53 protein-coding genes and 1 rRNA gene (1 of these 54 only partly in view) are annotated in these 56,577 nt (G+C 73.6%); 31 read left to right on the forward strand and 23 right to left on the reverse strand.

From position 1 onward, the window contains the following. Positions 1–114 (forward strand): 5S ribosomal RNA (gene rrf, locus ACI78T_RS17825); the annotation flags it as partial. 87 nt (positions 115–201) lie between these two features. On the opposite strand, the gene ACI78T_RS17830 is transcribed toward rrf, so the two are convergent. Next, on the reverse strand, positions 202–864 hold the full coding sequence (locus ACI78T_RS17830) for a DUF2461 domain-containing protein (RefSeq protein ID WP_456559463.1): 663 nt from the start codon (positions 862–864) through the stop codon (positions 202–204). Then, positions 861–1,451, reverse strand: coding sequence for an N-acetyltransferase family protein (locus tag ACI78T_RS17835; RefSeq protein WP_456559464.1), 591 nt, complete (start codon positions 1,449–1,451; stop codon positions 861–863). Before ACI78T_RS17835 ends, ACI78T_RS17830 begins: the two co-directional genes overlap by 4 nt. A 67-nt stretch (positions 1,452–1,518) precedes the next feature. On the opposite strand from ACI78T_RS17835, the gene ACI78T_RS17840 reads away from it, so the two are divergent. Both ACI78T_RS17840 and ACI78T_RS17845 read left to right on the forward strand, forming a co-directional pair. Continuing rightward, positions 1,519–2,511, forward strand: a complete 993-nt coding sequence (locus ACI78T_RS17840; RefSeq protein WP_456559465.1) for an EamA family transporter — start codon at positions 1,519–1,521, stop codon at positions 2,509–2,511. A 52-nt stretch (positions 2,512–2,563) separates the two neighbouring features. Beyond that, positions 2,564–3,793: a winged helix-turn-helix domain-containing protein gene (locus ACI78T_RS17845; protein WP_456559466.1), complete on the forward strand. Its 1,230-nt coding sequence runs from the start codon at positions 2,564–2,566 to the stop codon at positions 3,791–3,793. On the opposite strand, the gene ACI78T_RS17850 is transcribed toward ACI78T_RS17845, so the two are convergent. After that, on the reverse strand, positions 3,761–4,198 hold the full coding sequence (locus tag ACI78T_RS17850) for a DUF1232 domain-containing protein (protein WP_456559467.1): 438 nt from the start codon (positions 4,196–4,198) through the stop codon (positions 3,761–3,763). The two genes, ACI78T_RS17845 and ACI78T_RS17850, sit on opposite strands and share 33 nt — an antisense overlap. A gap of 91 nt (positions 4,199–4,289) precedes the next feature. Here ACI78T_RS17850 and ACI78T_RS17855 point away from each other — a divergent pair, with 91 nt between their 5' ends. The 4 genes from ACI78T_RS17855 to ACI78T_RS17870 are packed head-to-tail and all read left to right on the forward strand — an operon-like array spanning position 4,290 to position 8,208. Next, complete coding sequence (locus ACI78T_RS17855; RefSeq protein WP_456559468.1) at positions 4,290–5,099, forward strand: thymidylate synthase; 810 nt, start codon at positions 4,290–4,292, stop codon at positions 5,097–5,099. Next, positions 5,096–5,605 carry a dihydrofolate reductase gene (locus ACI78T_RS17860; protein ID WP_456559469.1) on the forward strand — a complete coding sequence of 170 codons (510 nt, stop codon included), beginning with the start codon at positions 5,096–5,098 and terminating at the stop codon, positions 5,603–5,605. Before ACI78T_RS17855 ends, ACI78T_RS17860 begins: the two co-directional genes overlap by 4 nt. Positions 5,606–5,614: 9 nt before the next feature. After that, positions 5,615–6,511, forward strand: a complete 897-nt coding sequence (dapA, locus tag ACI78T_RS17865) for a 4-hydroxy-tetrahydrodipicolinate synthase (protein ID WP_456559470.1) — start codon at positions 5,615–5,617, stop codon at positions 6,509–6,511. Next, complete coding sequence (locus tag ACI78T_RS17870; protein ID WP_456559471.1) at positions 6,508–8,208, forward strand: ribonuclease J; 1,701 nt, start codon at positions 6,508–6,510, stop codon at positions 8,206–8,208. The genes dapA and ACI78T_RS17870 overlap by 4 nt, the downstream gene beginning before the upstream one ends. On the opposite strand, the gene ACI78T_RS17875 is transcribed toward ACI78T_RS17870, so the two are convergent. Next, the gene (locus ACI78T_RS17875; RefSeq protein ID WP_456559472.1) at positions 8,183–8,710 is read right to left on the reverse strand and encodes a GNAT family N-acetyltransferase; all 528 of its coding nucleotides are present in this window, start codon (positions 8,708–8,710) and stop codon (positions 8,183–8,185) included. The two genes, ACI78T_RS17870 and ACI78T_RS17875, sit on opposite strands and share 26 nt — an antisense overlap. After that, positions 8,707–10,650, reverse strand: a complete 1,944-nt coding sequence (locus tag ACI78T_RS17880) for a S9 family peptidase (RefSeq protein WP_456559473.1) — start codon at positions 10,648–10,650, stop codon at positions 8,707–8,709. Before ACI78T_RS17880 ends, ACI78T_RS17875 begins: the two co-directional genes overlap by 4 nt. Before the next feature lie 80 nt (positions 10,651–10,730). Between ACI78T_RS17880 and ACI78T_RS17885 the strand changes: the two genes are divergently transcribed. Genes ACI78T_RS17885 through pgsA form a run of 3 tightly spaced genes read left to right on the forward strand, consistent with a single transcriptional unit; the run spans position 10,731 to position 15,400 of the window. Further along, entirely contained in the window at positions 10,731–13,226 is a 2,496-nt protein-coding gene (locus tag ACI78T_RS17885; protein WP_456559474.1) for a DNA translocase FtsK 4TM domain-containing protein, read from the forward strand. A gap of 57 nt (positions 13,227–13,283) precedes the next feature. Further along, positions 13,284–14,723, forward strand: a complete 1,440-nt coding sequence (gene rimO / locus ACI78T_RS17890) for a 30S ribosomal protein S12 methylthiotransferase RimO (RefSeq protein WP_456559475.1) — start codon at positions 13,284–13,286, stop codon at positions 14,721–14,723. A 5-nt stretch (positions 14,724–14,728) separates the two neighbouring features. Then, a complete protein-coding gene (gene pgsA / locus ACI78T_RS17895; protein WP_456559476.1) occupies positions 14,729–15,400 on the forward strand; it encodes a CDP-diacylglycerol--glycerol-3-phosphate 3-phosphatidyltransferase in 672 nt (223 codons plus the stop codon). On the opposite strand, the gene ACI78T_RS17900 is transcribed toward pgsA, so the two are convergent. Next, entirely contained in the window at positions 15,397–16,146 is a 750-nt protein-coding gene (locus ACI78T_RS17900) for an AfsR/SARP family transcriptional regulator (protein WP_456559477.1), read from the reverse strand. The genes pgsA and ACI78T_RS17900 overlap by 4 nt on opposite strands. 115 nt (positions 16,147–16,261) lie before the next feature. Here ACI78T_RS17900 and ACI78T_RS17905 point away from each other — a divergent pair, with 115 nt between their 5' ends. The 3 genes from ACI78T_RS17905 to ACI78T_RS17915 all read left to right on the forward strand — a co-directional run bounded on the left by ACI78T_RS17905 (position 16,262) and on the right by ACI78T_RS17915 (position 17,878). Then, positions 16,262–16,741, forward strand: coding sequence for a CinA family protein (locus ACI78T_RS17905; protein ID WP_456559478.1), 480 nt, complete (start codon positions 16,262–16,264; stop codon positions 16,739–16,741). A gap of 149 nt (positions 16,742–16,890) precedes the next feature. Then, complete coding sequence (locus ACI78T_RS17910; protein ID WP_456559479.1) at positions 16,891–17,298, forward strand: helix-turn-helix domain-containing protein; 408 nt, start codon at positions 16,891–16,893, stop codon at positions 17,296–17,298. A gap of 85 nt (positions 17,299–17,383) precedes the next feature. Then, complete coding sequence (locus tag ACI78T_RS17915) at positions 17,384–17,878, forward strand: TetR/AcrR family transcriptional regulator (protein ID WP_456559480.1); 495 nt, start codon at positions 17,384–17,386, stop codon at positions 17,876–17,878. Here ACI78T_RS17915 and ACI78T_RS17920 read toward each other — a convergent pair. Beyond that, entirely contained in the window at positions 17,859–18,335 is a 477-nt protein-coding gene (locus ACI78T_RS17920) for a GNAT family N-acetyltransferase (protein WP_456559481.1), read from the reverse strand. The two genes, ACI78T_RS17915 and ACI78T_RS17920, sit on opposite strands and share 20 nt — an antisense overlap. After that, positions 18,332–19,345 carry a PfkB family carbohydrate kinase gene (locus tag ACI78T_RS17925; RefSeq protein ID WP_456559482.1) on the reverse strand — a complete coding sequence of 338 codons (1,014 nt, stop codon included), beginning with the start codon at positions 19,343–19,345 and terminating at the stop codon, positions 18,332–18,334. Before ACI78T_RS17925 ends, ACI78T_RS17920 begins: the two co-directional genes overlap by 4 nt. A 120-nt stretch (positions 19,346–19,465) precedes the next feature. Here ACI78T_RS17925 and ACI78T_RS17930 point away from each other — a divergent pair, with 120 nt between their 5' ends. Further along, positions 19,466–20,311: a PspA/IM30 family protein gene (locus ACI78T_RS17930; RefSeq protein WP_456559483.1), complete on the forward strand. Its 846-nt coding sequence runs from the start codon at positions 19,466–19,468 to the stop codon at positions 20,309–20,311. A gap of 27 nt (positions 20,312–20,338) precedes the next feature. After that, positions 20,339–20,836, forward strand: a complete 498-nt coding sequence (locus ACI78T_RS17935; RefSeq protein ID WP_456559484.1) for a cupin domain-containing protein — start codon at positions 20,339–20,341, stop codon at positions 20,834–20,836. A gap of 1 nt (position 20,837) precedes the next feature. Here the strand turns inward: ACI78T_RS17935 and ACI78T_RS17940 are convergent, their stop codons facing one another. Continuing rightward, on the reverse strand, positions 20,838–21,692 hold the full coding sequence (locus ACI78T_RS17940; protein ID WP_456559485.1) for a DNA-formamidopyrimidine glycosylase family protein: 855 nt from the start codon (positions 21,690–21,692) through the stop codon (positions 20,838–20,840). A 97-nt stretch (positions 21,693–21,789) separates the two neighbouring features. Here ACI78T_RS17940 and ACI78T_RS17945 point away from each other — a divergent pair, with 97 nt between their 5' ends. Beyond that, positions 21,790–22,374 carry an antibiotic biosynthesis monooxygenase gene (locus tag ACI78T_RS17945; protein WP_456559486.1) on the forward strand — a complete coding sequence of 195 codons (585 nt, stop codon included), beginning with the start codon at positions 21,790–21,792 and terminating at the stop codon, positions 22,372–22,374. A 90-nt stretch (positions 22,375–22,464) separates the two neighbouring features. Here the strand turns inward: ACI78T_RS17945 and ACI78T_RS17950 are convergent, their stop codons facing one another. Continuing rightward, complete coding sequence (locus ACI78T_RS17950) at positions 22,465–27,042, reverse strand: ATP-dependent helicase (RefSeq protein WP_456559487.1); 4,578 nt, start codon at positions 27,040–27,042, stop codon at positions 22,465–22,467. A 100-nt stretch (positions 27,043–27,142) separates the two neighbouring features. On the opposite strand from ACI78T_RS17950, the gene ACI78T_RS17955 reads away from it, so the two are divergent. The 4 genes from ACI78T_RS17955 (at position 27,143) to ACI78T_RS17970 (ending at position 30,618) form a co-directional block, all read left to right on the forward strand. Continuing rightward, positions 27,143–28,438, forward strand: a complete 1,296-nt coding sequence (locus tag ACI78T_RS17955; RefSeq protein WP_456559488.1) for an MFS transporter — start codon at positions 27,143–27,145, stop codon at positions 28,436–28,438. A gap of 124 nt (positions 28,439–28,562) precedes the next feature. Further along, the gene (locus ACI78T_RS17960) at positions 28,563–28,757 is read left to right on the forward strand and encodes a DUF3046 domain-containing protein (protein ID WP_116453033.1); all 195 of its coding nucleotides are present in this window, start codon (positions 28,563–28,565) and stop codon (positions 28,755–28,757) included. 173 nt (positions 28,758–28,930) lie between these two features. Further along, positions 28,931–29,962, forward strand: a complete 1,032-nt coding sequence (gene recA / locus ACI78T_RS17965) for a recombinase RecA (RefSeq protein ID WP_456559489.1) — start codon at positions 28,931–28,933, stop codon at positions 29,960–29,962. A 128-nt stretch (positions 29,963–30,090) separates the two neighbouring features. Further along, positions 30,091–30,618 (forward strand): regulatory protein RecX, encoded by a 528-nt coding sequence (locus ACI78T_RS17970; RefSeq protein WP_456559490.1) that lies wholly within the window; start codon positions 30,091–30,093, stop codon positions 30,616–30,618. A gap of 21 nt (positions 30,619–30,639) precedes the next feature. On the opposite strand, the gene ctaD is transcribed toward ACI78T_RS17970, so the two are convergent. From ctaD to ACI78T_RS18000, 6 genes are all read right to left on the reverse strand, one after another. After that, a complete protein-coding gene (gene ctaD, locus ACI78T_RS17975) occupies positions 30,640–32,400 on the reverse strand; it encodes an aa3-type cytochrome oxidase subunit I (protein ID WP_456559491.1) in 1,761 nt (586 codons plus the stop codon). A 218-nt stretch (positions 32,401–32,618) separates the two neighbouring features. Continuing rightward, positions 32,619–33,152, reverse strand: coding sequence for a hypothetical protein (locus ACI78T_RS17980; RefSeq protein ID WP_456559492.1), 534 nt, complete (start codon positions 33,150–33,152; stop codon positions 32,619–32,621). 70 nt (positions 33,153–33,222) lie between these two features. After that, complete coding sequence (locus ACI78T_RS17985) at positions 33,223–34,122, reverse strand: amino acid ABC transporter permease (protein WP_456559493.1); 900 nt, start codon at positions 34,120–34,122, stop codon at positions 33,223–33,225. After that, a complete protein-coding gene (locus tag ACI78T_RS17990) occupies positions 34,119–34,766 on the reverse strand; it encodes an amino acid ABC transporter permease (protein WP_456559494.1) in 648 nt (215 codons plus the stop codon). The genes ACI78T_RS17985 and ACI78T_RS17990 overlap by 4 nt, the downstream gene beginning before the upstream one ends. A 71-nt stretch (positions 34,767–34,837) precedes the next feature. Beyond that, a complete protein-coding gene (locus ACI78T_RS17995) occupies positions 34,838–35,734 on the reverse strand; it encodes a glutamate ABC transporter substrate-binding protein (RefSeq protein ID WP_456559495.1) in 897 nt (298 codons plus the stop codon). Between the two features lie 23 nt (positions 35,735–35,757). Beyond that, a complete protein-coding gene (locus tag ACI78T_RS18000) occupies positions 35,758–36,513 on the reverse strand; it encodes an amino acid ABC transporter ATP-binding protein (protein ID WP_456559496.1) in 756 nt (251 codons plus the stop codon). 90 nt (positions 36,514–36,603) lie between these two features. Here ACI78T_RS18000 and miaB point away from each other — a divergent pair, with 90 nt between their 5' ends. After that, on the forward strand, positions 36,604–38,082 hold the full coding sequence (gene miaB / locus ACI78T_RS18005) for a tRNA (N6-isopentenyl adenosine(37)-C2)-methylthiotransferase MiaB (RefSeq protein WP_456559497.1): 1,479 nt from the start codon (positions 36,604–36,606) through the stop codon (positions 38,080–38,082). Positions 38,083–38,088: 6 nt separating this feature from the next. On the opposite strand, the gene ACI78T_RS18010 is transcribed toward miaB, so the two are convergent. Together ACI78T_RS18010 and ACI78T_RS18015 are read right to left on the reverse strand one after the other, a co-directional pair. Then, positions 38,089–38,490, reverse strand: a complete 402-nt coding sequence (locus tag ACI78T_RS18010) for a VOC family protein (protein WP_456559498.1) — start codon at positions 38,488–38,490, stop codon at positions 38,089–38,091. Between the two features lie 40 nt (positions 38,491–38,530). Then, a complete protein-coding gene (locus ACI78T_RS18015; RefSeq protein WP_456559499.1) occupies positions 38,531–40,078 on the reverse strand; it encodes a DUF349 domain-containing protein in 1,548 nt (515 codons plus the stop codon). 41 nt (positions 40,079–40,119) lie between these two features. On the opposite strand from ACI78T_RS18015, the gene ACI78T_RS18020 reads away from it, so the two are divergent. From ACI78T_RS18020 to dapF, 3 genes are read left to right on the forward strand one after another with little or no spacing between them, the layout of a single operon-like run. Beyond that, positions 40,120–40,845 carry a hypothetical protein gene (locus tag ACI78T_RS18020; RefSeq protein WP_456559500.1) on the forward strand — a complete coding sequence of 242 codons (726 nt, stop codon included), beginning with the start codon at positions 40,120–40,122 and terminating at the stop codon, positions 40,843–40,845. Then, positions 40,842–41,762: a tRNA (adenosine(37)-N6)-dimethylallyltransferase MiaA gene (gene miaA, locus ACI78T_RS18025; protein WP_456559501.1), complete on the forward strand. Its 921-nt coding sequence runs from the start codon at positions 40,842–40,844 to the stop codon at positions 41,760–41,762. The genes ACI78T_RS18020 and miaA overlap by 4 nt, the downstream gene beginning before the upstream one ends. Continuing rightward, positions 41,759–42,637 (forward strand): diaminopimelate epimerase, encoded by an 879-nt coding sequence (gene dapF, locus ACI78T_RS18030; RefSeq protein WP_456559502.1) that lies wholly within the window; start codon positions 41,759–41,761, stop codon positions 42,635–42,637. Before miaA ends, dapF begins: the two co-directional genes overlap by 4 nt. A 4-nt stretch (positions 42,638–42,641) precedes the next feature. Here dapF and ACI78T_RS18035 read toward each other — a convergent pair whose 3' ends face one another. Continuing rightward, positions 42,642–42,851: a hypothetical protein gene (locus tag ACI78T_RS18035; protein WP_456559503.1), complete on the reverse strand. Its 210-nt coding sequence runs from the start codon at positions 42,849–42,851 to the stop codon at positions 42,642–42,644. Between the two features lie 153 nt (positions 42,852–43,004). On the opposite strand from ACI78T_RS18035, the gene hflX reads away from it, so the two are divergent. The 3 genes from hflX (at position 43,005) to ACI78T_RS18050 (ending at position 46,273) form a co-directional block, all read left to right on the forward strand. Beyond that, positions 43,005–44,471 (forward strand): GTPase HflX, encoded by a 1,467-nt coding sequence (gene hflX, locus ACI78T_RS18040; protein ID WP_456559504.1) that lies wholly within the window; start codon positions 43,005–43,007, stop codon positions 44,469–44,471. 61 nt (positions 44,472–44,532) lie between these two features. Beyond that, positions 44,533–45,252 carry a phosphatase PAP2 family protein gene (locus tag ACI78T_RS18045; protein ID WP_456559505.1) on the forward strand — a complete coding sequence of 240 codons (720 nt, stop codon included), beginning with the start codon at positions 44,533–44,535 and terminating at the stop codon, positions 45,250–45,252. Positions 45,253–45,256: 4 nt separating this feature from the next. Further along, on the forward strand, positions 45,257–46,273 hold the full coding sequence (locus ACI78T_RS18050) for a hypothetical protein (RefSeq protein ID WP_456559506.1): 1,017 nt from the start codon (positions 45,257–45,259) through the stop codon (positions 46,271–46,273). Between the two features lie 79 nt (positions 46,274–46,352). Here the strand turns inward: ACI78T_RS18050 and lexA are convergent, their stop codons facing one another. Further along, the gene (gene lexA, locus ACI78T_RS18055) at positions 46,353–47,105 is read right to left on the reverse strand and encodes a transcriptional repressor LexA (RefSeq protein WP_456559507.1); all 753 of its coding nucleotides are present in this window, start codon (positions 47,103–47,105) and stop codon (positions 46,353–46,355) included. A 207-nt stretch (positions 47,106–47,312) separates the two neighbouring features. Between lexA and ACI78T_RS18060 the strand changes: the two genes are divergently transcribed. The 4 genes from ACI78T_RS18060 to ACI78T_RS18075 all read left to right on the forward strand — a co-directional run bounded on the left by ACI78T_RS18060 (position 47,313) and on the right by ACI78T_RS18075 (position 52,936). Continuing rightward, the gene (locus ACI78T_RS18060; RefSeq protein ID WP_456559508.1) at positions 47,313–47,897 is read left to right on the forward strand and encodes a LysM peptidoglycan-binding domain-containing protein; all 585 of its coding nucleotides are present in this window, start codon (positions 47,313–47,315) and stop codon (positions 47,895–47,897) included. A gap of 206 nt (positions 47,898–48,103) precedes the next feature. Continuing rightward, entirely contained in the window at positions 48,104–48,976 is an 873-nt protein-coding gene (locus tag ACI78T_RS18065) for a hypothetical protein (RefSeq protein WP_456559509.1), read from the forward strand. Positions 48,977–49,445: 469 nt separating this feature from the next. Further along, positions 49,446–49,946 (forward strand): transcriptional regulator NrdR, encoded by a 501-nt coding sequence (gene nrdR, locus ACI78T_RS18070; protein WP_456559510.1) that lies wholly within the window; start codon positions 49,446–49,448, stop codon positions 49,944–49,946. Between the two features lie 122 nt (positions 49,947–50,068). Then, on the forward strand, positions 50,069–52,936 hold the full coding sequence (locus ACI78T_RS18075; RefSeq protein WP_456559511.1) for a vitamin B12-dependent ribonucleotide reductase: 2,868 nt from the start codon (positions 50,069–50,071) through the stop codon (positions 52,934–52,936). Positions 52,937–53,089: 153 nt separating this feature from the next. Here ACI78T_RS18075 and msrA read toward each other — a convergent pair whose 3' ends face one another. The 3 genes from msrA to ACI78T_RS18090 all read right to left on the reverse strand — a co-directional run. Continuing rightward, positions 53,090–53,605 carry a peptide-methionine (S)-S-oxide reductase MsrA gene (gene msrA, locus ACI78T_RS18080; protein ID WP_116453013.1) on the reverse strand — a complete coding sequence of 172 codons (516 nt, stop codon included), beginning with the start codon at positions 53,603–53,605 and terminating at the stop codon, positions 53,090–53,092. 112 nt (positions 53,606–53,717) lie between these two features. After that, the gene (locus ACI78T_RS18085; protein ID WP_456559512.1) at positions 53,718–54,161 is read right to left on the reverse strand and encodes a DUF6069 family protein; all 444 of its coding nucleotides are present in this window, start codon (positions 54,159–54,161) and stop codon (positions 53,718–53,720) included. A gap of 121 nt (positions 54,162–54,282) precedes the next feature. Continuing rightward, positions 54,283–56,577 carry the 3' portion of a wax ester/triacylglycerol synthase family O-acyltransferase gene (locus ACI78T_RS18090; RefSeq protein WP_456559513.1) on the reverse strand. Its footprint extends 627 nt past the window's final position, so only the last 2,295 of its 2,922 coding nucleotides appear in the window; its start codon lies off the right edge, out of view; it ends in the stop codon at positions 54,283–54,285.

Here is a 56,577-nt window from a genome sequence, read left to right on the forward strand (position 1 = left end):
GGCGGCCATGGCGAGAGGGAAACGCCCGGCAACATTCCGAACCCGGAAGCTAAGCCTCTCAGCGCCGATGGTACTGCCCTGGAGACGGGGTGGGAGAGTAGGACGCCGCCGGACAACCATTACCGAAGGGCCCCAGCACACGCTGGGGCCCTTCGGCGTTCCCCCGACCTTCCGGGCTTTATCTCGATGAAGCATGAAGGGTCAGCGGCGCCGGGCGGCTTCCTTCGTCGTCGCGCCGACGTTGTCGTCCAGCCAGGCGTTGAGCGCCGCCAGGTCGCGCCATGCGTCCCGCACCTCGTCGAGCGCGCGGCGCGTGTGCAGCCAGTCCGTCGGCTCCCACGCCCGGCTCGCGTGCAGGGACTTGCGCTTGAGCAGGTCCATCCGCGGAGCGTCGGCGTCGAACCCGGACGGCACCCGCACCAGGCGTTCGCCGTCGATCGACCATCCGGCCGCCGACAGGCGGTCGGTCTCCGTCTCCAGGCGCGGCCCCTGGAGGGCGTCGGCCACGGCCCGCCGGTACCGGGCCACCTGGTCCGACTCGAGCCGCCAGCACCCGCCGGCCACCCGCAGTCCGTCGGCGGAGATCTGCACGTACAGGGCGCTCGCCCGCCCCTCGGGGTGGATCACGGCGCCCTGGTGCGTCTTGTACGGGGTCTTGTCGTTGCTGAAGCGCACGTCCCGGTACGGGCGGAACACCTTCGCCGTCCCGAACTCCGGGCCCAGTTCCTCCAGCAGCGCCAGCAGGGGACCGCGGACGTGCGCCTCGTAGGCGCTCTTGCTGCGGGTCCAGTACGTCTTCGTGTTGTCCGCCTCGAGACCCTCGTAGAAGACCAGGCCTTCGTCGGGGAATCCCTCGAACGTCACGGTGCACCCTCCTCGTCGAGCAGCGCGTGCCAGCGGATCTCGCGCAGCGGGTCCGAGCCGGTGTCCAGCGTCCGGGCCCAGCCGTCCGGCTCCCACCCCGCCGACTCGTAGAAGGTCGCCGACGCCCGGTCGTCCTCCAGGAGCCACACCTGCAGCCGGGCGGCTCCACCGGCCCGGGCGAGGTCGCTCACCGCCGCCAGCAACCGGCTGCCGTGGCCACGGCGGCCCCACCGCGGCTCGACGAGGAGCGTGCCGACCTCCGTCGTGGGGCCGGCCGGGTCGGGCTCCTCGCCGGCAGTGAGCTCGGCGGGGCCGTAGGCGGCGAAGCCCACGAGGGAGTTCCGCTCCAGGGCCACGAGGACGCCGTGGGCCGGCGTGGGTGGCGCGGCGACCGCGGAGCGCCAGGTGGCCTGGGCGGCGTCGGCGTCCCAGCCGTCGAGCACCGCCGGTGGGAGCACGGCCCGGTAGGCGGTCCGCCACGTGACCTCCTGGACCCGGGCGATCTCCGCCGCGTCCTCCGGGACCGCCGGCCGGACCGAGACGTCGGCCCGCCCGGTGAGGCGGGGGAACGTCGAGGTCGGGTCCACGCGGGCAGCCTAGGTGCGCCGGGGAGGCGCCGGCCGACCCCTCCCGCCGGGGTGCTGGAATCGACGCGTGACCACCGCCGCGCCCCGCTCCGCCCCCGGGGGCGCCGTCGTCGATCGGCCGGTGACGGCCGGCGTCCTCGTCGCGCTGGGCACCGTCTACCTGGTCTGGGGCTCGACCTACCTGGCCATCAAGTACGTCGTGGACGGTGGCCTCCCGCCGTTCCTCGGGATGGGCACGCGCTTCCTGCTCGCGGGGCTCGTGCTGCTGGCCGCCCTGCTGCTGGTCCGCGGCCGGGCGGCTTTCGCGATGTCCCGCGTCCAGCTCGTCACCGCCGCGGTCACCGGGCTCTTCCTGCTCGTGGGCGGCAACGGGCTGGTCGCCGTCGCCGAGCAGGACGTCGACTCCGGGCTCGCGGCCCTGCTCATCGCAGGGACGCCGCTGTGGGTGGTCCTGCTGCGCGCGCTGCTGCGCGACCGGCCCTCGGGCGCCACCGTCGCGGGCCTGCTGATCGGGCTGGTCGGCGTCGCCGTCCTCCTGCTGCCCGGGGTACGCGGCGCGGCGGAGCTCGGTCCGCTCCTGCTGGTGTGCCTGTCCTCGCTGCTGTGGTCGGTCGGGACCGTGCTGGCGACGCGGCGGCCGATGCCGGCCGACCCGTTCGCCGCGACGGTCGTCGAGATGGCCGCCGGCGGGACCGCCATGGTCGTCCTCGGCTCGCTGGGCGGGGAGTGGGGCCGGCTGGAGCTGTCGGGGACCGAACCGTCCGCGTGGGTCGCGTTCGCCTACCTCGTGCTGGTCGGCAGCGTGCTCGGCTACAGCGCCTACGTCTGGCTGCTCGCGCGGGCGCCGCTCTCCCTGGCGACGACGTACGCGTACGTGAACCCGGCCGTCGCCGTCGCGCTCGGCGCGATCTTCCTCGCCGAGCCCCTCACCTCGAACGTGCTGGTCGGCGGTGCGGTGATCATCGGCGCCGTCGCCTGGGTGATCACCGCCGAGTCGCGGGCCCGGCGACGCCCGTCGCCCGGCGGGGACGCCGGGGCGCCACCCCTCGAACCCACCTGATCGGGCGGCCCAGCGGGCGGCATGTCGGACCCGACCGGCACGATGACCAGCCGTGAGCGTTCCCGAGAAGCTGCCGGCAGGTCTGGCGCGGCGGATCGCCCTGGCCGCCCAGGGTTTCGCCGATGAGCGGCCGTCCGCGGGCATCGGGACCCGCCAGCTCCGGCGGGTCACCGAGCGGCTCGCGGTCGTCCAGATCGACTCGGTGAACGTCCTGTCGCGCTCGCACTACCTGCCCTACTTCAGCCGGCTCGGGGCCTACCCGCGCACCGCCCTCGACGACCTGACGGCCCGTCGCCATGCGATCTTCGAGTACTGGGCGCACGAGGCGTCGTTCCTGCCAGTGCGGCTGCAGCCGCACCTGCGCTGGCGGATGGCCGCGGCCGAGGAGCACGCGTGGGGCAACATGGTCCGGCTGCAGCGCGAGCGGCCCGGTTTCGTGGCCGAGGTGCTCGACCGCGTCCGTGCGGAGGGGCCGCTCAAGGCCGGTGACCTGCTGGAGGGCCCACGCGAGCGGTCCGGCGAGATGTGGGACTGGCACGCCGGCAAGGTGGCCCTCGAGTGGCTGTTCTTCACCGGGGCGGTGACCGCGACCCACCGGACCACCAGCTTCGAGAAGGTGTACGACCTCACCGAGCGGGTGCTACCTGCCGAGGTCCTGCGGACGCCCACGCCCGAGCCCGCCGACGCCGTCAGGGAGCTCGTGCGGGTCGCCTCACGTGCCCTGGGCGTCGCCACGGAGCGGGATCTGCGGGACTACTTCCGGCTCAAGCCCACGGCCGCGCGCACGGCGATCGAGGAGCTGGCCGACGCCGGCGAGCTGGTGCCCGTCGACGTCGCGGGCTGGGGGGCTCCCGCCTGGCTGGACCCGGGGGCGCGCCGGCCGAGGTGGATCCGTGCCCGGGCCCTGCTCAGCCCCTTCGACTCCCTGGTCTGGGAGCGCCCGCGCGTAGAGCGGATCTTCGACTTCCGCTACCGGCTGGAGATCTACACGCCGGCGGCCAAGCGCGTGCACGGCTACTACGTGCTGCCGTTCCTGCTGGACGACCGGTTGGTCGCGCGCGCCGACCTCAAGGCCGACCGGAAGGCCGGCGTCCTGCGGGTCCAGGCGGTCCACGGCGAGGAGGGCATCGCACGGCCCGTCGTCGCGGCCGAGCTCGCCGACGAGCTGCGGCTCATGGCCGACTGGCTGCAGCTCGACGACGTCGTCGTCACCGGGGCGGGCGACCTGGCCGCCGACCTGCTCGGTGCCTCACGCGCGGTCCGTACCGACCTCGGGGCCTGAGCCGGCCGGCAGCCCGGCCAGCCGCAGGACGACGGCCATCCCGGCCGGGCCGCCCGGCCACGCGGCGGCGAGGGCGTCGCTGCCCGCCCTCCGGACCACCGACCGCAGGGCCAGGGCGACCACGACGACGTCGTCGGCGTACCCCAGGACGGGGACGACGTCGGGCACCAGGTCGACCGGGGACAGCAGGTAGGCCAGCAGGAGCCAGAGGCGGATCCGCACGCCGCGGGGCAGGGACCGGTCGGCGGCCAGGCGGCGCACGAGCCGGACCAGGTCGGGCAGCAGGCGGAGCGCCTCGCGGACCGTGAGGTCCTCCGGCCGGGCCCGCCACAGCATCGCGAGGCCGACCGCCCAGACCAGCAGCAGGCCGCCGACGACGGCGAGCAGGGTCTGCCACCACTCCACGGCCGGGAGTCTGCCGGTAGCCGTCGGACCGGTGGTGCAGGTGGTGTCCGTGCCTCCCGGGCCGTCGGTCCCCGGACGTAGTCTCGGGCCCGTGGACGGCGCACCGATCGACACCCAGTACGAGGACCTCCTGCGACGCATCCTCGAGCAGGGGACGCCCAAGGAGGACCGGACCGGCACCGGGACGGTGAGCCTGTTCGGCGAGCGGCTGCGCTACGACCTGTCCGAGCGGTTCCCGCTGGTGACGACGAAGAAGGTGCACTTCAAGTCGATCGCGGTCGAGCTGCTGTGGTTCCTGCGCGGTGACAGCAACGTCGGATGGCTGCGCGAGAACGGCGTGACCATCTGGGACGAGTGGGCCTCCCCGGAGGGGGAGCTCGGTCCCGTGTACGGCGTCCAGTGGCGTTCCTGGCCGACCCCCGACGGCGGGCAGGTCGACCAGATCGCCCAGCTGCTGGAGACGCTGCGCTCCGACCCCGATTCCCGCCGGATGATCGTCTCCGCCTGGAACGTCGCCGCGCTGCCCGACATGGCGCTGGCGCCCTGCCACGCGTTCTTCCAGTTCTACGTGGCCGACGGCCGGCTCTCGTGCCAGCTGTACCAGCGCAGCGCCGACATGTTCCTCGGCGTCCCGTTCAACATCGCGAGCTACGCGTTGCTGACCCGCATGATCGCCGACCAGGTCGGCCTCGCCCCCGGCGACTTCGTCTGGGTGGGCGGCGACTGCCACATCTACAGCAACCACGTCGACCAGGTGCGGGAGCAGCTCTCCCGCGAGGTCCGGCCGTTCCCGACGCTCGACCTGGCGCCCGCGCCGTCCCTGTTCGACTACACCTACGAGCACTTCACGGTGCACGGGTACGACCCCCACCCGGCGATCCGGGCGGCCGTGGCGGTGTGACCATCGCACTCATCTGGGCGCAGGCCCGCGAGCGGGTCATCGGGGCCTCCGGCGGCCTGCCCTGGCACCTCCCCGAGGACCTCAAGCTCTTCCGTTCGCTCACCACCGGTTCGACGGTCGTCATGGGCCGTCGCACCTGGGAGTCGCTGCCCGAGCGCTTCCGCCCGCTGCCCGGTCGGACGAACGTCGTCCTGACTTCCGACCCGCACTGGTCGGGGGAGGGGGCGCACCGTGCCGGGTCGGTGGACGAGGTGCTGGCGCGCGACGAGCCGCTCTGGGTGATCGGGGGCGGCGCGGTCTACGCCGCCTTCCTGTCGCACGCCGACCGCCTGGTGGTCACCGACGTCGACGTCACCGTCGAGGGCGACACCTGGGCGCCGGCGCTCGGGCCGGAGTGGCGGCTGGTCTCGCGGACCCCGGACACCGGCTGGGAGTTCTCGTCGTCGTCCGGGCTGCGGTACGCGGTGTCGGAGTACGACCGGGGACCCGTCGGCGCCGCTGGGTAGATTCTCCCCATGACCAGCGACCCCGCCCGGCCCTTCGGGCGCGTGCTCACGGCGATGGTGACCCCGCTGGCCGAGGACGGCACGATCGACCTCGCCGGCGCGCAGGAACTGGCCGCGCACCTGGTCGACCGGCAGTCGCACGACGGGCTGGTGGTCTTCGGGACGACGGGGGAGTCGCCCACCATCAGCGACGGCGAGCAGCACGCCGTGCTCGAGGCGGTGATGGACGCCGTCGGTGACCGGGCGACCGTGATCGCCGGCGTCGGCACCAACGACACCGCGCACTCCATCGAGAAGGCGCAGTCGGCCGCGGCGCTCGGCGTGCACGGGCTCCTGGTCGTGACGCCGTACTACAACCGGCCGCCGCAGGAGGGCCTGCTGCGGCACTTCACCGCGGTCGCCGACTCCACCGACCTGCCGGTGATGCTCTACGACATCCCGCCGCGGTCGGCCATCCCCATCGAGGTCGAGACGCTGGTCCGCGCCGCGGAGCACCCCAACATCGTCGCGGTGAAGGACGCCAAGGGCGATCTCGGCGCCGTCGCCTGGACGCTCGCCCGCACCGACCTCGCCTACTACTCGGGCGAGGACATGCTCAACCTCCCGCTGCTCGCGCTGGGCGCCGTCGGCGTCGTCAGCGTGGTGGGGCACGTCGTCGGCCCGCGGCTGGCCGAGCTGATCGCCGCCGTCGAGTCCGGTGACCTGGTCAAGGCGCGGGCGGTCAACGAGAGCCTGCTGCCGGTCTACACCGGCATCTTCCGCACCCAGGGCGTCATCCTCGCGAAGGCGGCCCTGCGCCAGCTCGGCCTGCCGTCGGGGCCGGTCCGGCCGCCGCTCGTCGACGCCACCCCCGAGCAGGTGGCGCAGCTGCGGAAGGACCTGGTGGCGGGCGGGGTCGCGCTGTGAGTGGTCAGGTCACCCAGCCGCACCTGGACCTGAAGGCGCCGCCCCCGCTGCCCCCCGGCGGCCTGCGCGTCATGGCGCTGGGCGGGCTCGGGGAGATCGGCCGCAACATGGCCGTCCTCGAGTTCGACGGCAAGCTGCTCGTCATCGACTGCGGCGTGCTGTTCCCCGAGGCCGAGCAGCCGGGCATCGACCTGATCCTCCCCGACTTCGGGGTCATCGAGCACCGGCTCGACGACATCACCGCCGTCGTCCTCACCCACGGGCACGAGGACCACATCGGCGCGATCCCGTACCTGCTGCGGCTGCGCGAGGACATCCCGCTCGTCGGCTCCCGGTTCACCCTCGCGCTGGTCGCCGCGAAGCTCCGCGAGCACCGGCTCGACCCGACGCTGGTCGAGGTGGCGGCCGGCGAGGACCACGTCGCCGGGCCGTTCCACTGCGAGTTCATCTCGGTGAACCACTCGATCCCCGACGCGCTCGCCGTCGCGGTGCACACGCCCGCCGGCGTCCTGGTGCACACCGGCGACTTCAAGATGGACCAGCTGCCCCTGGACGGCGTCCTCACCGACCTCGGCGCCTTCGCCCGGCTCGGCGTCACCGGCATCGACCTCCTCCTGGCCGACTCGACGAACGCCGAGATCCCCGGCTTCGTGACCCCGGAGCGGTCGATCGGCCCGGTGCTCGAGGACGTCTTCCGCCGGGCCACCCAGCGGCTGATCGTGTCCAGCTTCGCCAGCCACGTGCACCGGATCCAGCAGGTGCTCGACGCGGCGGAGATGCACGGCCGCAAGGTGGCGTTCGTCGGCCGCTCGATGGTGCGGAACATGGGGGTGGCGCGCGACCTCGGCCTGCTCCGCGTCGCGCCCGGCCTGATGGTGTCGCTGGACGACGCCGCGGCGATGCCACCCGAGCAGGTGGTGCTGGTCAGCACCGGTTCGCAGGGCGAGCCGCTCTCCGCGCTCGGCCGCATGGCGCGCGGCGACCACCACCAGGTCACCATCGAGGCCGGCGACACCGTGGTCCTCGCGTCGTCGCTGGTGCCCGGCAACGAGACCGCCGTCTACAAGGTGATCAACGGCCTCGCCCGGCTCGGCGCGACGGTCGTGCACAAGGAGACGGCACGGGTGCACGTCTCCGGTCACGCGCCGGCCGGCGAGCTGCGGACGCTGCTCAACGTCGCCAAGCCGCGCTACCTCATGCCGGTGCACGGCGAGTGGCGTCACCTGCGCGCACACGCGGCGCTGGCGGAGGAGACCGGCATGGCCCGCGACCGCGTGATCCTCGCCGAGGACGGCGTCGTCGTGGACCTCGTCGACGGCAAGGCCTCGATCGTGGGCAGCGTCCCGATCGGCAACGTCTACGTCGACGGGCTCAACGTCGGCGACGTCGGCGAGGAGTCGCTCCAGGCCCGCCGGATCCTCGGCGACGAGGGGTTCGTGGCGCTGACCGTCGTGATCGAACCCTCGACGCGGACGATCGTGCGGCCGGTCCACCTGTCGACCAAGGGCTTCTCCGACGACCCGGCCGCCTTCGACGAGGTGCTGGCGCTGGTCGAGGACAACCTCAAGCGGGCCCTCCAGGACGACGAGATCGATTCCCACCGGCTGTCGCAGGTCATCCGGCGGACCGTCGGCAAGTGGGTGTCCGACACCCACCGCCGCCGCCCGATGATCATCCCGACGGTTCTGGAGGTCTGACCTCCCGCCGCATCGCGGCCCGGGGCCAGCGGTCGAGGCCGCGATCGGCCTCTGCCCGTCTGATCCGCCGCACGCCCGGCGTGAGCTCGGATTCGTCGAGGAAGCGGTAACCGAGCCGCTCGTAGTACGGGCCGTTCCAGGGCACGTCCACGTACGTGGTCAGGGTGATCGCCGGCAGGTGCTGCTCGAGCGCCCAAGCCAGGAGCCGGTCGACCAGTTCGCGCCCCAGTCCGCGACGAGCGTGATCCGGGTGCACGCTCACCTGCTCCAGGTGCGCGCAGCCGTCGACCACGTCGGCCAGCAGGTAGGCCACCGGACGGTCCTCGTCGTCCGTGCGCACCCAAGCCCGGCCGGCATCCGCGTACCCCTGGAGCGTGTCCAGGGACGGCGGCTCGTCGTCGGCGACCAGGTGCATCCCCAGGTCGGCGAACGCGCGGCCCGCTGCCCACTCGATGTCGCGCAGTCGCGGCAGGTCGTCCTCGCGGGCCGGGCGCACGTTCATCGACCGGCCGACACCTCGATCGGCGTGATGCCCTCCTCGACCGGCAGGTCGAAGCCCCACACCTGCGCGTAGAAGGACAGCTCGCCGTCCAGGGCGGCGCGGATGTTCTCCGCCCTGCGGAAACCGTGCTGCTCGCCGGCGAAGAGCAGGTAGGCGTGCGGCACGCCCTTCTCCCGCAGCGCCGCCACGATGGCCTCGGCCTGGTCCGGCGGCACGACCGCGTCCTCGTCGCCCTGGAACACCGCCAGGGGAGTGTCGAACGCGTCGACGTGGTTGATGGGCGACCGCTCGTCGTAGACCGCCCGGCCCGAGGGCCACGGCGCCACGAGCCCGTCGAGGTAGCGGGACTCGAACTTGTGCGTCTCGGCGGCCAGCGCGCCCAGGTCGGCGACGCCGTAGTGGCTGGCGCCCGCGGTGAAGACCCCCGGCCGCATGCTCAGCGCGGCCAGCGTCGTGTACCCGCCGGCCGAGCCGCCGCGGATGGCCATCCGGGCGGGGTCGACGCGTCCGCTGCCGGCGAGGAAGCGGGCGCAGGCGACGACGTCGTCCAGGTCGATCACGCCCCACCGGCCCTGCAGCGCGTCGCGGTACCGGCGTCCGTAGCCGACCGAGCCGCGGTAGTCGACGTCGGCCACGCAGAAGCCGCGGGAGGTCCAGTACTGCACGTCGAGGTTCAGCACCGGCACCGCGGCGGCCGTCGGACCGCCGTGCACCACCACGAGCAGCGGCGGCAGGTCGCCGTCCGGCGCCGTGGCCTCCGGGTTGGTGGGCGGGTAGACCAGCGCGTGCGCCTCGCCGATCCCCGTCCCGGCGTCCTCGGTCGGGAAGGTGACGTGCTCCGGCACGGAGAACCAGGCGGCGTCGAGCTTCAGGTCGCGCGCCGGGCGCAGCACCTCCTGCTCACCGCTGTCGACGTCCACCCGCAGCACCACCGGCTCGCTCGACGGGCTCGCGGCCAGGCACACGACCGACGTCCCCTGTGCCTGGACGTAGCGGAAGGTGCCCCACGGCACGTCGAGCTCGCGGACGCCGCCGTCCTCGAGGACGGCCAGCCGGTCGGCGCCGGCGCGCCCGTAGGCGAAGGCCACCCGGCCGTCGGGCAGCAGCGCGTACCGGCTCGACCCGAACCGCCACTGCGGGCCGCCGATGTCGCTGCCCACGTCGGCCACCAGCTCGATCTCGCCGTGCGGACGACGTCGGTACAGCGACCAGAAGTTCGTGCGATCGCTCAGGAACCACAGCGTGCCGTCATCGCCCCAGACCGGCTGCACGACCGACTCGCCGTCCCCGCCGGCCATCGGGTGCTCGCGACCGTCGCCGCCGCGCACGACCAGCCGCGCCGCGTCCCAGGGCATGTGCGGGTGGTCCCACTGCAGCCAGGCCAGCGCGTCCCCCTCCGGTGACGGGCGGGGGTCGGAGACGAAGTCGGGGCCGGTCACCAGGACGTCGCTGCCGTCGGGACCGATGCGCACCAGCTCGTTCACGACCTCCACGGCGCCTCCGGAGGCCGGGTGCGTCTCGCGCACGGCGAGCAGGCTGCCGTCCGGCTGCACGCGCAGGTCCGCGTGGCGCACCCCGGCCCGGACGGCGGGCTCGGGGGTGACGGCGACCGGGGTGCCGCTGCCTGGATCGAGCCGGTACAGCCGCTGGTCGGAGAACTCGGTGAACCACAGGGTGCCGCCGAACACCGTCCAGGCGCCGCCGCCGTACTCGTGCACCCGGGTGCGGGCGTTCCACGGCGAGGGCAGGACGTCGGTGACCGTCCCGTCGGCCGCCCGGCGGACGATCACCGACCGGCCGCCCTCGGCCGGCCGGGACTCCGACCACCACACGTCGCCCCCGTCGACGACGACCTCGCCGAGCACGGCGGCCGCTCGGACGACCAGCTCGGAGGTGATGCGGGTCGGCCAGGAACCGTGGGGGAGGGCAGCGGAAACCATGCCTGTGACGTTAGGGCCCCGGGGGGACACGTGCTCCGGCCTGCCCGGATCGGGCCCTGGAGGCGATTACCGTCCGACACATGCCTGCCCGCACCACGTCGACGCGTCGACCGGCGGCCAGCCGCAGCCGGTCGGGATCGACGGCCAGCAAGAAGCGGCCGGCCGCCAAGCGCTCCACCGCCAACCGCCGTCCCGCTGCCAAGAAGAAGCAGTCCTCCGGCCTCTGGGGCGTCGTCTCCGGCAGCTGGAACCTGCTCGCCCGCGGCGCCGGTGGTCTCGCCCGCTCGGTCGCCCGCCCGGAGGAAGCCGAGCCGCTCGCGCCCGAGCACCGCCGGGACGGCGTCGGCCTCGCCGTCCTGGGCCTGGCGGTCGTGCTCGGCGCGGCGGCCTGGAGCAACGGCATCGGCCCCGTGGGCGCCGGCCTGACGCAGGGCGTGCGCTGGGTCATCGGGTCGCTGGTGATGGTCCTGCCCGTCGTCCTCTTCTTCGCCGCGCTGCGGCTGCTGCGCCGGGGGCCCCGCCCCGAGGCGCGCGGCCGGCTGGCCATCGGGTGGCTGTGCGCCGTCGCGTCGGTGCTCGGCATCGCCCAGCTCGTCGGCACGCCCTCCGACCCGAAGGCGGGCATCACCGGCTCCGGCGGCCTGATCGGCTGGGGGGTAGGCGCACCGCTCGAGGCGGGCGTCGGCATGGCCGTCGCCGTCGTCCTGCTCGCGCTCGTCGCCTTCTTCGGCGTCCTCGTCATCACCGCCACCCCGGTGCACCAGATCCCGCAGCGCCTCGGCGACCTCGGTGACTGGCTGCTGGGCCGGGGCGAGGACTACGACGACGAGTACGACGAGTACGACGACGAGGACGAGGAGGAGCCGACGAGCCGGCGCGGCCGCCGCAAGGCCGTCAACGAGGACCTCCTCACGACCGGCCCCATCGACCACGCCGCCTTCGAGGCCGCCCCGGAGGCGACCCTCACGACGGAGCCCGAGCACACCGAGCTGCGGGCGCCGGCGGCCCGCCCGCCGGTGGTGGACCGGACGGCGCCCCCGGAGGACCTGCCGCCGATCACGGAGCCGGAGCAGCTGTCCATCCAGCCGGTCGCCGGCAACTACGTGCTGCCCTCGCTGTCGATCCTGCGGCCGGGCACGCCGCCGCGGGCCCGCTCGAAGTCGAACGACGTCGCGATCGAGGCGATCACCGGCGTCCTGGAGCAGTTCAACGTCGACGCCGCCGTCACCGGCTTCACCCGCGGCCCGACGGTCACCCGGTACGAGGTCGAGCTGGGCAGCGGCGTCAAGGTCGAGAAGATCACCGCGCTGACCAAGAACCTCGCCTACGCGGTGGCCAACGACAACATCCGGATCCTGGCGCCCATCCCGGGCAAGTCGGCCGTCGGCGTCGAGGTGCCCAACACCGACCGCGAGACGGTGTCGCTGGGCGACGTCATGCGCTCGCAGGCGGCCAAGCAGGACCCGCACCCGATGCTGGTCGGCCTGGGCAAGGACATCGAGGGCGGCTTCGTCTGCGCCAACCTGGCGAAGATGCCGCACCTGCTCGTCGCCGGTGCCACCGGTGCCGGTAAGTCCAGCTGCATCAACTCGCTGCTGACCTCGCTGCTGCTCCGGGCCTCGCCCGAGCAGCTGCGGATGATCCTGGTCGACCCGAAGATGGTCGAGCTCACGCCCTACGACGGCATCCCGCACCTGATCACGCCGATCATCACCGACCCGAAGAAGGCGGCCACCGCGCTGGCCTGGCTGGTCGAGGAGATGGAGCAGCGCTACCAGGACATGCGGGCCACCGGTGTCCGGCACATCGACGACTTCAACCGCAAGGTCGAGAAGGGCGAGATCACCGCGCCGCCCGGCAGCGAGCGGGTGTACCAGCCCTACCCGTACATCCTCACGATCGTCGACGAGCTCGCCGACCTGATGATGGTCGCCCCGCGGGACGTCGAGGAGTCGATCGTCCGGATCACGCAGAAGGCGCGTGCGGCCGGCATCCACCTGGTGCTCGCGACGCAGCGGCCGTCGGTCGACGTCGTCACCGGTCTGATCAAGGCCAACGTGCCCTCGCGGCTGGCGTTCTCGACGTCGTCGCTCACCGACAGCCGGGTCATCCTCGACCAGCCGGGCGCGGAGAAGCTCATCGGCATGGGTGACGCGCTGTTCCTGCCGATCGGCGCGGGCAAGCCCATGCGCGTGCAGGGCGCGTACGTGTCCGACACCGAGATCGAGGCGGTCGTCGAGTTCACCAAGCGGCAGGCCGAGCCCGAGTACCGGGAAGAGGTCTTCACCGCGGCGGCCGGCGAGAAGAAGGAGATCGACGAGGACATCGGCGGCGACCTCGACCTGCTCGTGCAGGCCGTGGAGCTCATCGTCACCAGCCAGTTCGGCTCGACGTCGATGCTGCAGCGCAAGCTGCGCGTCGGCTTCGCCAAGGCCGGCCGGCTCATGGACCTGATGGAGAGCCGCGGCATCGTCGGGCCGTCCGAGGGCTCGAAGGCGCGCGACGTGCTCATCAAGCCCGACGAGCTGGAGTCGGTGCTGTTCACCCTGCGGGGTGGCGGCGGCGGGGACGTCTGAGACGGGGGACACCGTTTCCGCGCCGTCCCGGCCCTGAACGCCGACTACGATGGCCGGGTGACAGCCGCGCCCCACCCTGCCCGGAAGGTCGCGGTGGTGACCCTCGGCTGCGCCCGCAACGAGGTCGACTCGGAGGAGCTCGCCGGCCGGCTGGCCGCCGAGGGCTACGAGCTGGTCGACGACGCGGACGGCGCCGACGCGGTCCTGGTCAACACCTGCGGCTTCATCGAGACGGCCAAGAAGGACTCCGTCGACGCCATCCTCGCGGCGACCGACTCCGGCGCCTCCGTCGTGGCGGTCGGCTGCATGGCCGAGCGGTACGGCTCCGAGCTGGCCGGCGCGCTGCCGGAGGCCACCGTCCTCGGCTTCGACGACTACGGGACGATCGGCGACCGCCTGGACGACGTGCTCGCCGGCCGACCGCTGGTGCCGCACACCCCGCGCGACCGCCGCACGCTCCTGCCGATCAGCCCGGTGCAGCGCACCGCTGCCACGGCGGCCGCGGACGCGCCGGTCATCCCGGGCCACGACTGGCTGCGCCGCAAGCGGCTGGCCGCCGGCCCGTCCGCGGCGCTGAAGCTGGCGTCGGGCTGCGACCGCCGCTGCGCGTTCTGCGCGATCCCCACCTTCCGCGGCGCGTTCGTCTCCCGTCCTCCGGCCGAGGTGCTCTCCGAGGCGCAGTGGCTGGCCTCCCAGGGCGTGACCGAGCTGGTGCTGGTCAGCGAGAACTCGACGTCGTACGGCAAGGACCTCGGCGATCTGCGGTCCCTGGAGAAGCTGCTCCCGGAGCTGGCCGCCGTCGACGGCATCGTCCGCGTGCGGGTGGCCTACCTGCAGCCGGCCGAGCTGCGGCCGGGCCTGCTGGAGGTCATCGCCGGCACGGAGCGCGTCGCGCCGTACTTCGACCTGTCCTTCCAGCACTCGTCGCCCACGCTGCTGCGCCGGATGCGCCGCTTCGGCGGTACCGACGACTTCCTGGCCCTCATCGAGCGCGCCCGCTCGCTCGCTCCCACGGCCGGCTTCCGCACCAACGTCATCCTCGGCTTCCCCGGCGAGACGGAGGACGACGTCGCCGAGCTCGAGCGCTTCCTCGTCGAGGGCCGGCTCGACGCCGTGGGCGTCTTCGGCTACTCCGACGAGGAGGGCACCGAGGCCATCGGCCTCGACGGCAAGCTCGACCAGGCGGAGATCGACGCCCGTGTCCGGCGGATCACCGACCTCGTCGAGGAGCTCACCGCCCAGCGCGCCGAGGACCGCATCGGCGAGCGGGTGGAGGTGCTCCTCACCGAGGACCTGTCCGCGGAGGAGGGCCCGGGCGTGTGGCTCGGCCACGCCGCACACCAGGACCCCGATGCCGATGGGACGACGACCGTCGCCGGCGTGCCCGCCGACGCGGTGGCCGGGCAGCTGGTGACCGCCGAGGTGGTCGGGACCGAGGGCATCGACCTCCTGGCCCGGGCGCTGGTGGGCGCCGGCCTGGCACCGGCCGGGCGGTGATCGCCGTGACCGACGTCGCCCCGGACCCCGCCGCCACACCGCCGTCGTCGGCCAAGCTCGTCAACCTGCCCAACGCCCTGACCGTGCTCCGCCTGGCCGTGGTGCCGGTGTTCGCCGTCCTGCTGATGTCCGACGGCGGCCTGGACGACGACCGGCGGTACTGGGCGACGCTGGTGTTCGCGGCGGCGATCATCACCGACCGCTACGACGGGATGATCGCCCGCCGGACCGGTCAGGTCACCGAGTTCGGCAAGCTGGCCGACCCGATCGCCGACAAGGCGCTCACCGGCACCGCGCTGATCGGGCTCTCGGTGCTGGAGCTGCTGCCGTGGTGGGTCACCGTGGTGATCCTGGTGCGCGAGGTCGGCGTGACCCTGCTGCGCTTCTGGGTCATCCGGCACGGCGTCATCGCGGCCAGCCGCGGCGGCAAGGCGAAGACCGTCGTCCAGTCGCTGGCGATCGGGCTCTACATCCTGCCGCTCACCGGGCTGCTGGCCACCGGCCGGTGGTGGGTCATGGCCCTGGCCGTGCTCCTGACCGTGCTCACCGGGCTCGACTACGTCTACCGCGCGGTCACCCTGCGCCAGACCAGCGCCCGCGCGATGCGCGCGGCGGCGGCCCGGCGGGCGGCCGGGCCCAGCGGCGCCAGCGGCACCCGCACCGACACGGCGGCCTAGCGCCGCGCGCGGGGGAGCGGCACGCCCCGGCGCCGCGAGGCGGTGGCCACCGCGGTCAGCTCCGGGCTGGGTTCGACCCCGATCTCCCGCCGCAGGATGCGCCGGAAGGCGTCGAACTGCTGCCGCGCGATGGCCCAGTTCCCGGCCGCCTGGTGCGCCTCGATCAGCGCGAGCTGACCGCTCTCGCGCAGCGGCTCGGCCTGGACGGCCAGGTGCACCGCCTCCAGCGCCGCCGAGGGCCGGCCCGACCGGCGCAGCAGCAGGCTCAGCTGCTCGAGCGCGTGCACCCGGCGCAGGTGGACCCGGTCGCGCACAGCGAGGACCCAGTCGTCGTACCAGCCGGGCAGCAGTTCGAGCTCCGCGATCGGCCCGGGGTCCACGGCGAGGTCGTCCGGTCCGGCGGTCCCGGAGAGGATCCGCCCGGCCCACGCCTCGAACCGCGCCACGTCGACCTCCACGCCGTCGCGGAGGGCCAGGGTGCTCTGCTCGGCGTGGACCAGCGGGCAGCCGACCTGCTGCAGCCGCCACAGCGCCGAGCGGAGGTTGCCGGCGGCCCGGCTCTCGTCGACGGTCGGCCACAGGACGCCCGCGGTGCTGCGGCGGTCCACCCCGGCGGGGTGCAGCGCGAGGTAGGCGAGCAGGCGGTGGCTCCCCGGCGGAAGCGCCATGCGCCGGCCGCCGTAGTGCAGGGACAGGCCGCCGATGAGCCGCACCTGCGGCGTGGAGGGATCGGTGTCGTCGTACATGCCGGCGCCTTCCGGGTGGGCGCTCGGGCCCCCGGTGGGACGCCCGATGCGCACTCTAGGGAGGCTGGGGAGCTCGAGGAAGGTACAGCTGCGCGCGGCCGGGTGAAGATGGGGCGTGACCGATCCCGCAGAGCCCGTCGCCGTCCGTGTGCACACCGCCCTGCTGACGCGGTCGGAGACGGTGGCCGCCGCCGAGTCGCTCACCGCGGGGCTGTTCTGCGCGACCCTCGCGACGGTCCCCGGGGCCAGCGCGACCCTGCGCGGCGGCGTCGTCGTCTACGCGACCGACCTCAAGACCGAGCTGGCCGGCGTCCCCGCCGAGCTGCTCGGCCGGCACGGGCCGGTGAGCCCCGAGACCGCCGCTGCGCTCGCCGAGGGGGTGCGTGCCCGGTGCGGCGCCACCTGGGGCGTCGGGCTGACCGGGGTGGCCGGGCCCGAACCGGTCGACGGCCACGGGCCGGGCCGGGTGTACCTGGGGCTCGCCGACGGCCGGCGCACGGACGTGCACGAGCTCGACCTGACCGGCGACCGGGCCACCGTCCGCGCGGCCGCCGTCGCCACCGCGATGGAGGCGCTGCTGGCCCGGTTGTCCTGAGCCCGGGAACGCCCGGTCGGGGGACGGCGTTACGCCATCAGCGGACGCGCCACGGTCGGTCCGGCTTCCCGGGCCGGCGCCGCGTACCGTGAGCGCACGGCGCCCGGAAGGGCGCCGCCGCTTCCCCGCTCGCAGGACAGGAGACGGCCATGACGCTGCTGCGCACCCAGCTCGGGAACACCCTGCGTGGCCACCGGCTGCGTCAGCGCCGCACGCTGCGCGACGTCTCCGGCGCCGCCCGGGTCAGCCTCGGCTACCTCTCGGAGGTGGAGCGCGGGCAGAAGGAGGCGTCCTCGGAGCTGCTCGCCTCGATCTGCGACGCCCTGGACGTGGAGCTCGCCGACCTGCTCGCCGAGGTCAGCCTGGAGCTGCGCGTCGCCGGCGGTGGAGCGGTCCGGCCGCTCGCGCCGGCCGCCGACGTCCCGGCCGCCGAGGTCCAGCCCGCCGCCGAGCAGCCGGCGGCCGCGCAGCCGGTCGCCGAGCCGGCCCTCGCCCTGGTCGGCGCGCCGGCACGGTCCGCGCTGCGTCGCGGAGAGGCCGTCTCGCTCGCCGCCTGACGCCCGCCCCGCCATGTCGCTCGGTCCCACCACCTGTCAGGGGCCGGTCCACCGACCCGGTGCGCACACGCGCAGCGGGAACGCGATGGGCCGCACGCGTCTCGGGCTCCTGGCCGGCGCCGCCCGCGCCTTCGCCGAGCACGGGGTGCGGCGCAGCACCATGCAGTCGGTCGCGGCCGCGGCGGGCGTGGCCAAGGCGACGCTGTACAACCACTTCCGGACCAAGGACGAGGTCGTCGCGGCGCTCCTGGCCGTGGAGCTCGACCGCCTCACGGCGCTGGCCGAGGGCCTGCCCCTCGAGCCGGCGCTGGCGGCGCTCTCCGACGAGCTGGGTGCCCACCCGGTCCTCCGGCGGCTCGCGTCGATCGAGCCGGAGCTCCTCGCCGGGCTGCTGACCGTGGACGCCGAGCGGTGGTCGGCACTCGTCACCCGGCTCGGCGGAGCGCTCGGCCTGGACGTCGACGGTGCGGAGCTCGTGGCGCGGTGGCTGCTGGGCGTGGTGCTGCAGCCCGGCCGGTCGACCACGCGCCACCGGCACGCGGCCCGCCTGGCGGAGCTGCTCAGCCCAGGGAGCGGGTGAGCAGCAGCCGGTCGGCGCCCGGACCCGCGTGGTCCGGCGAGAGCGCCTCGTGCGCCCCGAAGCGGCGGCCCAGCCCCCGGACGACGGCGTCGCCCGGCGGAGCCACCGCCTGCACCGCCCGCGCGCCCACCGACGCGGCCAGCTCCGCGAACCGCTCCACCAGCCGGACGGCGACCCCGTGCCCCCGCCACTCGTCGTGGACGGCGACGGCGTGGACGACGCCCAGCCGGTCGGCGCTCACCACGCCCAGCAGGTAGCCGGCGTCCGCGCCGTCCGGGGTCATCGCGACGGCGCCGAACCCGCCGAGCTGGTGGAAGAAGACCGGGTCGTGCAGCGCGCGCACCTCGTCGTCGGGCAGGGCCGAGCCGGCCCAGAACCGTACGCGGTCGGCCAGCAGCCGCTCGCGCAGAGCGCCCGCCGAGAGCTCCTCGAAGCCGACCAGCCGGAGGTCGCTCACCGGCCCGGGCGCGCGGCCTCGAGCTCCGCGCGCGTGGGCGGGTCCGCGCCGACCCGGGTGCAGTTGAGGGCGGCGACCAGCGCGGCGTCGTCCACGAGGGCGAGCAGCTGCTCGTCGGGCAGCTGCTCCAGCGCCGCCCGCGTGGTGACGCCCGCCTCGAGCAGGCCGGTGAGCAACGCGGCGGCCAGCGAGTCGCCGGCACCCACGGTGTCGACGACGGTCACGCGGGGCGTCTCCCGGTGCAGGAGGGGGCGGCCGGGGCGGGCGATCCGCAGGGGCGCGCCACCGTCGGTGAGCAGGACGACTGCCGGTCCCCGTGCCGCCCAGCTCGTCGCCGCCTCGTCGAGGTCGGCTGGGCCGTCGAGCCAGGCGAGGTCCTCGGCGCTGACCTTGACGACGTCGGCCTGGGCGACCAGCCGGTCGAGGCGGGCGTGGACGACGGGCCGGCTGTTGCCGAGGGTCTCCCCGACTGGGCCCTCGGCGAGCATCGGGCGGATGTTCGGGTCGACGCTGATCAGGGTGCCGCCGTCCGCGTGCAGCCGTGCCACCAGCCGGGCGATGGCGTCGGCGCCCGGAGCGGTCCAGCTGGAGATCGAGCCGACGTGCACGATGCCGGTGCGGGCCGGCAGCACCCGCTCGAGCTCCTCGTCGGTCCACTGCCAGTCGGCCGCGCCGAGGACGTGGAACCCGTAGTCGGCCGAGCCGTCGGGGCCGAGGCCCACCACGGCGAGGCTGACCGGTTCGGCAGCATCGACGAAGCCGGCCGGGTCGACGCCCGAGAGCTCCGCGTGCCGGCGCAGGTTCGCGGCCAGGGGGCCGGTGCCGAGGCGGGCCATCAGGCGGACCGGGGCGCCCAGCCGGCCGGCGGCGACGGCCACGTTGAGGGCGTTGCCCCCGGGCCGGGCCACGTACTGCGGTGCAGTCCCCTCCGGACCGGCATCCGCATCCGCGACGGGCAGCAGGTCGACCACCAGTTCGCCCAGGACGGCGAGGACGGGGGAGTCGGGCACGGGCAAACCCTAGCCGCGCGAGGGAACCGGTCGCCCGCGTTCGCTTCCACGGTGCATCACCTGGGACGATGAGGTGACGAGCATCGCCGGGCCGGCAGCTGCGCCGGAGCAGGAGGACCCATGCCCAACCCGTTCGTGAAGCTGTGGAAGTACCTCACGGCGTCGGCCAACGCGCAGATCGACCAGCGGGCCGACCCGAAGATCCAGATCGCGCAGGCCATCGAGGCCGAGCAGCAGCGCCACCAGGCCCTGGCCAACCAGGCCGCCGCGGTCCTGGGCAACCAGCGGCAGCTGGAGATGCGGCTCAACCGCCAGCTCGGCGAGGTGGAGAAGCTCCAGGCGTCGGCCCGGCAGGCGCTCGTCCTCGCGGACAAGACCCGGGCCTCCGGGGACGCGAACAAGGCGGCGGAGTACGAGAACGCCGCGCAGGCGTTCGCGACGCAGCTGGTCGCCGCCGAGCAGTCGATGGAGGACCTCAAGCGCAGCCACGACGAGGCGCTGCAGGCCGCCGAGCAGGCGCGCGGTGCCGTGGAGCAGAGCCGCATGCGGCTGCAGACGACCCTCGCCGAGCGCACGAAGCTGATGAGCCAGCTCGAGCAGGCGAAGATGCAGGAGCACGTGGCGTCGTCGCTCAAGCAGGTCAACGAGCTGTCGGCGCCGGGCAACACCCCGAGCCTGTCCGAGGTCCGGGACAAGATCGAGGCCCGGTACGCCAACGCGCTCGGCCAGGCCGAGCTTGCGCAGAGCTCGGTCGAGGGCCGCATGCTCGAGGTGCAGAAGGCGACGCTCGACGTCGCGGGCGCTTCGCGGCTGGACCAGATCCGCGCCTCCATGGGCGGGGGCACCCCGGCCGTCGAGGGCGGCCAGCCGGCCGCGGCCATCGAGCAGGGCGCCCCGTCGGTGCCGCAGTCCGCGGCCGAGCAGCGCGAGGCGCAGCCGGCCGAGCGGCCCGAGTCCCAGGCCTGACGGCGGGCCCGGGCCGGGGGAGCGACGATGTCCGGCCCGGGCTACCCGCCTGACCGTTACACCGGCCCGTCCGGCGAGGTGACCGCCTCGCTGCGACGGGCCGACGCGTCCCCGGAGCTCGCCCTGGGTGGTGGCGGGGCCGCTCACTACCTGGCGACGGGCGCCAGCACCGCTGGGGCGTTCGGGCTCTACCGCTGGGAGATGGGGCCGGCGCCGACCGGTCCCGGGCCGCACTTCCACCGCGGCATCACCGAGTCGTTCTACGTGCTCGAGGGCACCGTCCGGCTCTACGACGGCGAGCAGTGGCTGGACGGGGGCCCCGGCGACTTCCTGCACGTGCCGGAGGGCGGCGTCCACGGCTTCCGCAACGAGTCCGGGGAGCCGGCGTCGATGCTGCTGCTCTTCACGCCAGGGGCACCGCGCGAGGACTACTTCGAGACGATCGCCGACGCCGCGCGTCGGAAGGAGATGACCCCGGAGGACTGGACGGAGTTCTTCCTCCGCCACGACACCTTCTGGGTGTGAGTCAGCGGTAGAGGGTGACCGGCTGCGGGTGGTCGGGCTCGCCGGTGCGCGCCTGCGGGTCGATCGGTGACCGGGCCGCCTGGCACTTCGGGCACCACCACGTGACCCGCTCCTGCGTCGTCGGGCCCTGCTCGCCGAGCAGGATGGGGGTGCCGCAGCGCCGGCAGGGGCGGCCCTTGCGACCGGCCACCCAGTGGTCCTGCCCGCGCCGGGTGTCCCCGGTGGTGCTCTGCTCCGGGTGGTGGCGGTTGGCGAGCATGAGGGTGCGGGCGCGCTCGACCAGCGCCTGCAGGTTGTCGACGTCGCCGACCCGCGCCCACGGGTGCACGCCGCAGAGGAAGAGCGACTCGACCTTGTAGAGGTTGCCGATGCCGGCGAGGTTGCGCTGGTCGAGGATGGCGACGCCGACCTGCTCGTCCGGGTGCTGCCGCAGCCGGCGCAGCGCCTCGTCGAGGTCCCAGTCCGGGCCCAGCACGTCGGGCCCCAGGTGGCCGACCAGCCGGTCCTCGTCGGACGTCGGCACGATGTCGACGTCGTGCAGCCGGTAGCCGACGCACTCCCACTCGTCGGTGGCCAGGACGACGCGGACGTCGTAGGCGGGGCCGCCCCGCCACTTGGCGCCGGGCCGGTAGATGTGCCAGCTGCCGTCCATCCGGAAGTGCGTGCGCAGGGTGCGCTCGTCGGCCAGCCGGATCAGCAGGTGCTTGCCGCGGGGGACGACCTCGCGGACCGTCGTCCCGGCCAGGTCGAGCGCCGCGAGCTGGGGCAGCCGGAACTCGCCGCGGCGCAGGGTGGCGCCGGCCAGCGCGGTGTTCATCCGCTGCGCGGCCAGCCACACGGTGTCTCCCTCGGGCACGTCCCCAGTGTCCCTGGCGCACGTCGGGCCTGCTCAGATGGTGTGAGACCTCCGACAGCCGGGATGACGGCGGCGCCGGCGAGCGCTGATCGGTGCCGTGAGCGTCCCCCTCCGCCTGCGCAGCCGCTTCGGGAACGAGGCCGCAGCGCCGACCTCCGAGCCGGTGACCGTGACGGTCGCCCGCGTCGTGCGCCCCGACCGTCGCGAGGCCTTCGAACGCTGGGCCGAGAACGTCCTGGGTCTGGCGTCCCGCTTCCCGGGCAACCTGGGGGCCAGCCTGCTGCGCCCGGGACCGGGCAGCTCGGAGTACCACCTGGTCTACCGCTTCGTGGACGACGAGTCGCTGGCCGCCTGGGAGCGGTCGTCGGAGCGGCGGTCGGCGCTGGCGCACGTCGAGGAGATGGTCGACGACGCCCGGTACGCCCGCGTGGAGGGGCTGGAGAGCTTCTTCACCCGCCCGGCCCGGCCCGGTCCGCGCTGGCGGATGACGGTGCTGACGATCGCAGCGGTCTTCGCGATCACCTCGCTGTTCCAGCTGCTGGTGACGCCGCACCTGGGCTCCTGGCCGGTCGAGGCGCGCCTGCTGCTGTCGGCGTCGATCGTCGTCGTGCTGCTCGGGCACGTGGTCATGCCCGCGCTGACGCGGCTCTTCGCCCGCTGGTTGCGTCCCTCCGGCGACTGAGCCGCCCTGCTCCTGGAGCTCTTCTCGTGCTCCGGGACCCCTGCAGGACCCCCGGAGCACGAACAACGCTCCAGGAGCGGGCTCGCCCGGTCAGCCGCGCAGTCGGAGTCCGCGCGGGGTCGCGGCGAAGCCGGCCGCCTGCAGCGCCGCGGACAACGGCGTCGACTCGTGCACCGAGGCGCCGTCGGCCTTCTGCACCACCATCCGCCCCAGCGCGCCGGCCGACACCGCTCCGGACAGCGCCGTCGCCGCCTCCTTGAGCACCTGCTCGTCCTCGGTCCAGGAGAGCAACGTCTTGCCGCCGCGCTCGACGTAGAGGACGAGCTCGCCGTCGACCAGGACGACCAACGCCCCGGCCTTGCGGCCCGCCCGGTGCCCGGTGGCCCCCTTGCGGCCCCCTGTGCCCTCGCCGATGTCGACGGCGTCGCCGTCACCGGTTCCCGGCCGGTCGGGCCACGGCAGAGCGGCGCCGTAGACGTTGGCCGGGTCGGTCGCGGCGAGGACGACGGCGCCACCGGGGACGCGGTCGGGCGAGGCGAAGCTCCGCAGCCGGTCGACCGAGCCCGGCGTGCCGAACTGGGCGGCCCCGAGGGTCTCGACGAAGTAGCCGCGGCGCGAGCGCCCGTTCTCCTCGAATGCGCGCAGCACCGGGTAGACGGCCGAGAAGCCACCCGGCACCTGCTCGGCCATGACCGCGCCGCGGGTGAGGACGCCGTGCCGTTCGAGCAGCGCCTCCGCCCGCGCGGTGGTGCGCCGGGTGCCGTTCGCCTCGCGGTCGGGCAGCCGGGACCAGCGGCCGGCCACCGTCGGCGGCCCGGTGCGGGTCGGCATGGCCGGGCGGCCCACGCGAGGTCGCCCGTACCGGCTCCGCGTCACCCGCGGAGCCGTCGGGGTGCGCTTGTGCGTGCCGCCGCCGTGGAGCCGCGTGCGCAAGGGGGCGAGGGTGTCGTTGGTGAGCGCGCCGGCCCACACGAGGTCCCAGACCAGATCGGCCATCGCGGCGTCGTCGGTGGCTCCGACGAGGTCGGACAAGCCGCGGAAGAACAGCGCCTGGCCGCCCGCGAGCTGTTCCAGGATCGGGGCGCCAGCCTCGGGTACGTCGAGAGGCTCGGGCAGCAGCAGCGGTGCCAGGTCGGCAGGGACGAGGCTGATCCAGCCGTCGCCACCCGGCAGACCGCCCGCACCCGCCCAGAGCACCTCGCCGGCGCTGGTGAGCTCGTCGAGCATGGCGGGGGAGTAGTCGCGCACCCGGGTGGGCAGCACGAGCGTCTCCAGGGCGCTGGCCGGGACCAGCGCGCCCGCGAGCTGCTCGACGACCGCGAGCACGCCGTCCGCCCCGCGCAGGCGCCCGCCGACGCCCTGCCACGAGGGCGTGAAGCGGGCCAGCGTGCCGGTCGGGACCGGTTCCACCTCCTGGCGCAGCTTCGCGAGGCTCCGGCGGCGGATCGACCGCAGCACCTCGGCGTCGCACCACTCCTGCCCGGTGCCGCCGGGGCGGAACTCGCCCGCCACGAGGCGGCCGCTGGCGGTCAGCCGGTGGAGCGTCGCGGTGACCACCGCGACCCCCAGGCCGAGTCGGGTCGCCACCTCGGTCGGCTGGAAGGGGCCGTGGGTGCGGGCGTACCGGCCGACGAGGTCGCCCAGCGGGTCGGCGACCGGCTCGGTGAACACCTCCGGCACGCCGACGGGCAGCGCGGTGCCCAGCGCGTCGCGCAGGCGTCCGGCGTCCTCGATCGCGACGTAGCGCTCCTCGCCGGCGATGCGCACCTGCAGCGCCCGGCGGGCGTCGACCAGCTCGTCGAGCCACGCCTGCGGCACCCCGCGCACCGCTGCCTCGGCGGCGGCCAGGTCGCCGATGCCGCGCAGCAGGTCCGAGGCGCCGTCGACGTCCCGCGGGTGCCGCTGCTCGGGCAGCCGCTGCAGCTCGGCCTCGATCTCCGCCATGGCCTCGCCGTCGAGAAGCTCCCGCAGCTCCGTGCGGCCCAGCAGCTCGGCCAGCAGACCCGTGTCGAGGGCGAGCGCCTGGGCGCGGCGCTCCGCGAGCGGTGCATCGCCCTCGTAGAGGAACTGGCCGACGTAGCCGAACAGCAGCGACTGGGCGAACGGCGAGGCGGAGTCGGTCTGCACGTCGACGACGCGCACCTTGCGCGAGCGCACGTCGCTCATCAGCTCGACGAGGCCGGGCACGTCGTAGACGTCCTGCAGCACCTCGCGGGCGGCCTCCAGGGTGATCGGGAAGGAGGAGAACTCGCTCGCGACGGAGAGCAGCTGGGCGGCACGCTGCCGCTGCTGCCACAGCGGGGTGCGGCGGCGCGGGTCGCGGCGGGGCAGCAGCAGGGCCCGGGCGGCGCACTCCCGGAACCGGCTGGCGAACAACGCCGACGAGCCGACCTCGGCGGTCACCTCCCGCTCGACGTCGTCCGGGTCGAGGACGGCGAGGTCGGCCTCCGGCGGCTCACCCGTGGTGTCGGGCAGCCGCAGCACGATGCCGTCGTCGGAGTGCATGGAGGCGACGTCCACGCCGTAGCGCTCCCGCAGCCTCGCGGCGAGCACCAGGGCCCAGGGCGCGTTGACCTGGGCCCCGAAGGGGGAGTGCACGACCAGGCGCCAGTCGCCGAGCTCGTCGCGGAACCGCTCGACCAGCAGCGTCCGGTCGTCCGGCAGGTGGCCGGTGGCCGCCTTCTGCTCGGCGAGGTAGGCCTGCAGGTTCGCGGCGCCCCACTCGTCGAGCCCTGCGGCGCGCGCCCGCTCCAGCCCCGCCTCCGGCGTCGCCGACCCGACCTCGCGCAGGAAGGCGCCGAGGGCCCGGCCGAGCTCAAGCGGCCGGCCGGGCGCGTCGCCGTGCCAGAACGGCATCTTCCCCGGCTGACCGGGAGCGGGGGTCACCAGCACGCGGTCGTGGGTGATGTCCTCGATCCGCCAGGACGAGGAGCCGAGCAGGAACACGTCGCCGACGCGTGACTCGTAGACCATCTCCTCGTCGAGCTCGCCCACGCGCCGGCCCCCGGTGCCCTCGGCGCCGACGAGGAAGACGCCGAACAGGCCGCGGTCGGGGATGGTTCCGCCGCTGGTCACGGCCAGCCGCTGCGCGCCGGCCCGGGCGGTCAGCGTGTCGGTGACCCGGTCCCAGGTGAGCCGCGGCCGCAGCTCGGCGAAGGCGTCGGAGGGGTACCGGCCGGCGAGCATGTCCAGGACCCCGTGCAGGGCGGAGTCCGGCAGGGACGAGAACGCCGCCGACCGCCGCACGACGGCGGCCACCTCGTCGACGGTCCGCGGTCGCTCGGAGACCATCGCCACGATCTGCTGGGCCAGGACGTCGAGCGGGTTGCGCAGGTAGCGGATCGACTCGATCGCGCCCGCCTTCATGCGCTCGGAGACCAGGGCGCACTGCACCAGGTCGCCGCGGTACTTGGGGAAGAGGACGCCCCGGCTGACCGCTCCGACCTGGTGCCCCGCCCGTCCCACGCGCTGCAGGCCGCTGGCGACGGTGGGCGGGGCCTCCACCTGGACGACGAGGTCGACCGCACCCATGTCGATGCCGAGCTCGAGGCTGGACGTCGCGACGACGGCGGGCAGCCGACCGGACTTGAGCGCCTCCTCGACGATCGCCCGTTGCTCGCGGGAGACGGAGCCGTGGTGCGCGGCCGCGACCGGCTGCACGCCCTCGGGGATCCCCCCGCCCGATCCGGCCTGCGCCATCAGCGCAGCCGCGTTCGTGCCCGGAGGGACCGGCTCACCGGTCGCGCGCTCGTAGGCGAGCTCGTTGAGCCGGCTGGTCAGGCGCTCGGCCAGGCGGCGGGAGTTGGCGAAGACGATGGTGCTGCGGTGGGCCTGGACGAGGTCGAGCACCCGCTCCTCGACCGCCGGCCAGATCGACGTCCGGGGCTGGTTCCCCGCGGCCGATCCCTCCAGCTCGCCGGTGGGCTGGCCCAGCTCGCTCATGTCCTCGACCGGGACGACGACCGAGAGGTCCCACTCCTTGGCCGACGGTGGGGACACGATCTGCACCGGTCGGCCACCGGCCAGGTACGTGGCCACCTCCTCGATGGGCCGTACCGTGGCCGAGAGCCCGATCCGCTGGGCCGGCCGCTCGAGCAGCTCGTCCAGCCGGTCGAGGGAGACCGCCAGGTGCGCGCCGCGCTTGGTGTCGGCGACCGCGTGCACCTCGTCGACGATGACCGTCTCGATGCCGCGCAGCGCCTCGCGCGCGGAGCTGGTCAGCAGCAGGAACAGCGACTCCGGCGTGGTGATGAGGATGTCGGTCGGGCGGCGCGTGAACGCGCGTCGTTCCTCGGCCGGGGTGTCGCCCGAGCGGATGCCCACGCGGATCTCCGGCCGCTCCAGCCCGAGCCGGGCCGAGGCCTGGCCGATGCCGGTCAGGGGAGCGCGGAGGTTGCGCTCGACGTCGACCGCCAGCGCCTTGAGCGGGGAGACGTAGAGGACCCGGCAGCGCAGCTGCTCGTCGGCCGGTGGCGGGGTCGCGGCCAGGCGGTCGAGCGACCAGAGGAACGCGGCCAGCGTCTTGCCCGAGCCGGTGGGTGCCACGACGAGGGCGTGCTCGCCGCTGCTGATCGCGTCCCACGCGCCCTCCTGGGCGGCAGTGGGGCGGACGAAGGCGCCGGTGAACCAGGCCCGGGTGGCCTCGGAGAACCGGTCGAGTGCGGACACGGGACCAGTGTCCCCGGGAGGTACGACAGTTCGCCGGTCCGCGCAGCTGTACGGCGGCGGGACCACCCGTCCGGGGACGGCGATCGGGCAGACTGCGCGCGTGCAGCCTCCGCCGGCGCCGCTCCCCGGCGCGCTCGAACCGGCCGCGGACTCCGTCCAGCGGCGCACCGTCGCGGTCCTCAGCGGCGCGGTGACGTTCGCCGGCCTGGGGGTCACCGTCGGCATCACCGTCGGCGGGCTGCTGGCCCGCGACGTCGCCGGCAGCGACACCGCCGCCGGCCTCGGCCAGACCGCCGGCGTGCTGGGTGCCGCGGTGATCGCCCTGCCGCTGGCGCGGATCAGCGACCGGGCGGGCCGCCGGACGGGCCTCGCGGCGGGCTACGCGGTGGCGGTGCTCGGTGCCGTCGTCGCCGTCGTCGCCGCCGCGGTCTCGTCGCTGCCGCTGCTGCTGCTCGGGCTGTTCGCGTTCGGGGCGGCGACGGCATGCGGCCTGCAGGCACGCTTCGCCGCGGCCGATCTCGCGACGCCGGAGCGCCGCGGCCGCGACCTCTCGCTCGTCGTCTGGGCGACCACGGTCGGCTCGGTGCTCGGCCCCAACCTCGCCGGGCCGGGGGCCGACCTCGGCCGGGCGCTCGGCCTGCCCGCCCTCGGCGGGGCCTTCGCGGTGTCGGCGGTCGTGTTCGCCGTCGTCGCGGCGGGGCTGCTGCTCCTGCTGCGGCCCGATCCGCTGCTCCTCGCGCGTCGGCTCGGGGGCGGGGGAGCGGGGCCGCGCGCCCGGACGCGGACCGGGACCGCGCTCCGGGCGGTCTGGGCCGCGCCCGGAGGACGCCTCGGCCTCACCGCCGTGGTGGTGGCGCACTCGGTGATGGTCGGCGTCATGGTCATGACGCCCGTGCACATGGGGCACGCCGGCCACTCCGACGGTGCGACCCTGCGGGTCATCGGCCTGGTGATCAGCGTGCACGTGGCCGGCATGTACCTCTTCTCCCCGCTGGTGGGCGTGCTCGCCGACCGGGCCGGGCGGAGGGCGACGGTCGCGCTCGGCGCGGTCCTCCTGCTGGCGGCGGCCGCCCTCGCCGGCACCGCGGCGCCGGACGCCTCCCTGCAGCTCGGCGCGGGTCTGCTGCTGCTCGGCCTGGGCTGGTCGTGCGGGCTGATCGCCGGCTCGACGCTGGTCACCGAGGCCGTCGCTGTGGAGCTGCGGCCGACGGCGCAGGGCGGCACGGACCTGCTGATGGGCCTGGGCGCCGCGGTCGCCGGCGCGGTGGGCGGACCGCTGCTCGCGGTCGGCGACTTCGGGCTGGTGGCGGCGGTGTCGGCCGCCCTGGTGCTGCCGCTGGCGGTCGTGTGGCTGGCCGGCGCCCGGCAGCCGGTCAGCGGTCCCGGTAGTTCCTGATCAGCAGCACGATCGAGACCAGGAGCGCCAGGGCGACGGCGATCTGCAGGACGAGGTCCCAACCCGACGAACCGGTGCCGGGGACCACGCCCCCAGGGTAGGGCGCCCGGGTTAGCGTCGGGGCGTGCGCCTGCAGGAGTTCTGGTCCCGTCTCGACAGTCAGTTCGGCCCGATGCGGGCCCAGAGCGTGGCCCGCGACCACGTGTTCTCGGCGCTCGGCGGGCGCACCGCGCTCGACGCGATCGAGGCCGGGCTGCCGGTGCGCAAGGTCTGGCTGGCCATCTGCGAGGAGTACGAGGTGCCGGTCAAGGAGCGGTGAGCCCGGCGCCCGCGGGAGGCGGCGTGTCGTCCTGGCGATCGAACAGGTGTTCGTCCTACAGTGGCGTCCACAGGCAGACCCGCTCTCCACAGATCCGCCGGGGCCCCGGAATTGTCGGACCCCCGTCCTAGCGTCGATCCCGACAACTTCCCCAGAACGTGAAGGTGGCCATCATGGCAACGCTCGACCGCGACAAGGCCCTCGACATGGCCCTCGCCCAGATCGACAAGCAGTTCGGCAAGGGTTCCGTCATGCGCCTGGGCGAGAGCCCCGAGGTGGCCATGAAGGTCATCCCGACCGGCTCGATCTCCCTCGACATCGCGCTCGGCGTCGGTGGTCTGCCCCGCGGTCGCGTCATCGAGGTCTACGGCCCGGAGTCCTCCGGTAAGACGACGGTGGCCCTGCACGCGGTGGCCAACGCCCAGGCCGCCGGCGGCATCGCGGCGTTCGTCGACGCAGAGCACGCGCTGGACCCGGAGTACGCCCGCGCCATCGGTGTCGACACCGACGCCCTGCTGGTCAGCCAGCCCGACACCGGTGAGCAGGCGCTCGAGATCGCCGACATGCTGATCCGCTCGGGTGCGCTCGACATCATCGTCATCGACTCCGTCGCCGCCCTGGTGCCGCGCGCCGAGATCGAGGGCGAGATGGGTGACAGCCACGTGGGTCTGCAGGCCCGCCTGATGAGCCAGGCGCTCCGGAAGATCACCGGTGCCCTGAGCAACTCCGGGACGACGGCGATCTTCATCAACCAGCTGCGCGAGAAGGTCGGCGTGGTGTACGGCTCGCCCGAGGTCACCACCGGTGGACGTGCGCTGAAGTTCTACTCCTCGGTCCGGCTCGACGTCCGCCGCATCGAGACCCTGAAGCAGGGCACCGACGCAGTCGGCAGCCGCACCCGCGTCAAGGTCGTCAAGAACAAGGTGGCGGCGCCCTTCAAGCAGGCCGAGCTCGACATCCTCTGGGGTCAGGGCTTCAGCCGTGAGGGCGGGCTCATCGACGTGGGCGTCGAGCAGGGCTTCGTCAAGAAGTCAGGTGCTTGGTACACCTACGACGGCGACCAGCTCGGGCAGGGCAAGGAGAACGCCCGCAACTTCCTGAAGGACAACCCCGACCTCGCCGACGAGATCGAGAAGAAGATCAAGGAGAAGCTGGGCATCGGGCCGCGCCTCGACGCCCCGGTCGACGCGCCCGCCGATTTCTGAGCCGGCCGGTGTCCGGCTTCCCGTCGACCCGCCGCCGCGGCCCGGGCTCCCACCCGGGCGCGCGGCGGCGGAGCACCGGGGGCGACGACGCTACTGGCCCTGAGGTCCCCGGCTCTCCCGAGGACGAGATGGGTGACCCGGAGTCGGTCGCCCGCGGCATCTGCCTGCGGGCGCTGACGGGGGCGCCGAAGACGCGTCAGCAGCTGGCCGAGCTGCTGGCGCAGCGCGGGGTCCCCGACGACGCGGCGGAGACCGTGCTCGACAGGTTCACCGAGGTCGGCCTGATCGACGACGCCGCCTTCGCCCGCGCGTGGGTGAACTCGCGCCAGGCCGGTCGAGGCCTCGCGCGGCGGGCGCTCAGCGCAGAGCTGCGGGCCAAGGGCGTGGACCCGGAGGTGGCCGCCGAGGCGGTCAGCGAGGTCGACGACGAGGACGAGCGGACGGCGGCCCGCCGGCTCGTCGAACGCCGGGCGGCGGGCATGCGGCGGCTCGACCGGGCGACGGCCACCCGTCGGCTGATGGGCATGCTGGCGCGAAAGGGCTACAACGGCGGACTGGCTGCCGCCGTCGTGCGCGAGGTGCTGGACCGCTCGGATGCCGCCGACGACGTGGACGACTCGTTCGACGACCTCGACGTGGACAGCCTGCTGCCCTGACCGCTACCCGGGAGAACCCAATCAGGTGGGGTCGGGGTCGTTCGGGCCCTGGCGGGGACCCGCGCTCGCGCCGATCTCGCTGACGCCGCCGTACGGCTCGTGCCGCTTGCCGGCGTGCGCTTCGTCCTGCAGCCGGTCCAGCAGGTGGGGGTAGTGCATCTCGAAGGCAGGGCGTTCCGAACGGATCTTCGGGATCTCGACGAAGTTGTGCCGCGGCGGAGGGGAGGACGTGGCCCACTCCAGCGAGTTGCCGTGGCCCCACGGGTCGTCGCGGAGCGCGAGCTCGCCGTACTTCCACGAGTGCACCACGTTGTAGAGGAAGGGCAGCACCGAGGCGCCGAGGATGAACGCTCCGATCGACGACACCATGTTCAGAGCGGTGAACTCGTCCGTCGGCAGGTAGTCCACGTACCGGCGCGGCATCCCCTCGCCGCCGAGCCAGTGCTGCACGAGAAACGTCGTGTGGAAGCCGATGAAGGTCAGCCAGAACTGCAGCTTGCCCAGCCGCTCGTCCATCATCCGGCCGCACATCTTCGGGAACCAGAAGTAGATGCCGGCGTAGGCGGCGAACACGACGGTGCCGAAGACGACGTAGTGGAAGTGGGCGACGACGAAGTACGAGTCGTTGAGGTGCCAGTCCAGTGGCGGGCTGGCCAGCAGGACGCCCGTCAGTCCCCCGAGCAGGAACGTGACCATGAAGCCGACCGAGAACAGCATCGGCGTCTCGAAGGTCAGCTGGCCGCGCCACATCGTGCCGATCCAGTTGAAGAACTTCAGGCCGGTCGGGACCGCGATCAGGTAGGTCAGGAAGGCGAAGAACGGCAGGAGCACCGCGCCGGTGGCGTACATGTGGTGCGCCCACACCGCCAGCGACAGGAAACCGATGGCCATCGTTGCCCCGACCATCCCCTTGTAGCCGAACAGCGGCTTGCGGCTGAACACCGGGATGATCTCGGTGATGATGCCGAAGAACGGCAGCGCGATGATGTAGACCTCGGGGTGGCCGAAGAACCAGAACAGGTGCTGCCACAGCATCGGGCCGCCGTTCTCGTCCGAGTAGACGAGAGCGCCGAGGTTGCGGTCGGCCAGCATGCCGAAGATCGCCGCGGTCAGGATCGGGAAGGCAGCGAGGACGAGCACGCTGGTGATCAGCGTGTTCCAGGTGAAGATCGGCATCCGGAACAGCGTCATGCCGGGGGCCCGCAGGCAGACGATCGTGGTGATGAAGTTGACGGCGCCCAGGATCGTGCCCAGACCGCTGACCGCCAGGCCGGCGAACCACAGGTTGCCGCCGATGCCCGGTGAGTTCACGCCGTTGGACAGCGGCGCGTAGGCGTACCAGCCGAAGTCGGCGGGACCACCGGGGGTGAAGAACCCCGAGACCGCGATGGTGCTGCCGAAGAGGAACAGCCAGAATGAGAACGCGTTCAGCCGCGGGAACGCGACGTCGGGCGAGCCGATCTGCAGCGGCATGATCAGGTTGCCGAACGCGAAGAACAGCGGCGTCGCGAACATCAGCAGCATGACCGTGCCGTGCATGGTCAGCAGCTGGTTGTACTGCTCCGGCGACAGGAACTGCAGCTCCGGCCTGGCCAGCTCGCCACGCATCAGCAGGGCCATCAACCCGCCCGCGATGAAGAACGCGAACGAGGCGGTCGTGTACATCAGGCCGATCGTCTTGTGATCGGTGGTCCGCAGCAGGTTCGAGAGCCGCGAACCCTTGACGGGCTGGTGCGCCGGGCTGGGCCGGCTGATGATCGGCTGGGGTGCGATGGCGGTCATGCCGCGCCTCGCGCCGTCGTCGTCCGGCCTCCGACGGTCAACCGTCGGACGGGTGTCGAGCTGCGGGACATGAGCGGCTCCCCGGTCCTCCGCACGCGCACTGCGGTTTCCGCGCCGCCCGCCCCGTCGGTGAGCGGCGCCACCATCGTGGCCCATCCGCAGGCCGAGGGAAACCCGAGCGCCGACGGCTGAGCGGGACCGACCGGGGGTGGCGGGGCTCAGGCCGCGGCGGCCCAGGCGCTCAGGTCGACCGCGAGGCCGTCGGGCGCATCCGGATCGGCCACCAGCCACGCGTCGTCCCGACGCTGGCCGGCGAGCAGCCAGCGGCGGATCTGCCGGTCGAAGCCGTGCCGGGACGGGCGCCCGGGAGAACCTGCCGGGCCGAGGAACGTGACGTCGACCTGCGACTCGTCGGCATGGCGCAGGACCACCCGGCACCGGGCGCGGCGGTGCCGGGCAGGCGGGACGGCCTCGCGGACCACCGCCGACACCGCACCGGCGGCCTCCGCGAAGTCCGCCGCGGCCGCGCGCAGCCGGGCCACGAACTGCTGGGCCAGGTCCAGCTCGGCAGCATCGGCCGAGGCGGCGTCCGCCGTGACCGCGTGCTGCTCGCCGGTGGTCAGGTCCACGACGAAGCGCTCGGTCGGGACCTCCGGGTCGACCGGAGGGCCCGCCGCCGCAGGGGCGTGCTCTGCGCTCGAGCGCGGGACGGGCGGCAGGGATCGCCGGCCGGCGGCGTGCACGGTCTCCATGGCGGAACCCAGTCTCACCGTCCCGGCTGCGGCGCGTCGCACGCGGCGCGCCGCGGCCGGGACGGGTGGGTCAGGCGGTGGTGGAGAGTCCCGAGCCGCCCATGGCGACGTCGGTGGGCAGGTCGGCGTCGCGGGTGGCCGCCGCCTTCGTGTTCCGGCGGGTGCGCTTCTCGACGTACTTGGCCAGCTGGGACAGCAGCACGTTGACGACGATGTAGATCAGGCCGGCTGCGACGTACAGCTGGAACGTGTACTCGCTGCCGAAGCGCGGGGTGAAGAACTCGACCAGGCTCCGCGCCCCCCGGAGCAGCTCGAAGTACCCGATGATGAAGCCCAGTGAGCTGTCCTTGAGCAGCACGACCAGCTGGGCGATGAGCACGGGCAGCATCCGCCGGACCGCCTGCGGCAGCAGGATCAGCGTCATCACCTGCGACTTGCGCATCCCGAGGCCGAACGCCGCCTCGCGCTGGCCCTTGTCGACCGACAGGATGCCGGCCCGGAAGATCTCGGCGAGCACCGCCGAGTTGTAGAGGATTAGCCCTCCGGCCAGGGCCTGGAAGGCCGAGGGTCGGACGCCGAACTTCGGCAGCACGAAGTACAGGGCGAAGATGACGACCAGCAGCGGGATGGCGCGGAAGAACTCGATGTAGACCCCGGCCAGCGCCCGCACGAACCGGTGGTCGGACAGCCGGCCGACCGCGAGCAGCAGCCCCACCATCGTGGCCACCACCATGCCGACTGCCGCTACCTGCAGGGTGTTGACGAGCGTGCGCCAGAGCGTCTGCGGGACGCCGGTGCGGCTGTCGAAGAGCACAGCCCACCGCTGGCTCTCGAGCTGGCCGTTGCTGCCCAGCCGGACCAGGACGAGGGCCAGCAGCCCGGCGATCAGCAGGGAGCCGATCACCGTCCCGATCCGGATGCGGGCGCGGGCCTTGGGGCCCGGGATGTCGAAGAGCACCGGTGCGGTCATCGGAGGATCGCCACCCGGCGCTCGATGCGGTTGACGGCGAAGGCCAGCGGGAGGGTGATGACCATGTAGGCGACGACCACTCCGAGGAGGACGGCGGTCAGCTGGCCGGCGTCGGCGTTGACCAGCCGGGGGAGCAGAGAGCTCAGCTCGCTGGTGGCGAAGCCCGCCGCGATGGAGCTGTTCTTCACCATCGCGATGAAGACGTTGCCCAGCGGTGGGATGACCGTCCGGAACGCCTGGGGGAGCACCACCTCACGCAGCGACTGGCCGAAGGTCAGCCCGATGGCCCGCGACGCCTCCGCCTGCCCAGCGGAGACGGCGTTGATCCCTGAACGGATGGCCTCGCAGACGAACGCCGCCGTGTAGAGCCCCAGCGACAGCACGGCGCCGGTGAAGAAGCCGAGGATGAAGTCGATCTGCGGCAGGCCGAAGATCATGAAGAAGAACACCACGGTGAGCGGCGTGTTCCGGAAGACCTCGACGTAGAACGTCGCCAGCCCGCGCAGCGGCGGGATCGGGCTCACCCGGGCGGCGGCGAGCAGCGTGCCGAGCACGAGCGCCAGCAGGCCGGCCAGGAACGACAGCCAGAGGGTCGTGAGGAAGGCGTCCCACAGCAGGTCGAAGTTGTCGGCGAGGAACTGCACACCGCCTCCTCTCGAGATCGGTCAGGACGGCACGCGGGGCGGGGTGCCCCGCCCCGCGTGCCGGCGGGACGTCAGTAGCGGTCGACCTGCGGCGGCTCGGGAGCCTCCTGGCCGCTGATGTCTCCGGCGGTGCGGTCCCAGGCCTCGGCCCACGAGCCGTCCTCGAAGGCCTCCTCGAGCACGTCGTTGATGAAGTTGCGGAACTCCGTGTCACCCAGGGTCACGCCGATGCCGTAGGGCTCGGTGGTGAACGGGTTGCCGACCAGCTCGAAGGCGCCGTCGCTGCCGGCGACCAGGCCGGTGAGGATGACGTTGTCCGTCGTCACGGCGTCGACCTGGCCGTTGGCCAGGGCGTCGGCGCACTTGGAGTAGACGTCGAAGAGGGTCAGCGTGGCCTCGGGGTAGTTGTCCCGGATGTTCTGCGCGGGGGTCGAACCCTCGACGGAGCAGACGTTCTTGCCCGCCAGGTCCTCCGGGCCCTCGATGTTCTCGGGGTTGCCCTCGGCGACCATGATGTCCTGCCCGGCCTCGTAGTACGGCCCGGCGAAGTCGATGAGCTGCTTGCGCGCGTCGTTGATCGTGTAGGTGGCGACGACCATGTCGACCTGGCCGTTCTGCAGGAACGGCTCGCGATTGGCCGAGACGGTCTCGACCCACTCGATGTCCTCGGACGCGATGCCGAGCTTGGCGGCGACGATCTTGGCGATCTCGACGTCGAAGCCCTCGGGCTCCTCGGTGTTCGGGTTGAGCAGGCCGAACCCGGGCTGGTCGAACTTGGTGCCGATGGTGATGGTCCCGGCCTCGTTGAGCTCGGCCATCGTCGAGCCGGCCGGGAAGTCGACCTCGGTCTCGACCGCGGCGGTGTTCTCGGCCGACTCCTCGGCCTGGTTGCCGGCGTCGCTGCCGCCGCAGGCGGTGAGCAGCAGGCCGGCGGCCGCCAGCGAGGCGGCGTATCGGGTGATGCGCATGAGCGGTCCCTCCAGTGGACTGGTCAGTGGTTGAGGATCTTGGACAGGAAGTTCTTGGCCCGGTCCGACTGCGGGTCGGTGAAGAACGTCTCGGGGTCGGCCGTCTCGACGATCCGGCCGCCGTCCATGAAGACGACGCGGTTGGCGGCCCTGCGGGCGAAGCCCATCTCGTGGGTGACGACGACCATGGTCATGCCGTCGCGCGCGAGACCGGTCATGACGTCGAGGACCTCGTTGATCATCTCGGGGTCGAGCGCCGAGGTCGGCTCGTCGAACAGCATGACCTTGGGCTCCATGGCCAGCGCCCGGGCGATCGCCACCCGCTGCTGCTGACCACCCGAGAGCTGGGCGGGGTACTTGTCGGCCTGGGCGCTGACCCCGACCCGGTCGAGCAGCTCGCGGGCGCGCTGCTCGGCCTCGGCCTTCGACTTCCCGCGGACCTTGATGGGGCCCAGCGTGACGTTCTGCAGGATCGTCTTGTGCGCGAAGAGGTTAAAGCTCTGGAACACCATGCCGACGTCGCTGCGCAGGCGGGCCAGCTCCTTGCCCTCCTCGGGCAGGCGCTGGCCGTCGATGCTGATCTCACCCTTGTCGATGGCCTCGAGGCGGTTGATCGTCCGGCACAGCGTCGACTTGCCCGACCCCGAGGGGCCGATCACGACGACGACCTCGCCCCGGGCGATCTCCAGGTCGATGTCCTGCAGCACGTGCAGTTCGCCGAACCACTTGTTGACGCCGGACAGGCGGACGAGAGGCTCTCCGTTGGGACGGCTGGTCACCCTTAGGGACCCTAAAGGCCACGGGACACGGTGAGTGATCGGGGCGATCACGAAGGGGTAACGAAGCGGGCGCCGTACCCTCGCTCTGTCATGAGCAGCGCAGCCGAGGTCCCCGCGCCGCGCACCTACCGGGTGCGCACGTACGGGTGCCAGATGAACGTCCACGACTCCGAGCGCCTGTCCGGCCTCCTCGAGCAGGCCGGGTACACCGCCGCCCCCGAGGGCAGCGACGCCGACGTCGTCGTCCTCAACACCTGCGCGGTGCGCGAGAACGCGGACAACCGGCTGTACGGCAACCTCGGCCACCTGCGCCCGGCCAAGGACGCCAACCCCGGCATGCAGATCGCCGTCGGCGGGTGCCTGGCGCAGAAGGACCGCGGGGAGATCGTCCGGCGCGCCCCGTGGGTCGACGTCGTCTTCGGGACGCACAACGTCGGCTCGCTGCCGGCGCTGCTCGAGCGCGCCCGGCACAACGCCGAGGCGCAGGTCGAGATCGCCGAGGCCCTCGAGGTCTTCCCCTCGACGCTGCCGGCCAAGCGGGACTCGGCCTACTCCGGCTGGGTGTCGATCAGCGTCGGCTGCAACAACACCTGCACGTTCTGCATCGTCCCGGCCCTGCGCGGCAAGGAGAAGGACCGCCGTCCCGGCGAGATCCTCGCCGAGGTGCAGGCCCTGGTCGACCAGGGCGTGCTCGAGGTGACGCTGCTCGGCCAGAACGTCAACGCCTACGGCGTCGAGTTCCGCGACCGGGGCGCCTTCGCCGACCTGCTGCGCGCCGCCGGCCGGATCGACGGCCTCGAGCGGATCCGCTTCACCAGCCCGCACCCCCGCGAGTTCACCGACGACGTGATCGAGGCCATGGCCGGGACGCCGTCGGTCTGCCACCAGCTGCACATGCCGCTGCAGAGCGGGTCGGACGACGTGCTGCGCCGCATGCGCCGCGGCTACCGGCAGGAGCGCTACCTGGGGATCATCGACCGCGTCCGCGCGGCCATGCCCGACGCGGCGATCACCACGGACATCATCGTGGGCTTCCCCGGTGAGACCGAGGCCGACTTCGAGCAGACCCTGGAGGTCGTGCGCCAGGCCCGGTTCGCCAGCGCCTTCACCTTCCAGTACTCGAAGCGGCCGGGGACGCCGGCGGCCGACATGGCCGACCAGCTGCCCAAGGAGGTCGTCCAGGAGCGCTACCTGCGCCTGACCGCCCTGCAGGACGAGATCAGCTGGGCGGAGAACCGTGCGCAGGTCGGCCGGGCTGTCGAGCTGCTGGTCGCGGCGGGCGAGGGGAGCAAGGACGCCGCGCGCGGCCGGCTCTCCGGTCGGGCGCGCGACGGCCGGCTCGTGCACTTCACGGCAGCCGACGGCGTGCGCCCCGGCGACGTCGTCGAGACCGTGGTGACCGACGCCGCCCCGCACCACCTGATCGCCGACGGCGTGCTGCTCTCGCACCGGCGGACCCGCGCCGGGGACGCCTCCGAGGCGGGCACCAGGCCGACCACGCCGGGGGTCTCCCTCGGCATGCCGTCGATCGGTGTCCCCGCACCGCTCCCGGCGTTCACCGGCTGCTGAGCGCCGCTACCAGCTCTCGCCCGGCGCGTACGTGCCGAAGCTCCACTCGCCGCCCTCGGGGTCGAGCACGCGGGCGCGGCGGGTCCCCCACTCGGTGTCCTCCGGCGCGATGACGGCCCGCCCACCCGCGGCGGTGGCCCGGGCGAAGCGGTCGTCGACGGCCGCCGCGTCGTCGAGCACCAGGTACAGGCCGCCCCCTGTCGACGAGCCGACCAGGGGCGGTCGGCGGTACTGGGCGTCGTAGCTCGCCACCATGAGGACGACGTCGTCGCAGCGCACCTCGGCGTGGGCCACCGTGCCGTCCGGGGCGTCGGCCCGGCGCACGACCTCGAAGCCGAGCGTCTGCAGCCACGCCAGGGCGGCCGGCGCGTCGCGGTAGCTCAGGTAGGCCGCCAGCCGGGCTCCCATGCGCGGAGGCTAGCGGCTCGGACGAGCCCGGGGGACCGCCTCAGCGACGAGCGGACTTCTCCGCCTCCGCCAACCACTCGCGGCGGGTGGCGAGGTTCGCCTTCGCCTCGTCGATCCGCTTCGCGTCACCGGCTGCCTCGGCCTTGGCCAGCTGCTCCTCGGCCTTGGTGACGGCGGCCCGCATCGAGGCGACCATCGGGTTCTCCGGGGCCGTGCGGATGCGGGTGGAGTCGGCCGCGCCGCGCACCTTCTGCTCCACCGCCTGCATGCGGTCCTCGAGCTGGCGCATCACGCTGCGCGGGACGTGCCCGATCGCGTCGTAGCGCTCCTGGATCTTGCGCAGCGCGTTCTGCGCGCCCTTGAGGTCGGTGGAGGGGTCGAGCTTCTCCGCCTGGGCGAGGAGCTCCTCCTTCTGCTGCTGGTTGGCCAGCTCCTCGCTGCTGCGCTTCTTGTCCGACTCCGCCCGGGCAGCGAAGAAGACGTCCTGCGCCGCGCGGAACTCCTTCCAGAGGTCGTCGTCGCCGTCCCGGCCGGTGCGGGGCACGGCCTTCCAGCGGTCCATCAGCGAGCGCATCGCCGCGCTGGTGGGGCCCCACTCGGTGGAGGTGGCGAGCTTCTGCGCCTCCTTGATGAGCTCCTGCTTGGCGGCGCGGGCCTCACCGCGCTGGGCGTCCAGCGACGCGAAGTGCGCACCGCGGCGCCGCCCGAACGCGTCCCGGGCGGCCGCGAACCGGCTCCACAGCGCGTCGTCGGTCTTGCGGTCGATCCCGCGGATCGTCTTCCACTCCTCGACGATGGCCTTCAGCCGGTCGCCGGCCGCCTTCCACGACGTCGACTCGGCGGCGATCTGCTCGGCCTCCGCGGCGAGGGCCTCCTTGCGGGCCACCTGTCCGGCGCGGGCGGCGGCCTTCTCCGCGCGGAACTCGGCGGCGGCGGAGTCGGCGGTCTCGACCATGGCGCGCGCCCGGGCGGCGAGGCCGTCCAGGTCACCGACGGCCGCGGCGGTGGGGATCGTCTCGGCCAGCCCTTGGGCCTTGGCGCGGATCTCGGCCGGGTTGCCGGTGTGCGCCTTCAGCCGCGCCTCGAGCAGGGCCACCTCGGTGGCGAGGTCGTCGTACCGGCGGCCGTAGTGCGCCAGGCCGGCGGCGGGCTCGCCGGCCTGCCACGAGCCGACGGAGCGCTCGCCGTCGGCGGTGCGCACGTAGACGGTGCCCTCCTCGTCGACGCGACCCCACTGAGTCGGGTCGCTGGCGGGCACGGCGGGCACCTCGACGGCCGGTTCGGCCGCGGCGGCCGGAGCGGGGGAGGACGGCGGCATCGGGCGGGGCACCGGACGGGGCGCCATGGGCCGCGGCTTCGGCGGCGCGGGGACGGGCGCGTCGGCGGTCGGATCGGCGACCGCGGCGTCGACGGGGCTCGGCGCCTCGGGCGTCCCGGCCTCCGGGGTCACCGCCTGCGACGTCGCCTCGGGGGTCGCGCCCTCGGCGGGACCCCCGCTCGCCGCCGGGGCGGGAGCCGTCTCCGCGTTCTCCGCAATCGGCGGAGAGTCCTGCTGCGCCCCGTTCCCGGGGTTGTCCGTGCTCGACACGTCCGGCAGTGTCCCACGTCGCATCCGGGAGACTGACCCGTGTGAGTGCTGTTCCCGAAGGGCCACCCCTCCCCGGTGCCCGCGCGTCGGCCGCCGTGGCCTTCTGCCCGGCCCCTCCGCTGCTCCACCCCGCCGTCGAGGTGCGGGCGGACGAGACCACGGCCGCCCTCCGCGAGGCCTGCGCCGTCGCGGTGGCCGACCTGCTGGCGGTGGCACCCGACGTCGTCGTCGTGGTCGGTCCGGGTGCGGAGCCGGGCACGCGCCTGGGCAGGGGGGACGCCGGCAGCTTCCGGGGGTTCGGCGTGGACCTCGAGGTGCCGTTCGACGGGCGGGCCCGCCCGGGCGGACGGCGGGTGCCCGTGGCGCACACGCTCGGAGCCTGGCTGCTGGACCAGGCGGGCTTCCCGGGTGCCCGTGTCGGCGTCGCGCCGGAAGATCTGGCCCAGCTCGTCCGGGACCTGCCCGCGCCGGTCGGGATCCTGGCGATGGGCGACGGGTCGGCCCGGCGCAGCGTGAAGGCGCCCGGCTACCTGGACGAGACCGCGGAGCCGTTCGACGCGGCGGTCGCCCGTGCGCTGCGCGCCGGCGACGCCGGGGCTCTCCGCGACCTCGACCCCGCCGAGGGGGAGCGCCTCGCCGCCGCCGGGGTGCCCGTCTGGCGGGCGGTCGGCACCGCCCTGGCCGGCCGCCCGGTCGCTGCCCGGCTGCACTCCGACTGCGCGCCGTTCGGCGTCGGCTACCTCGTCGCGTCCTGGGTGGCCGCGTGACCCTGCCGCCGGTGGTCGCCGTCGTCGGGCCCACGGCGACCGGCAAGACCGCTCTCGCCGTGGCGTTGGCCCACCGCCTCGGGGGCGAGGTGGTGAACGCCGACTCGATGCAGCTCTACCGCGGCATGGACATCGGCACCGCCAAGCCGGACGAGGCGGAACGGGAGGGCGTGCCGCACCACCTGCTCGACCTGTGGCACGTCCGCGACGCGGCCTCGGTGGCCGAGTACCGGGACCTGGCGCGTGCGGAGATCGACCGGCTGCGGGCGGCCGGCACCGTGCCGTTGCTGGTCGGCGGCTCGGGGCTCTACATCCGGGCGGTGCTCGACGAACTGGAGTTCCCGGGCACCGACGCGGCCGTACGCGCCCGGCTGGAGGAGGAGCTGGCCTCGGTGGGCGCCCCGGCTCTCCACGAACGGCTCGCCGGACTCGACCCGGCTGCCGCGGCGGCGGTGCTGCCGAGCAACGGACGGCGGATCGTCCGCGCGCTCGAGGTGATCGAGCTGACCGGCGGCCCGTTCCGCGCCCAGCTGCCGGAGCCGCGGCCGCACTACCCGTCCGTCGTCGTCGGGCTGGACCGGGAGCCCGCCGAGCTGGACGAGCGCGTCGCCGCCCGGGTGGACCGGATGTGGGCGGCGGGCTTCGTGGACGAGGTGGCGGCGCTGGCGGCCGACGGGCTCCGGGAGGGGCCGACCGCGTCCCGGGCCCTGGGGTACGCGCAGGTGCTGGCCCAGTTCGACGGCGAGCTCACCCCGGAGGAGGCGAAGGAGCGGACGGTCTCGACCACGCGGCGGTTCGTCCGCCGCCAGCGCTCGTGGTTCCGTCGTGACGCAACGGTCACCTGGTTCGAGGCCGCCCGCCCCGACCTGGTCGACGCCGTCTCGGCCGTGATCACCGCCCGTACGATCGACCCGTGACTGCGCTGACCGCTCCCCGGGTGCTCGTCGGCCACGGGACGGAGAACGACTTCGTCGTCCTGCCCGACCCCGACGGCAGCGTCTGGCCCGAGGACCGGCTGGACGGCGCGCTGGTCCGCCGGCTCTGCGACCGGCGGGCCGGGCTCGGTGGTGACGGCGTGCTGCGCGTCGTCCGAAGCGTCCACGTGCCCGACGCCCCCGAGGTGCTGGGTGACCAGCTGGCTGCCTGCGAGTGGTTCATGGACCACCGCAACGCCGACGGGTCGACCGCCGAGATGTGCGGCAACGGCATCCGGCTGTTCCTGCACGTCCTGGTGAGCGAGGGGCTGCTCGACCGGGCGACGTGCGAGGCCGGCGTCCTGGTGGGCACGCGCGGGGGCCCGCGGCGGGTCGGCGCGACGCCGGACGGCGGCTACTGGGTCGACATGGGCCCGGCCCGCGAGTTCGGCGCGGGGGAGGCCGAGGTGTCGGGGCGGACGTTCCCCGGGCTCGCCGTGTCGATGGGCAACCCGCACCTGGCCTGCCTCACGGACGCCGACATCGACGCGCTCGACCTGACCGGGACGCCCCGCTTCGACGCGGAGCTCTTCCCGGAAGGCGTCAACGTCGAGCTGGTGAACGTCCTCGAGCCGGCCGCCCACGTGCGGCTGCGCGTCGTGGAGCGCGGCGTGGGGGAGACCCGCTCGTGCGGAACCGGTGCCTGCGCGGCGGGCTACGCGGCGCTCGTGGCCGAGGGGCGGACGGAGGGGACGGTGCTCGTCGACGTCCCCGGGGGCCGCCTGTCGGTGCAGGTGACCCCCGGGACGACGGTGCTCACCGGGCCCGCGGTGCTGGTGGCTGCCGGCGAGCTCTGCCCGGAGTGGCTCGGCGCCTGAGCGCTCAGGCGCGGTCGTCGTCGCCGTCGGGCGACTCCGGCATCATCGACTCACCCTCGGTACCGGGGCTGCCTGTCGGCTCGCCGCGACCGCTGTCCTGGTCCGGCCCGCTCCCGAGCGGGTTGCGGGGCGGGCCGCCGAGGCCCTTCGGGTCGCGGCCCGGGTCGTCGAGCTCGCTGTTCGCGCCCAGGCTGCTGGATCCGGACTCGCTCATCGCAGACCTCCTCGTCGGTGTCGTCTCGGGAGGGCTCCTACCCCTGGCGACGTGGGATGTAGTCGGCGCTCCGCGGTGTTGTACGAGGCGATGCGAACAGAGATGCAGACAACTCAGGTGCTCCGGACGACGGGGCATGCCACGCTGGAGACGATGACGACCGCTCCCGACGTCCCCTTCGACGACCAGACCCGCCCCGAGCCGCGCCCTGTCGCAGCCGCCGCGGAGCAGTGGGACGAGCCCGACGACACCACCGGCTCCTACGCCCTCGAGGCCCGCGGCGCGCTGCGCCGGGTGGCCGGGCTGTCCACCGAGCTCGCCGACGTCACCGAGGTCGAGTACCGCCGGCTGCGCCTCGAGCGGGTCGTGCTGGTCGGGGTGTGGACCGAAGGCACCCAGGCCGACGCCGACCGGTCGCTGGCCGAGCTCGCCGCCCTGGCCGAGACCGCCGGGTCGCAGGTCCTGGAGGCAGTGAGCCAGCGGCGCGACAAGCCCGATGCAGCCACCTACGTGGGGTCGGGCAAGGCTGGCGAGATCCGCGACATCGTCGCCGCCACCGGCGCCGACACCGTCATCTGCGACGGTGAGCTCACCCCGGGCCAGCTCAACCAGCTGGAGAAGATCCTCAAGGTCAAGGTCGTCGACCGGACGGCGCTGATCCTCGACATCTTCGCCCAGCACGCGAGCAGCCGGGAGGGCAAGGCCCAGGTCGAGCTCGCCCAGATGCAGTACATGCTGCCGCGGCTGCGTGGCTGGGGTGAGTCGCTGTCCCGGCAGGCGGGTGGCCGCGTCGCCGGTGGTGGCGGCATCGGTACCCGTGGTCCCGGTGAGACCAAGATCGAGACCGACCGGCGGCGCATCCGTTCCCGGGTGAGCAAGCTGCGTCGCGAGATCGCCGGGATGGCGACGGCGCGCGCGACCCAGCGCTCCAACCGCGACCGGAACGCCACACCCAGCGTCGCCATCGCCGGGTACACCAACGCCGGCAAGTCCAGCCTGCTCAACGCCCTCACCGGCGCGGGTGTGCTGGTGGAGAACGCCCTGTTCGCCACCCTCGACCCGACCGTCCGGCGCGCCGAGACGCCCGAGGGACGCGAGTACACGCTGACCGACACCGTCGGTTTCGTGCGGCACCTGCCGCACCAGCTCGTCGACGCCTTCCGGTCGACGCTGGAGGAGGTCGCCGCCGCCGATCTGCTGCTGCACGTCGTCGACGGCTCCGACCCGGACCCGCTCGGCCAGATCAACGCGGTGCACGTCGTGCTCCAGGACATCGACGCCTCGTCGGTGCCCGAGGTGATCGTCGTGAACAAGGTCGACGCGATGGACGAGGAAGCCATCCTGACGCTGCGTCGTGCCCTGCCGGGTGCGGTGTGGGTCTCGGCCCGCACGGGCACCGGGATCGAGCAGCTCCGGGAGCTCGTCGCCGCCCGGCTGCCGCATCCCGACATCGACGTCGAGGTGCTGGTGCCCTACGACCGGGGTGACCTGGTCGCGCGGGTGCACCGCGACGGCGAGGTGCTCACCGAGCGGCACGAGGACGGCGGCACCCGGCTGACCGCACGGGTTGACGGTGGCCTGGCCGCCCTGCTCGAGCAGTTCGCCGCCCCCGTCGCCTGACTTCCCGGGGCGTCCACCTCGGTTGGATCACGGTCCGGTCACGGGCCGGTACGGTGACGGGGTGACCAGCGGCGCGGTGCGGGACGCCGGCGCGCCCGAGCGCACCCGCGCCGTCTCGATCGGGCGGCCGCCGTGGTGGCTGATGATCGGCGCGCTCCTGGTGGGCGCGCTGATCACGGCGGACCTGCTCACCGGCGGCGCGCTCGAGCGGGCAGACCTGCGCGTCTCCCACGTGGTCCGCGGGTGGGGGCTGCGCGACTCGGCCGGCTACCCCTTCGTCTGGGCGGTGACGCAGCTCGGCGGGCGGGCCACCATCCTCGGGGTGCTGGCGGTCCTCGTCGGCTACCTCGGCTGGCGGTACCGCACGTGGCTGCCGCTGCTCCGGGTGCTGCTGGCCCTCGGGACGCTGACCCTCGGCGTCTACGCGGTCAAGCACGGCACCGGGCGCACCGCTCCCGGGCACCCGGACGAGGTCTTCTTCCACCTCGACGGCGCCTCGTTCCCGTCCGGGCACGTGGCCAACGCGGTCATCATGTGGGGCGTCGCGCGCTGGCTGGCGGTGGAGTACGACCTGCCCGCGCGCGTGCAGCGGGCCTTCTGGTGGCTGAGCATCGCCGGGCCCGTGGCGACCGGCCTGGCGATGGTGTCGCTGGACTTCCACTGGATCACCGACGCCGTCGTCGGCGGAGCCGTGGGGATCGTGCTGTTGGGCGTGGTTCACCGACTGGATGCAATCGTTCTGTCACGCTGGGTACGTGCCCGAGGCCGGCAGACCGCGTAGCGGCGTGCGGGGACGGCTGCTGGCCGCCGGGGGCCTCCTCGGCGCCGGCCTCGTCCTCGGCTCCGCCCTGCCCGCTCACGGCGAGGACGCCGTCGCGCCCGCCGCCCTCTGCCAGATCACCGACCCGCGGCTGGCCGAGCTGTCAGGGGTGGTGGCCGTCACCGACGGCGTCCTCGCGATGAACGACGGCGGCGAGGAGCTGGCGGTCCACCTCCTCGACGCCGGCTGCCAGGTGGTCGACTCCCACTCGGCGCCGGTGGACCCCTACGACCCCGAGGACATGGCGGTCGGCGCGGACGGGACCGTCTGGCTGGCCGACACGGGGGACAACAACGCCACCCGCTCGACGGTGGCGCTGCTCGCCCTCCGGCCCGACGGCACGACCGGCGTCTTCCGGCTCACCTATCCCGACGGGCCGCACGACGCCGAGGCGCTCCTGCTCGCCCCGGACGGCACGCCGTACGTGGTGACCAAGGAGGTGCTGGGCGCCAGCGGCGTCTACAGCCCGGCGTCCCCGCTGGTGGACGGCGGGACGGTGGCGCTGGCGAAGGTGGCGGGCGTCAACATGACGCTGACCGGGACTCCCGGTGGTCCGGTGGGGCGTGCGGGACAGCTGCTCGTCACGGGCGGGGCGGTCTCCGCCGACGGGCGCTACCTCGCGCTGCGCACGTACACCGACGCGTACGTCTGGGCCCTGACCGGCAGCGACGTCGTGGGCGCGCTCGCCGCGGCCCCGGTGACCGTGCCGCTGCCGGACTCGCCGCAGGGTGAGGCGATCAGCTTCTCGTTGGACGGCACGAGCCTGCTGGTCGCCAGCGAGGGCTCGCCGAGCGACCTCACGCAGGTCCCGCTGCCGGCGGCGAACCTGCCTGCCGCGGCGCCGCCGGCTCCCGAAGGTCCCGTCCCGAGCTTCACCGACCTGACCAGCTCAGGCCTGTCGCCGTGGACGTCGGCGCTGCTCGCAGCCGGCGTCGCGACCATGGTCGTCTGGATCGGCGGAAAGCTGCGCCGCCGGCCCTGACGCCGTCGCGAGGCCCCGACGAAGGCGAACGGCGGGCCCCACCCGGACTCGGTGGGACCCGCCGTTCGTGCCGCCTGCCTCAGACCCGGCGCAGCACGCTGACCACTCGGCCGAGCACGGTCGCGTCGTCACCCGGGATCGGCTCGTAGGCCGGGTTGTGGGGGAGCAGCCAGACGTGCCCGTCGCGCCGCTTGTAGGTCTTGACGGTGGCCTCGCCGTCGATCATCGCCGCGACGATCTCGCCGTTCTCGGCGGTGGGCTGCTGCCGGACGACGACCCAGTCGCCGTCGCAGATCGCTGCCTCGACCATCGAGTCACCGACCACCTTGAGCATGAACAGGGTGCCCTCGCCGACCAGCTCGCGGGGGAGCGGGAAGACGTCCTCGACGGCCTGCTCGGCGAGCACCGGACCACCGGCCGCGATGCGGCCGACCAGTGGCACGTACATGGGCGCCGGCACCTGCGTGTCCTCGCCCAGCCCGACCTCGGCGGGCGCGGGGACCGTGTGCGGCGAGTCGCCGGGCAGGCGCACGTCGAGCGCCCGGGGACGGTTCGGGTCGCGCCGCAGCCAGCCCTTCTTCTGCAGCACCGACAGCTGGTGCGCGACCGACGAGGCGGACGAGAGGCCCACGGCCTCCCCGATCTCCCGGACCGACGGGGGGTAGCCGCGGCGCTCGATCGAGTCGCGGATGACCTCGAGGACCCGGCGCTGGCGCTGCGTCAGCCCGTCCCCGTCGGCACCCCGGTCGGGGAACGACCGGACCGCGGCCGTCTGCGCGCCCGCATCCCCGGACGCCTTGCGGCCGCCTGAGCTCCCGCTCTTCTCCGCCACGTCGCCTCCTCGTCCGCCGCTCGCGCAGCGCCTGTGTCCGTGGCACGGACGGTAGCGCGTCGGACGTCCTGGATCAAACACATGTTCGAAGCAGATGCCGCGTCGTGTGGCTTTCGTCGGACCCGTCCGGTAGACATCGAACAGTCGTTCGAATCGAACAGGCGTTCGACGAGCAGGTGCCGGTCACGCAGCGAAGGAGGACGGGTCATGGGGAGCGTTCAGCAGGCCGTGCTGGAGTTCGACGAGGAGGTCCAGGCGCCGTGGCGCCCGAGGCTCGTCGTCGTGGGTGCCGACGGGGCGACGGCGCGGCCGCCGCTGGCTCACCCGTCGCGCCGCAGCCCCTCGCGGGTCGGTGTCTGCCGTCCGCCCGTCCAGCCCGCCGCCACTCCGGCGGTTCCCTCGCGCCGTCCGGCCACGCCGCGTCCTGCCGACCGGGCCGTGCCCGCCGGCGCTGCTCCCCGGCGGGTGGCCGGCCCTCGTGCCGATCTCGCGAGGGTGCAGCGCCCCCGGCTCCGCCTGACCCGTCGGGCCCGACGCCTGGCCGTGGTCATGGCGCTGGCGTGCGGTGTCGCCCTGGGGTCGTGGCTCGATCCGCTCGTCGCGGGGAACGACGGCGGTCTGCGGCTGGCAGGGGAGAGCAGCGTCGTCGTGCGGCCCGGCGACACGCTGTGGTCCATCGCCTCGGCGGTGGAGGGCGGTGGTGACGTCCGTGCGCTGGTCGACGAGATCCAGGTGCTCAACCGGCTGCAGGGCTCGGAGCTCGTGCCGGGGCAGACGCTGGTCCTGCCGTGACCACCGGCGCGGCGGGTCCTCGGCGCGTCGGGCCCGCCCGGGGCTCTGATCTGCGCCCGGACGGCCACGAGGCGGCGAGCGTGCCCGTAGCGGCTGAGGGCGCGCTCGCCACGGCAATAGGTCCACAACGTCGGAGCGCGACTTCGTCAACCCTCAGTGCGGGCGTCTTCACACTCTGTGGTCGTTCCACCGCTTACGGTCGTCGCGTGTCAGGCGCCATGGAGAACCGAGCAGCTGTGTTCACCAGTCAACCGCAGGCCGTCGAGGTCTACCAGGCAGGGACCTGGTGGGCCGGCGAGCTGCTCGGCTGGCGGCACGACGCCAACGGTTCGTGCCAGGTGTGGGTCCGGGTCGTCCTCGGCGGTGTCGAGGAGACGGCGTGGACGGACCTGGCCTCCCTCCGCCTCCCGGAGCGCCACCTGTCGGTGGCCGCCGAGCCGGCCGGTCGCAGCGCGTACGGACCCGGCACGCAGGAGATGTCCGTCGCCCGCCACCCCTCGGGGCGTCGCGCGCGGTCGGGCGACGCCGACGGTCCGGCCACCACCGGGCTTCCCACGGTCCGCGACCTCTCCGTGGTGCCGGACCCGCCGGCGTCCGGCGGCCGCCGGACCGCCGACGAGACGGCGCAGTTCGCCTCGGTGGGGCGCCGTCGCGCTCCCGAGACCGCCGAGACCCCCGTGGTGGGGGGCCGGCGGACCGCGGCGGAGACCGCGCAGTTCGCCTCGGTCGGCCGCCGCCGTGCGCCCGAGGACGCTCCGGCCCGACCCGTTCCGCCCGCATCGCCCGGACGTCACCGCGCGCCCGGGGAGCTCGGCCGGCACCGGACTGCGGACACCGGCCTGCTCCCCGCCGTGTCGGAGCCCGGCCCCTCCACGGCACGGGTGTCCAACGGCCCCGTCGCCGGTGCGCCGGCGGTTCCGCGCCCGGCCGTGCGACCGGAGGAGCCCTCCCGCGCCGGCGCGTCCTGGACCGCGCCCGAGGGGCTCGAGCCGGAACTGCTCACGCGTCCGATGCGGCTGAGCGACCACGTGCCGCACGCGCGTCGCCCGCGCGTCGACGGTTCCGTCCGCAGCGTCTGACCTGTCGCACCCCGGGTCGCCGGAGGTAGCCGGGGCCTGCTGTGCGATGCCCGGCGGAATCCTCGTGTCCCGCTCATGCCGTCGCCCGGCGGCGGCCTCGGCCGTGCGCGTCGCGGTCCGGGCACGTGCTCGGCCGACGCCGGGTCGCGGCCGCTGCGGGGCGCTCGGCCGGACTTCCCGGGGGTCCTGCGGTCACCGTCCGGCGCGTCGTCGCGGCGTGTCGTGTGACTCGTGGGGAGCGATGTCCTCCCTGGTGACGGCAGTGTCGGGGCGGAACACGCCGAGGAAACGATCGCTTGCACATCTTGTGTGGACCGGCCTAGGGTTCCCCTACATCTAGTAGTTACAGAGTTGTAAGCCTGTCCACAGGCCGGTCCTCAGGTTCTCCCCGAGGCATCCACGGGATGTCCCCAGGAAGGTCCACAGGAGCGGTCCGGACGGGCCGGGACTCGGGAGGAGGCGAACCGCGATGCGCTGCCCGTTCTGCCACAACGCCGACAGCCGGGTCATCGACTCGCGGGAGGCCGACGAGGGGGCGACCACGCGTCGTCGCCGGTCCTGCCCCAAGTGCGGTCGCCGGTTCACCACGGTCGAGGAGGCCGTGCTCGCCGTCGTCAAGCGCAGCGGCGTCAGCGAGCCGTTCAACCGCTCGAAGGTCGTCGCCGGCGTCCGCCGTGCCTGCCAGGGCCGGCCGGTGGACGAGGACCAGCTCCAGCTGCTGGCCCAGCAGGTCGAGGACGCCATCCGCGCCACCGGTGCCGCGGAGGTCCCCAGCAACGAGGTGGGGCTGGCCATCCTCCGGCCCCTCCGGGAGCTCGACGAGGTCGCCTACCTGCGCTTCGCGAGCGTCTACCGCTCCTTCACCTCGGTCGCCGACTTCGAGAAGGAGATCGCCGAGCTCAAGGCCCGGCAGTCGCCGTCGGCCGAGCAGTCCGGATCCCCGTCCCCGGGTGCCCTCACCGGCGCCTGAGAACTGTCAGCACCACCCGATAGACAGCACTTCGAGCACCTCGATCGCGGCTCTTCCCCAGCCCTCCGATCCGCCCCAGCAAGCCACGCTCAGCACGCCACCACCAGGGAGAGCTCCACACCATGACCGAGACCGACGACCGCTTGGCCGGCACCCGCGCACGGCGCAGCGCCAAGGCGCCCAGCCGCAAGGGCCTGAAGATCAAGCGCGTCTTCACCACTGCCGGTGTGCACCCGTACGACGAGGTGACCTGGGAGCGCCGCGACGTCGTCATGACGAACTGGCGTGACGGTTCGATCAACTTCGAGCAGCGCGGCGTGGAGTTCCCCGCCGAGTGGAGCATCAACGCCACCAACATCGTCACGACGAAGTACTTCCGTGGCGCGGTCGGCAGCCCGCAGCGCGAGAGCAGCCTCCGCCAGCTCATCGACCGGGTGGTGCTCACCTACGGTGCGGCCGGCCGCGAGCACGGCTACTTCGCCTCCGAGGGCGACGCCGAGATCTTCGAGCACGAGCTGACCTGGATGCTCATGCACCAGTACTTCAGCTTCAACTCCCCGGTGTGGTTCAACGTCGGCACGAGCGCTCCGCAGCAGGTCAGCGCCTGCTTCATCCTCGCCGTCGACGACGAGATGGACTCGATCCTGAACTGGTACCGCGAGGAGGGCCTGATCTTCAAGGGCGGCTCCGGTGCCGGCCTCAACCTCTCCCGCATCCGCTCCTCCAAGGAGCTGCTCTCCTCCGGTGGCACCGCCTCCGGCCCCGTCTCCTTCATGCGCGGTGCCGACGCCTCCGCCGGGACCATCAAGTCCGGTGGCGCCACCCGTCGCGCCGCGAAGATGGTCGTCCTCGACATCGACCACCCCGACATCGAGGAGTTCATCGAGACCAAGGCGCGCGAGGAGGACAAGATCCGCGCGCTGCGCGACGCCGGCTACGACATGGACCTGGGCGGCAAGGACATCACCAGCGTCCAGTACCAGAACGCCAACAACTCCGTCCGCGTCTCGGACGAGTTCATGCGTGCGGTGGAGGAAGGCGACGAGTTCGGTCTGCGCGCCCGCCTCGACGGCTCGGTCATCGAGACCGTCGACGCCAAGACCCTCTTCCGCAAGGTCACCCAGGCCGCCTGGGAGTGCGCCGACCCGGGCATCCAGTACGACGACACGATCAACGACTGGCACACCAACCCCGAGACCGGGCGCATCAACGCGTCCAACCCCTGCTCGGAGTACATGAGCCTGGACAACAGCTCGTGCAACCTGGCGTCGCTGAACCTCATGAAGTTCCTCAAGGCCGACGGCACGTTCGACTCGAAGAACTTCGTGAAGGCCGTCGAGCTGGTCATCACGGCGATGGACATCTCCATCTGCTTCGCCGACTTCCCGACGGCGCCCATCGGCGAGACCACGCGTGCCTACCGCCAGCTCGGCATCGGCTACGCCAACCTCGGCGCCCTGCTCATGGCCACCGGCCACGCGTACGACTCGCGGGGTGGCCAGACCCTGGCCGCGGCCATCACCTCGCTGATGACCGGCACCGCCTACCGCCGCTCGGCCGAGCTGGCCGGCATCGTCGGCGCCTACGACGGGTTCGCCCGCAACGCCGACGCCCACGCCCGCGTCATGCGCAAGCACGCCGCCGCCAACGACGCCATCCGCCCGGTCGGTGCCGACGACGCCGACGTGCTCAAGGCCGCCACGCAGCAGTGGCAGGAGTGCCTCGAGATCGGTGCCGACAACGGCTGGCGCAACGCGCAGGCCTCGGTCCTGGCCCCCACCGGGACCATCGGCTTCATGATGGACTGCGACACGACCGGCATCGAGCCGGACTTCTCGCTGGTGAAGTTCAAGAAGCTGGTCGGCGGCGGCTCGATGCAGATCGTCAACCAGACGGTGCCGCGCGCGCTCAAGAGCCTGGGCTACCAGGAGGAGCAGATCGAGGCGATCGTCGAGTACATCGCCGAGCACGGTCACGTCGTCAACGCTCCGAGCCTGCGCCCGGAGCACTACGAGGTCTTCGACTGCGCGATGGGCGAGCGGGCCATCTCCCCGATGGGCCACGTCCGGATGATGGCCGCGGTGCAGCCCTTCATCTCCGGCGCCATCTCCAAGACGGTCAACATGCCGGAGACGGCGACCGTCGAGGACGTCGAGAACATCTACTTCCAGGGTTGGAAGCTGGGCCTCAAGGCGCTGGCCATCTACCGCGACAACTGCAAGGTCGGCCAGCCGCTGTCCGACGCCAAGGCCAAGAAGGCCGAGGCGAAGGTCGAGGAGACCGCCCCGTCCGCGCTCTCGCACCCGGTGCGCAAGCGCCTGCCCAAGAAGCGGACGAGCGTCACCACGTCCTTCAGCGTCGCCGGTGCCGAGGGGTACATGACCGCCGGCATGTACGAGGACGGCAGCCTCGGTGAGGTCTTCCTCAAGCTCGGCAAGCAGGGCTCGACCCTCGCCGGTGTGATGGACGCCTTCTCCATCTCGCTGTCGATCGCGCTGCAGCACGGTGTGCCGCTGGAGACCTACATCCAGAAGTTCACCAACATGCGGTTCGAGCCGGCCGGCATGACCGATGACCCGGACATCCGGATCGCCCAGTCGGTGATGGACTACATCTTCCGTCGCCTGGCGCTCGACCACCTGCCGGTGGAGACCCGCGCGACCCTCGGCATCTTCAGCGCCGAGGAGCGGGCCGCCCAGGTCTCGGGCTACGGCACCTCCGCCTCGACCGCCACGGTGACCGAGGAGGAGGAGGTCGACCTGGAGCAGCTGCGCAGCTCCGCGCCGATCGAGACCGCCCCGGCTCAGGAGAAGGTCACGCCGGAGGGCCCGAAGACGGTCAAGGAGGCGCACTCCTCGGCCGAGCTGCTCGAGCTGGTCACCGGGACCGCCACCGACGCGCCGCTGTGCATGACCTGCGGCACGAAGATGCGCCCGGCCGGCAGCTGCTACGTCTGCGAGGGCTGCGGCTCCACCAGCGGCTGCAGCTGATCACCGCCTAGCACCGCCCGACGCCCCGGTCCCGCGCATCTCGCGGGGCTGGGGCGTCGGTCCGTCCAAGCGACGAAAGGCCCCGCCTCCTGCCTCAGCAGGCGGCGGGGCCTTCGTTGTACGAGGCACCCAGGGTGCCGGTCTATCGCCCGGTTACTGGGCGGTCTGCGCCTCGCGGCGGGGGAGGACCCAGTCCGGCCGCACGTAGTGGCAGGTGTAGCCGTAGGGGTACTTCACCAGGTAGTCCTGGTGCTCCTCCTCGGCCTCCCAGAACGGGCCGGCCGCCGTCACCTCGGTGACGACCTTGCCCGGCCACAGACCGGACGCGTCGACGTCGGCGATCGTGTCGAGGGCGACCGCCTTCTGCTCGTCGCTGGTGTAGAAGATCGCCGAGCGGTAGCTGCGGCCCACGTCGTTGCCCTGACGGTCCTTCGTCGAGGGGTCGTGGATCTGGAAGAAGAACTCCAGCAGCTCCCGGAACGAGATCACGCTCGGGTCGAAGACGATCTCGACCGCCTCCGCGTGATCGCCGTGGTTCCGGTAGGTGGCGTTGGGGGTGTCGCCGCCCGAGTAGCCGACCCGGGTCGAGAGCACGCCGGGACGCTTGCGCAGCAGGTCCTGGGCGCCCCAGAAACAGCCGCCCGCGAGGATCGCCGTCTCAGTGGTCATGGTGTGCCTCCTTCTGTTCGAGCACGCCGGGACAACGCCGCGACGCCCTCCCGTGTTTCCGCCCGTCAGCGGCGGTCCCCCCGCGACCCGGCGGGGTCACTGTCGCAGGGACTCACCGCGGCCGGGACGGCCGGGTGGTGCGGGACACGACGGAGCCCACCAGGCTGAGCACGCACAGCCCGATGACCAGGTCCACCAACGCCGTCGACAGGCGGCCGGCGAGCGTCCCGTCCACCGTGAAGGGCAGGACGACGCCCACCACGGTGGCCAACCCGACGATCCACGAGAAGAAGGCCCGGGGCCGCGGGGTGCTCACGACCAGAAGGTGGGCCAGGGCGGTCGCCACCAGCGCGAGGACGGCCGCCGTGACGGCGTAGCGCACGGCGAACGACTCCCCGATCGGGATCAGCGGCGGCCGGACCATCGCGACGTCGAGCATCCCCTCGCAGACGAGGACGCCGACAAGCGCGACGAGTGCGGCCACGAGCGCCGTCGCCGCACCCCCGGCCCACAGGCGTCCCGCGTCGACCGTGGGACGGTTGGCGGCGTACGTCACGGGTCCACCTCCGGTGCGCGCGGGCGAGCCGACGAGCAGACCCTCCCCACGACGCCGGGGGCCGTGCCTCATCCGGGTCGGGTGAACCCATCCGCGGACGACCGCGGCCCGGTGCCGCTCCTCATCGACCCAGCGCGACGACCTCGTCCAGCCCGGCCTGGAGATCGGTGACGAGCCCGGCCGGGTCGGTCACCGCCGCGGCGTCGAGGTTCATGCCGATGCAGCACGTGTCCTCGTGCGAGATCAGCGTGACCATGGCCGCGCACCCGGGCAGCGGTCCGAACGGGAACATCCGCACGATGCGGGAACCGGCGATGTACACCGGGTGCGACACCCCCGGCATGTTCGACACCTGCACGTCGTTCGCGCTGGTCAGCGACCCGGACAGCGCCCCGATCACCGGCGCAGGCAGCCACCCCAGGATCGGCCCGACCAGGTCGTCGAGCACCCCGGACCCGCTCTCGTTCCGCGCCGACAGCACGAACTCGCGGATCGCCTTGATCCGGGTCGCCGGGTCCGGCTCGGCCAGCGACGCCGGGAAGCGCGCACCGGTGAACCGGTTCCCGCCCTGCGGGTCGTCCTGCGCCCGCAGGCTGATCGGGATGCCCAGGGTCAGCGTCCCCGCCGGCGCCCCCAGCCGCTCGTGGTACCGCCGGAACCCACCCACGACGGCCGCGAGGAAGCCGTCGTTGAGCGAACCGCCGGCCGCCTTCGACCCGGCCTTCAGCTCGGCCAGCGGCACCTCCGCCACCTCGAAGTGCCAGCCACCCCCGCGCGGCGTCAGCAACGACGAGCCGCTCCTCGGCGGCGAGAGCGTCGAGGTCGCCGACCGCGCGGCGTCGACGGCGGAGGTGGCGGCCTCCCACGGCCGCCGCAGGTTGCTCAACGCCCCGACGCCGCGCCGCAGCGCAGCCAGCGGTGCCGACTTCGCCGTGCCCACGATCTGGTCCCGCAGGACCCCCACCGGCGAGGCGTCGCCCGGGACGGGCACCGGCGGCTCCGGGCGGGACGGGTCGTGCTCGGCGGTCCGGCTGTGCAGCAGGCTCATCAGCTGCACCGCACCGAGGCCGTCGGTGGTGCTGTGGTGGGTCTTCACGACGTAGCCGGCCCGCCCGTCCTCCAGCCCCTCGACCAGCAGCACCTCCCACAGCGGGCGGTCGCGGTCCAGCGGCGCGGCGGCGAACTCGCCGACGACGTCGAGCAGCTGCCGCATCGTGCCCGGGGCCTCCAGCTGCACCCGCCGGACGTGGGCGTCGAGGTCCAGCTCGGCGACCGTCACCCACCGGGGCGCGCCCACGCCGAGAGCCGGCTCGACCACCCGCTGGCGCATGCGCGGCACCATGCGCGAGGCCCACTCGTGCGCCGCCCGCAGCCGCTCCCACTCCGGCGCCGGCTCCAGCAGCTCGAGCAGCGTCACGTTGCTGCGCAGCCGCGGGTCGGCCACCTCCGCGCGCCACATCGCCGTCTCCAGCGGGTTCATCTCCGGCGAGATGCCCCAGTCCAGCGGCGTCGCCGGGGGAGCGGCGGCCCCGTCGTCCGCCCCCGCCTCGGTGACCTCCACCGGGCGCTCGCTGCGGCCGGACCAGTTGGCCAGGGTGGCGAGGTACTGCTCGCGCACCTCGGCCACCCGGTCGTCGAGCTCCTCGACGGTCCAGTCGTCGGTGGGGATCGGCGGCAGCACGCGCACCTGCACGGTGCCCGAGTGGATCGTGGTGGCGCCGCGCCACATCAGCTCGCCGGCGTTGCGGATGACGATCGGCACGACCGGCACCCCGGCCTGCATGGCGACGTGGAAGGCGCCCTTCTTGAACGGCCCGAGCGACGGTGTCGCCGACCGCGTCCCCTCGGGCGCGATGACCAGCGAGATGCCCTCGCGCAGGCGTTGCACCGCCGGTTCCAGCGCCTGGCGGGCCTTCGCCGGGTCGCCGCGGTCGACGAACGCGACGTCGGCCAGCCGGAAGGCCAGCCCGAAGCCGGGCGTGTTGGCCAGCTCCTTCTTGGCGACCGCGGTGAACCCGCCGCGCAGCAGCTTGGCCAGCACGAGCACGTCGAGCTGGCTCTGGTGGTTGAACAGGTAGACCGCCGGCCGGGTGGCCAGGTGCTCCGCCCCCTGGACGTCGAGCCGCACGCCGGCGAGCGCGCTGCCCAGCTCCCCGCCGAGCGTGATGCCCAGGTCGACGGCCTCCCGGCGCGAGCCGCTGAGCGCGCCGATGGCCACCCCGGTCGCGAAGCCGCCGAGCATGCCGCCGATGCCCGCTGCGGTGCGCGCCAGCTCGGCCGGGCCGCCCCGACCACGGGAGCGGAACCGCGCGATCGGCCACGAGTAGTGCCGGGCGGCGGCCTCCAGCCCGCTGCCGGGGTTGAGCGCCCGGGCGCGACCGGCCGTGCGGAGGAACGGCACGTCCTCGTCGCCGTT

It is taken from the genome of Blastococcus sp. SYSU D00922 (assembly GCF_054050495.1).

Bases quoted from the DNA above. Each gene is read 5' to 3' on its own strand.
- dapA (WP_456559470.1), top strand. From the start codon at position 5,615: ATGACCAGCGACCCCGCCCGGCCCTTCGGGCGCGTGCTCACGGCGATG.
- ACI78T_RS17875 (WP_456559472.1), bottom strand. From the start codon at position 8,710: ATGAACGTGCGCCCGGCCCGCGAGGACGACCTGCCGCGACTGCGCGAC.
- ACI78T_RS17880 (WP_456559473.1), bottom strand. From the start codon at position 10,650: ATGGTTTCCGCTGCCCTCCCCCACGGTTCCTGGCCGACCCGCATCACC.
- ACI78T_RS17885 (WP_456559474.1), top strand. From the start codon at position 10,731: ATGCCTGCCCGCACCACGTCGACGCGTCGACCGGCGGCCAGCCGCAGC.
- ACI78T_RS17900 (WP_456559477.1), bottom strand. From the start codon at position 16,146: ATGTACGACGACACCGATCCCTCCACGCCGCAGGTGCGGCTCATCGGC.
- ACI78T_RS17910 (WP_456559479.1), top strand. From the start codon at position 16,891: ATGACGCTGCTGCGCACCCAGCTCGGGAACACCCTGCGTGGCCACCGG.
- ACI78T_RS17915 (WP_456559480.1), top strand. From the start codon at position 17,384: ATGGGCCGCACGCGTCTCGGGCTCCTGGCCGGCGCCGCCCGCGCCTTC.
- ACI78T_RS17930 (WP_456559483.1), top strand. From the start codon at position 19,466: ATGCCCAACCCGTTCGTGAAGCTGTGGAAGTACCTCACGGCGTCGGCC.
- ACI78T_RS17935 (WP_456559484.1), top strand. From the start codon at position 20,339: ATGTCCGGCCCGGGCTACCCGCCTGACCGTTACACCGGCCCGTCCGGC.
- recA (WP_456559489.1), top strand. From the start codon at position 28,931: ATGGCAACGCTCGACCGCGACAAGGCCCTCGACATGGCCCTCGCCCAG.
- ACI78T_RS17970 (WP_456559490.1), top strand. From the start codon at position 30,091: ATGGGTGACCCGGAGTCGGTCGCCCGCGGCATCTGCCTGCGGGCGCTG.
- ctaD (WP_456559491.1), bottom strand. From the start codon at position 32,400: ATGACCGCCATCGCACCCCAGCCGATCATCAGCCGGCCCAGCCCGGCG.
- ACI78T_RS17980 (WP_456559492.1), bottom strand. From the start codon at position 33,152: ATGGAGACCGTGCACGCCGCCGGCCGGCGATCCCTGCCGCCCGTCCCG.
- ACI78T_RS17985 (WP_456559493.1), bottom strand. From the start codon at position 34,122: ATGACCGCACCGGTGCTCTTCGACATCCCGGGCCCCAAGGCCCGCGCC.
- ACI78T_RS17995 (WP_456559495.1), bottom strand. From the start codon at position 35,734: ATGCGCATCACCCGATACGCCGCCTCGCTGGCGGCCGCCGGCCTGCTG.
- miaB (WP_456559497.1), top strand. From the start codon at position 36,604: ATGAGCAGCGCAGCCGAGGTCCCCGCGCCGCGCACCTACCGGGTGCGC.
- ACI78T_RS18010 (WP_456559498.1), bottom strand. From the start codon at position 38,490: ATGGGAGCCCGGCTGGCGGCCTACCTGAGCTACCGCGACGCGCCGGCC.
- ACI78T_RS18035 (WP_456559503.1), bottom strand. From the start codon at position 42,851: ATGAGCGAGTCCGGATCCAGCAGCCTGGGCGCGAACAGCGAGCTCGAC.
- hflX (WP_456559504.1), top strand. From the start codon at position 43,005: ATGACGACCGCTCCCGACGTCCCCTTCGACGACCAGACCCGCCCCGAG.
- ACI78T_RS18060 (WP_456559508.1), top strand. From the start codon at position 47,313: ATGGGGAGCGTTCAGCAGGCCGTGCTGGAGTTCGACGAGGAGGTCCAG.
- nrdR (WP_456559510.1), top strand. From the start codon at position 49,446: ATGCGCTGCCCGTTCTGCCACAACGCCGACAGCCGGGTCATCGACTCG.
- ACI78T_RS18075 (WP_456559511.1), top strand. From the start codon at position 50,069: ATGACCGAGACCGACGACCGCTTGGCCGGCACCCGCGCACGGCGCAGC.
- msrA (WP_116453013.1), bottom strand. From the start codon at position 53,605: ATGACCACTGAGACGGCGATCCTCGCGGGCGGCTGTTTCTGGGGCGCC.